General features: G+C 64.3%; 56 protein-coding genes and 1 tRNA gene (1 of these 57 running past the window's edge). 35 read left to right on the top strand and 22 right to left on the bottom strand.

The features are described 5' to 3' along the window. Together AC0L2U_RS15335 and AC0L2U_RS15330 are read left to right on the top strand one after the other, a co-directional pair. A protein-coding gene (locus AC0L2U_RS15335; RefSeq protein ID WP_127267556.1) for a YciI family protein crosses the window boundary here: on the top strand, positions 1–18 show its final stretch. It extends 351 nt beyond the left edge of the window; the window shows 18 of its 369 coding nt (coding positions 352–369); the start codon falls outside the window, past its left edge; its stop codon occupies positions 16–18. 7 nt (positions 19–25) lie between these two features. Then, on the top strand, positions 26–1,270 hold the full coding sequence (locus AC0L2U_RS15330) for an RNA polymerase sigma factor (RefSeq protein WP_127382779.1): 1,245 nt from the start codon (positions 26–28) through the stop codon (positions 1,268–1,270). 3 nt (positions 1,271–1,273) lie between these two features. Here the strand turns inward: AC0L2U_RS15330 and AC0L2U_RS15325 are convergent, their stop codons facing one another. The 6 genes from AC0L2U_RS15325 to hrcA all read right to left on the bottom strand — a co-directional run bounded on the left by AC0L2U_RS15325 (position 1,274) and on the right by hrcA (position 6,854). Beyond that, a complete protein-coding gene (locus AC0L2U_RS15325) occupies positions 1,274–1,900 on the bottom strand; it encodes a glutathione S-transferase family protein (RefSeq protein ID WP_292703716.1) in 627 nt (208 codons plus the stop codon). 130 nt (positions 1,901–2,030) lie between these two features. Next, positions 2,031–3,011: a cysteine synthase A gene (gene cysK / locus AC0L2U_RS15320; RefSeq protein WP_127267553.1), complete on the bottom strand. Its 981-nt coding sequence runs from the start codon at positions 3,009–3,011 to the stop codon at positions 2,031–2,033. Positions 3,012–3,205: 194 nt separating this feature from the next. After that, positions 3,206–3,823, bottom strand: coding sequence for a LysE family translocator (locus AC0L2U_RS15315; protein ID WP_128362858.1), 618 nt, complete (start codon positions 3,821–3,823; stop codon positions 3,206–3,208). Between the two features lie 278 nt (positions 3,824–4,101). After that, positions 4,102–5,451, bottom strand: a complete 1,350-nt coding sequence (locus AC0L2U_RS15310; RefSeq protein WP_473602137.1) for a PQQ-dependent sugar dehydrogenase — start codon at positions 5,449–5,451, stop codon at positions 4,102–4,104. 98 nt (positions 5,452–5,549) lie between these two features. Beyond that, entirely contained in the window at positions 5,550–5,747 is a 198-nt protein-coding gene (locus AC0L2U_RS15305; RefSeq protein ID WP_023814156.1) for a hypothetical protein, read from the bottom strand. 24 nt (positions 5,748–5,771) lie between these two features. After that, the gene (gene hrcA, locus AC0L2U_RS15300) at positions 5,772–6,854 is read right to left on the bottom strand and encodes a heat-inducible transcriptional repressor HrcA (protein WP_023814157.1); all 1,083 of its coding nucleotides are present in this window, start codon (positions 6,852–6,854) and stop codon (positions 5,772–5,774) included. Between the two features lie 198 nt (positions 6,855–7,052). Here hrcA and rph point away from each other — a divergent pair, with 198 nt between their 5' ends. The 5 genes from rph (at position 7,053) to AC0L2U_RS15275 (ending at position 11,086) form a co-directional block, all read left to right on the top strand. Continuing rightward, positions 7,053–7,769: a ribonuclease PH gene (gene rph, locus AC0L2U_RS15295; protein WP_127396273.1), complete on the top strand. Its 717-nt coding sequence runs from the start codon at positions 7,053–7,055 to the stop codon at positions 7,767–7,769. Between the two features lie 264 nt (positions 7,770–8,033). After that, positions 8,034–8,444, top strand: coding sequence for a VOC family protein (locus tag AC0L2U_RS15290; protein ID WP_128288965.1), 411 nt, complete (start codon positions 8,034–8,036; stop codon positions 8,442–8,444). Further along, positions 8,444–9,091, top strand: coding sequence for an RdgB/HAM1 family non-canonical purine NTP pyrophosphatase (gene rdgB / locus AC0L2U_RS15285; RefSeq protein WP_473602136.1), 648 nt, complete (start codon positions 8,444–8,446; stop codon positions 9,089–9,091). The genes AC0L2U_RS15290 and rdgB overlap by 1 nt, the downstream gene beginning before the upstream one ends. Further along, positions 9,088–10,251: a radical SAM family heme chaperone HemW gene (gene hemW, locus AC0L2U_RS15280; protein WP_473602135.1), complete on the top strand. Its 1,164-nt coding sequence runs from the start codon at positions 9,088–9,090 to the stop codon at positions 10,249–10,251. Before rdgB ends, hemW begins: the two co-directional genes overlap by 4 nt. A gap of 397 nt (positions 10,252–10,648) precedes the next feature. Further along, the gene (locus tag AC0L2U_RS15275; RefSeq protein WP_127269533.1) at positions 10,649–11,086 is read left to right on the top strand and encodes an EamA family transporter; all 438 of its coding nucleotides are present in this window, start codon (positions 10,649–10,651) and stop codon (positions 11,084–11,086) included. A 73-nt stretch (positions 11,087–11,159) separates the two neighbouring features. Here the strand turns inward: AC0L2U_RS15275 and AC0L2U_RS15270 are convergent, their stop codons facing one another. After that, complete coding sequence (locus tag AC0L2U_RS15270) at positions 11,160–11,348, bottom strand: hypothetical protein (protein ID WP_127269534.1); 189 nt, start codon at positions 11,346–11,348, stop codon at positions 11,160–11,162. Between the two features lie 134 nt (positions 11,349–11,482). Between AC0L2U_RS15270 and rsmI the strand changes: the two genes are divergently transcribed. Beyond that, a complete protein-coding gene (gene rsmI, locus AC0L2U_RS15265; RefSeq protein ID WP_292680627.1) occupies positions 11,483–12,412 on the top strand; it encodes a 16S rRNA (cytidine(1402)-2'-O)-methyltransferase in 930 nt (309 codons plus the stop codon). After that, a complete protein-coding gene (locus AC0L2U_RS15260) occupies positions 12,405–12,782 on the top strand; it encodes a YraN family protein (protein ID WP_127269758.1) in 378 nt (125 codons plus the stop codon). The genes rsmI and AC0L2U_RS15260 overlap by 8 nt, the downstream gene beginning before the upstream one ends. A gap of 195 nt (positions 12,783–12,977) precedes the next feature. Here AC0L2U_RS15260 and AC0L2U_RS15255 read toward each other — a convergent pair whose 3' ends face one another. Beyond that, positions 12,978–13,784: an undecaprenyl-diphosphate phosphatase gene (locus tag AC0L2U_RS15255; RefSeq protein ID WP_127808451.1), complete on the bottom strand. Its 807-nt coding sequence runs from the start codon at positions 13,782–13,784 to the stop codon at positions 12,978–12,980. A 160-nt stretch (positions 13,785–13,944) separates the two neighbouring features. Between AC0L2U_RS15255 and AC0L2U_RS15250 the strand changes: the two genes are divergently transcribed. The 13 genes from AC0L2U_RS15250 (at position 13,945) to AC0L2U_RS15190 (ending at position 28,589) form a co-directional block, all read left to right on the top strand. After that, positions 13,945–14,637 (top strand): glutathione S-transferase family protein, encoded by a 693-nt coding sequence (locus AC0L2U_RS15250; RefSeq protein ID WP_027040261.1) that lies wholly within the window; start codon positions 13,945–13,947, stop codon positions 14,635–14,637. After that, the gene (gene queG / locus AC0L2U_RS15245; RefSeq protein ID WP_473602134.1) at positions 14,618–15,772 is read left to right on the top strand and encodes a tRNA epoxyqueuosine(34) reductase QueG; all 1,155 of its coding nucleotides are present in this window, start codon (positions 14,618–14,620) and stop codon (positions 15,770–15,772) included. The genes AC0L2U_RS15250 and queG overlap by 20 nt, the downstream gene beginning before the upstream one ends. Then, on the top strand, positions 15,769–16,671 hold the full coding sequence (locus AC0L2U_RS15240) for an SDR family oxidoreductase (protein WP_473602133.1): 903 nt from the start codon (positions 15,769–15,771) through the stop codon (positions 16,669–16,671). The genes queG and AC0L2U_RS15240 overlap by 4 nt, the downstream gene beginning before the upstream one ends. 65 nt (positions 16,672–16,736) lie before the next feature. Beyond that, the gene (mepA, locus tag AC0L2U_RS15235) at positions 16,737–17,831 is read left to right on the top strand and encodes a penicillin-insensitive murein endopeptidase (protein WP_473602132.1); all 1,095 of its coding nucleotides are present in this window, start codon (positions 16,737–16,739) and stop codon (positions 17,829–17,831) included. Positions 17,832–18,031: 200 nt separating this feature from the next. After that, complete coding sequence (locus AC0L2U_RS15230; RefSeq protein WP_127321173.1) at positions 18,032–19,057, top strand: glucokinase; 1,026 nt, start codon at positions 18,032–18,034, stop codon at positions 19,055–19,057. Between the two features lie 137 nt (positions 19,058–19,194). Beyond that, positions 19,195–21,054 carry an ABC transporter ATP-binding protein gene (locus AC0L2U_RS15225; protein WP_292656613.1) on the top strand — a complete coding sequence of 620 codons (1,860 nt, stop codon included), beginning with the start codon at positions 19,195–19,197 and terminating at the stop codon, positions 21,052–21,054. Next, positions 21,051–21,872 (top strand): 4-hydroxy-tetrahydrodipicolinate reductase, encoded by an 822-nt coding sequence (dapB, locus tag AC0L2U_RS15220; RefSeq protein WP_127382153.1) that lies wholly within the window; start codon positions 21,051–21,053, stop codon positions 21,870–21,872. Before AC0L2U_RS15225 ends, dapB begins: the two co-directional genes overlap by 4 nt. Positions 21,873–21,963: 91 nt before the next feature. Continuing rightward, positions 21,964–22,584, top strand: coding sequence for a 2,3-bisphosphoglycerate-dependent phosphoglycerate mutase (locus AC0L2U_RS15215; protein WP_128308460.1), 621 nt, complete (start codon positions 21,964–21,966; stop codon positions 22,582–22,584). Between the two features lie 73 nt (positions 22,585–22,657). Further along, a tRNA-Leu gene (locus AC0L2U_RS15210) sits at positions 22,658–22,742 on the top strand. 252 nt (positions 22,743–22,994) lie between these two features. Then, positions 22,995–24,707: an ATP-dependent nuclease gene (locus AC0L2U_RS15205; RefSeq protein ID WP_473602131.1), complete on the top strand. Its 1,713-nt coding sequence runs from the start codon at positions 22,995–22,997 to the stop codon at positions 24,705–24,707. Continuing rightward, on the top strand, positions 24,707–26,419 hold the full coding sequence (locus tag AC0L2U_RS15200) for a UvrD-helicase domain-containing protein (RefSeq protein WP_473602130.1): 1,713 nt from the start codon (positions 24,707–24,709) through the stop codon (positions 26,417–26,419). The genes AC0L2U_RS15205 and AC0L2U_RS15200 overlap by 1 nt, the downstream gene beginning before the upstream one ends. Positions 26,420–26,604: 185 nt before the next feature. After that, positions 26,605–28,284: an FAD-dependent oxidoreductase gene (locus tag AC0L2U_RS15195; RefSeq protein WP_292457168.1), complete on the top strand. Its 1,680-nt coding sequence runs from the start codon at positions 26,605–26,607 to the stop codon at positions 28,282–28,284. After that, the gene (locus tag AC0L2U_RS15190) at positions 28,281–28,589 is read left to right on the top strand and encodes a UBP-type zinc finger domain-containing protein (RefSeq protein WP_027040253.1); all 309 of its coding nucleotides are present in this window, start codon (positions 28,281–28,283) and stop codon (positions 28,587–28,589) included. The genes AC0L2U_RS15195 and AC0L2U_RS15190 overlap by 4 nt, the downstream gene beginning before the upstream one ends. 88 nt (positions 28,590–28,677) lie before the next feature. On the opposite strand, the gene AC0L2U_RS15185 is transcribed toward AC0L2U_RS15190, so the two are convergent. From AC0L2U_RS15185 to AC0L2U_RS15175, 3 genes are all read right to left on the bottom strand, one after another. After that, a complete protein-coding gene (locus AC0L2U_RS15185) occupies positions 28,678–29,052 on the bottom strand; it encodes a YkvA family protein (RefSeq protein ID WP_128288958.1) in 375 nt (124 codons plus the stop codon). 90 nt (positions 29,053–29,142) lie between these two features. Beyond that, positions 29,143–29,325: a hypothetical protein gene (locus tag AC0L2U_RS15180; protein WP_013528612.1), complete on the bottom strand. Its 183-nt coding sequence runs from the start codon at positions 29,323–29,325 to the stop codon at positions 29,143–29,145. 127 nt (positions 29,326–29,452) lie between these two features. Further along, positions 29,453–31,447, bottom strand: coding sequence for a BTAD domain-containing putative transcriptional regulator (locus AC0L2U_RS15175; RefSeq protein ID WP_473602129.1), 1,995 nt, complete (start codon positions 31,445–31,447; stop codon positions 29,453–29,455). 254 nt (positions 31,448–31,701) lie between these two features. Here AC0L2U_RS15175 and cysK (AC0L2U_RS15170) point away from each other — a divergent pair, with 254 nt between their 5' ends. The 6 genes from cysK (AC0L2U_RS15170) to AC0L2U_RS15145 all read left to right on the top strand — a co-directional run bounded on the left by cysK (AC0L2U_RS15170) (position 31,702) and on the right by AC0L2U_RS15145 (position 38,226). Next, positions 31,702–32,790, top strand: a complete 1,089-nt coding sequence (gene cysK / locus AC0L2U_RS15170; protein ID WP_473602128.1) for a cysteine synthase A — start codon at positions 31,702–31,704, stop codon at positions 32,788–32,790. A 12-nt stretch (positions 32,791–32,802) separates the two neighbouring features. Then, a complete protein-coding gene (locus tag AC0L2U_RS15165; protein WP_473602127.1) occupies positions 32,803–34,290 on the top strand; it encodes a pyridoxal phosphate-dependent decarboxylase family protein in 1,488 nt (495 codons plus the stop codon). A 49-nt stretch (positions 34,291–34,339) separates the two neighbouring features. Then, a complete protein-coding gene (locus AC0L2U_RS15160; protein ID WP_127396247.1) occupies positions 34,340–34,696 on the top strand; it encodes a hypothetical protein in 357 nt (118 codons plus the stop codon). Between the two features lie 125 nt (positions 34,697–34,821). Further along, entirely contained in the window at positions 34,822–35,193 is a 372-nt protein-coding gene (locus AC0L2U_RS15155; protein ID WP_027040247.1) for a hypothetical protein, read from the top strand. A gap of 114 nt (positions 35,194–35,307) precedes the next feature. Further along, positions 35,308–35,934: a CDGSH iron-sulfur domain-containing protein gene (locus AC0L2U_RS15150; protein WP_473602126.1), complete on the top strand. Its 627-nt coding sequence runs from the start codon at positions 35,308–35,310 to the stop codon at positions 35,932–35,934. A 249-nt stretch (positions 35,935–36,183) separates the two neighbouring features. Continuing rightward, positions 36,184–38,226, top strand: a complete 2,043-nt coding sequence (locus tag AC0L2U_RS15145; protein WP_473602125.1) for a hydantoinase/oxoprolinase N-terminal domain-containing protein — start codon at positions 36,184–36,186, stop codon at positions 38,224–38,226. Between the two features lie 54 nt (positions 38,227–38,280). Here AC0L2U_RS15145 and AC0L2U_RS15140 read toward each other — a convergent pair whose 3' ends face one another. Continuing rightward, complete coding sequence (locus AC0L2U_RS15140; protein ID WP_128288954.1) at positions 38,281–38,700, bottom strand: hypothetical protein; 420 nt, start codon at positions 38,698–38,700, stop codon at positions 38,281–38,283. Positions 38,701–38,932: 232 nt separating this feature from the next. Here AC0L2U_RS15140 and AC0L2U_RS15135 point away from each other — a divergent pair, with 232 nt between their 5' ends. Further along, positions 38,933–41,101 carry a malate synthase G gene (locus tag AC0L2U_RS15135; RefSeq protein WP_473602124.1) on the top strand — a complete coding sequence of 723 codons (2,169 nt, stop codon included), beginning with the start codon at positions 38,933–38,935 and terminating at the stop codon, positions 41,099–41,101. 59 nt (positions 41,102–41,160) lie between these two features. Here AC0L2U_RS15135 and AC0L2U_RS15130 read toward each other — a convergent pair whose 3' ends face one another. From AC0L2U_RS15130 to gshB, 3 genes are all read right to left on the bottom strand, one after another. Further along, complete coding sequence (locus AC0L2U_RS15130; RefSeq protein WP_127318999.1) at positions 41,161–41,700, bottom strand: J domain-containing protein; 540 nt, start codon at positions 41,698–41,700, stop codon at positions 41,161–41,163. Positions 41,701–41,970: 270 nt separating this feature from the next. Next, positions 41,971–43,503 carry a YifB family Mg chelatase-like AAA ATPase gene (locus AC0L2U_RS15125; protein ID WP_127811287.1) on the bottom strand — a complete coding sequence of 511 codons (1,533 nt, stop codon included), beginning with the start codon at positions 43,501–43,503 and terminating at the stop codon, positions 41,971–41,973. 183 nt (positions 43,504–43,686) lie between these two features. Then, on the bottom strand, positions 43,687–44,628 hold the full coding sequence (gshB, locus tag AC0L2U_RS15120; RefSeq protein ID WP_127808436.1) for a glutathione synthase: 942 nt from the start codon (positions 44,626–44,628) through the stop codon (positions 43,687–43,689). Positions 44,629–44,858: 230 nt separating this feature from the next. Between gshB and AC0L2U_RS15115 the strand changes: the two genes are divergently transcribed. The 6 genes from AC0L2U_RS15115 to AC0L2U_RS15090 all read left to right on the top strand — a co-directional run bounded on the left by AC0L2U_RS15115 (position 44,859) and on the right by AC0L2U_RS15090 (position 50,906). Then, the gene (locus tag AC0L2U_RS15115; protein ID WP_292658899.1) at positions 44,859–46,208 is read left to right on the top strand and encodes a putative bifunctional diguanylate cyclase/phosphodiesterase; all 1,350 of its coding nucleotides are present in this window, start codon (positions 44,859–44,861) and stop codon (positions 46,206–46,208) included. Between the two features lie 264 nt (positions 46,209–46,472). Continuing rightward, positions 46,473–47,240 carry an SDR family NAD(P)-dependent oxidoreductase gene (locus AC0L2U_RS15110; protein WP_473602123.1) on the top strand — a complete coding sequence of 256 codons (768 nt, stop codon included), beginning with the start codon at positions 46,473–46,475 and terminating at the stop codon, positions 47,238–47,240. Then, positions 47,237–48,190: a 2-dehydro-3-deoxygalactonokinase gene (locus AC0L2U_RS15105; RefSeq protein WP_127808435.1), complete on the top strand. Its 954-nt coding sequence runs from the start codon at positions 47,237–47,239 to the stop codon at positions 48,188–48,190. The genes AC0L2U_RS15110 and AC0L2U_RS15105 overlap by 4 nt, the downstream gene beginning before the upstream one ends. Continuing rightward, complete coding sequence (locus tag AC0L2U_RS15100; RefSeq protein ID WP_127808434.1) at positions 48,187–48,828, top strand: 2-dehydro-3-deoxy-6-phosphogalactonate aldolase; 642 nt, start codon at positions 48,187–48,189, stop codon at positions 48,826–48,828. The genes AC0L2U_RS15105 and AC0L2U_RS15100 overlap by 4 nt, the downstream gene beginning before the upstream one ends. Continuing rightward, a complete protein-coding gene (locus AC0L2U_RS15095; RefSeq protein ID WP_128288894.1) occupies positions 48,825–49,706 on the top strand; it encodes an SMP-30/gluconolactonase/LRE family protein in 882 nt (293 codons plus the stop codon). The genes AC0L2U_RS15100 and AC0L2U_RS15095 overlap by 4 nt, the downstream gene beginning before the upstream one ends. A gap of 126 nt (positions 49,707–49,832) precedes the next feature. Further along, the gene (locus AC0L2U_RS15090; RefSeq protein WP_128288893.1) at positions 49,833–50,906 is read left to right on the top strand and encodes a D-alanine--D-alanine ligase family protein; all 1,074 of its coding nucleotides are present in this window, start codon (positions 49,833–49,835) and stop codon (positions 50,904–50,906) included. Positions 50,907–51,285: 379 nt separating this feature from the next. Here the strand turns inward: AC0L2U_RS15090 and AC0L2U_RS15085 are convergent, their stop codons facing one another. The 7 genes from AC0L2U_RS15085 to pmtA form a co-directional block, all read right to left on the bottom strand. Continuing rightward, positions 51,286–51,702 carry a GFA family protein gene (locus AC0L2U_RS15085; protein ID WP_127808431.1) on the bottom strand — a complete coding sequence of 139 codons (417 nt, stop codon included), beginning with the start codon at positions 51,700–51,702 and terminating at the stop codon, positions 51,286–51,288. 41 nt (positions 51,703–51,743) lie between these two features. Beyond that, complete coding sequence (locus AC0L2U_RS15080; protein WP_127808430.1) at positions 51,744–52,208, bottom strand: SRPBCC family protein; 465 nt, start codon at positions 52,206–52,208, stop codon at positions 51,744–51,746. Further along, a complete protein-coding gene (locus AC0L2U_RS15075; protein ID WP_128288891.1) occupies positions 52,205–52,525 on the bottom strand; it encodes an ArsR/SmtB family transcription factor in 321 nt (106 codons plus the stop codon). Before AC0L2U_RS15075 ends, AC0L2U_RS15080 begins: the two co-directional genes overlap by 4 nt. A 259-nt stretch (positions 52,526–52,784) precedes the next feature. After that, positions 52,785–53,072: a DUF1330 domain-containing protein gene (locus AC0L2U_RS15070; protein WP_023762651.1), complete on the bottom strand. Its 288-nt coding sequence runs from the start codon at positions 53,070–53,072 to the stop codon at positions 52,785–52,787. A gap of 32 nt (positions 53,073–53,104) precedes the next feature. Then, positions 53,105–53,818: an orotidine-5'-phosphate decarboxylase gene (gene pyrF / locus AC0L2U_RS15065; protein ID WP_164895678.1), complete on the bottom strand. Its 714-nt coding sequence runs from the start codon at positions 53,816–53,818 to the stop codon at positions 53,105–53,107. Beyond that, complete coding sequence (locus AC0L2U_RS15060; RefSeq protein WP_127397001.1) at positions 53,815–54,411, bottom strand: NADPH-dependent FMN reductase; 597 nt, start codon at positions 54,409–54,411, stop codon at positions 53,815–53,817. Before AC0L2U_RS15060 ends, pyrF begins: the two co-directional genes overlap by 4 nt. Positions 54,412–54,727: 316 nt before the next feature. Continuing rightward, positions 54,728–55,333, bottom strand: a complete 606-nt coding sequence (gene pmtA, locus AC0L2U_RS15055) for a phospholipid N-methyltransferase PmtA (protein ID WP_023810874.1) — start codon at positions 55,331–55,333, stop codon at positions 54,728–54,730. Between the last annotated feature and the right edge of the window lie 35 nt (positions 55,334–55,368).

Below are 55,368 nucleotides of genomic sequence, written 5' to 3'. Positions count from 1 at the left end.
TACCTGTCTGAGAAATGACGATGTGATGGACAGTCGCTCCGAGACCGCCCGGGCGGCCGCCGAGGCTGCCGCCCGGCAGAGCTACGGCAAGCTGGTCGCCTGGCTCGCTGCGCGCACGCGCGACGTGGCCGCCGCCGAGGACGCGCTGGCCGATGCCTTTGCCGCCGCCCTCGAGCGCTGGCCGCGAACCGGCGTGCCGGAAAAGCCGGAAGCCTGGCTGCTGGCGGTGGCGCGGCGGCGCCGTGTCGATGCGGTGCGGCGGCGGCTCACCAGCGAGGCCGGTCGCGAGCATCTCAAGCTGATTGCGCAGGAGGCGGAGGCACGCATGACCGAGGAAGACCTGCCCGACGATCGGCTGCGGCTGATGTTCGCTTGCGCCCATCCGGCGATCGAATCGAGCGTACGTTCGCCGCTCATTCTGCAGACGGTGCTGGGGTTCGACGCCGCGACGATCGCCTCCGCCTTCCTGGTCTCCCCCGCAACCATGGGCCAGCGCCTGGTGCGGGCCAAGAGCCGCATCCGTGAAACCGGCATTCCGTTCCGCGTGCCGGAGCGGGCCGAACTCGGCGAAAGGCTGGACGCGGTGCTGGAGGCGATCTATGCCGCCTTCGCCGAAGGCTGGTCCGATCCGGCCGGCACCGAAACGCGGCGCCGCAACCTGGCGACCGAAGGCATCTGGCTCGGCCGGTTGGTGGCCTCGCTGATGCCGGAGGAACCGGAGGCACTGGGCCTGTTGTCGCTGATGCTGTTTGCCGAGTCCCGCCGCGCCGCACGGCGCAGCGCCGAAGGCGACTTCGTGCCGTTGGCGGAGCAGGATTGCCTTCTATGGGACCGTGCCCTCATCGACGAGGCGGAAGCGCTGCTTTCCCACGCAGCGGCCAAGGGCGTCATCGGCCGCTACCAGCTTGAGGCGGCCGTGCAGTCCGCGCATGCGGCACGAAGGCTCACCGGCCGCACCGACTGGGTGGCGATCCAGGAACTCTACGACGCGCTGCTTTCGATCGCAGGATCGCCGGTGGTGGCGATAAACCGCGCGGTGGCGATCGCCGAGGCCGAGGGCGCAGTGGCCGGATTGGCGGCTCTTTACGTGCTGGGCGACGACAAGCGGCTTGACGAGTACCAGCCCTATTGGGCCGCACGCGCCGGTCTCCTGGCCAGGCTTGGTCAGGTACCGCAAGCCTGCGAAGCCTATGACCGGGCGATCGGCCTCGAGCGCGACCCGGCGGTGCGCCGGTTCCTGCAAGGAAAAAGAGCGGTGCTCAGAAATTGAGCTTCAGCCCGGCCACATCTCGTGCGAGGTGTTGAGCGTCTTCATCAGCGGATGGTCGCGCAGCCGCGCCCACAGGCGTTCGATGTTCGGCCATGCCGTCCGCGCGCTGTCGATGTCGGGATACCAGGCCACCAGCATGACCAGATAGATGTCGGCCAGCGACATCCGGTCACCGACCAGCCAGTCACGGCCTTCGAGCGCGGCATCGAGAACGGCAAAGCCGCGGTCCATCTCGGCCACGGCCGCCTGCTTGACCGCCTTGGTGCCTTCGGGATCGGCAGTGTAGCGGTATGCGTAGTAGAAACGCAGCACCGCCGAATAGAGCACAGACGACATAAAGGCCATCCAGCGCAGGAAATCCGCGCGGGCAGGCGCTTCTGCTCCCGGCGCCAAATTGGCGTTGGGGTGGCGCTCGGCAAGCACGATGCAGATCGCTGCGGATTCGGTCATCGAGCTTCCGTCGGGCAAGGTCAGCACCGGCACCTGGTTCAACGGACTGATGTCGAGGAAGGCGGGATCGGGCCGGTCGGTCTTCGGCACGTCGATCTGCTCAAATGGTACATTGGCCAGCGTCAGCGCTGCCTCGACCACGAAGCCGCCGCTGCCGGGACGGGTATAAAGCTTGTACATAAATTCTCCCCCGACCTGCGCAAAGCAGGCCGGGGGAGATATGAACCGGAAGCGGTGTCGCCCTCAAGCCGCCGATGGCGGCCACGGGCGTTTTTTCAGCGGGCCAGCTTGGTCACGAAGAAGCGTCGGATTACGATCCCAGCCCCTCGAACAGGATGGTCGACAGATAACGCTCGGCGAAGGACGGGATGACCACCACAAGGTTCTTGCCCTTGTTCTCCGGCCGCGAGCCGACGACGATGGCCGCCTGCAGGGCGGCGCCCGAAGAGATGCCGACCGGCACGCCTTCGAGGCGGGCGACGAGGCGGGCATTGGCCACGGAATCCTCGTTCGACACTTTGACGATCTCGTCATAGATCGTCGTGTCGAGGATTTTGGGCGCAAAGCCGGCGCCGATGCCCTGGATCTTGTGCGGGCCGGGCTGGCCGCCCGACAGAACAGGCGAGGAGTCCGGCTCGACGGCGACGACATGCACGGAGGGCTTGCGCTTCTTCAGCACCTGGCCGACGCCGGTGATGGTGCCTCCGGTGCCGATACCGGCGACGAAGATATCGACCTCGCCATGCGTATCGTTCCAGATTTCCTCGGCCGTCGTCGTGCGGTGGATTTCTGGATTGGCCGGGTTCTCGAACTGCTGCGGGATGATCGCGTTGGGGATCGTCGCTGCCAGTTCGTCGGCCTTGGCGATGGCGCCCTTCATACCTTTCGGGCCTTCTGTCAGCACCAGTTCGGCGCCCAGCAGCGCCAGCATTTTCCGGCGCTCGATCGACATCGTTTCGGGCATCGTCAGGATCAGCTTATAGCCCTTGGCGGCAGCGGCGAAGGCAAGCGCGATGCCGGTGTTGCCCGACGTCGGTTCGATCAGCGTGGTCTTGCCGGGAGAGATCTTGCCCGACGCCTCCAGCGCCTCGATCATCGCCACGCCGATGCGGTCCTTGACCGAGGCGATCGGATTGAAGAATTCGAGCTTGGCGATGAGATTGGCGACGATGCCCTTTTCCCGGGCGAACTTGTCGAGCCGCACCAGGGGCGTATCGCCGATCGTGTCGGTGATGGAATCGTAGACGCGGCCGCGGCCGGGCACACGGGCTGATGTGGCGGGCTTCTTCATTTGTTTCGCTCCCAGAACTTCAGGCGAGTAAGGATTTCAGGCAAGTGGAATTGCAGGCAAGATAGGACCTTCGACCGTGCAAGATAGACTGTCGATTGGAAATATCCGAGTGGGACCTGTGTCTAAAACAGTGCCGTCTCGGAAAAGCATTTCCCGCAAAGGCCTGTTTGCGAAATGCTTTGGCCGAAAGCTCGCTATTGGCGGGCGGCAATCGCTGCAGCGGCACCGACCATGAAGCCGGCAGCCGTGCGGTTCAGCGCCTTGAGCGCGCGCGGAGATTTCAGGAACCAGCGCGCCTTGGCAGCCAGCGCAAGATACGGCACCAGCACCACCAACAGCACGACAACGGTCAGCGCGACGAGGATACCATAGTCTGCCAGCGTGATGGTTTTCAGGTCGACGATGGTCGGCGTGATGGCGAGATAGAAGATCATCGTCTTCGGATTGCCGAGCGTGACAGTCAGGCCGGCGGCAAAGCTCGACAGCAATCCCGCCCTGCCCGTTCGGGCTTCGACGGTCTCGGACGTGATGCCGCTGTTCCAGAAGCGCCAGCCGAGGAAGGCGAGATAGGCGACGCCGAGCCATTTGATGGCCAGGAAAACCATGCCGAAACTCTGTGCGACGAAGGCGAGGCCGAGCACCACGGCGGTCAGATAGGTGATGTCGCCAACCATCAGGCCAAACGACATCGCCAGCGACGAGCGGAAGCCGGAGCCGAGCGCACGCGCGACCAGCGCGGTGATGCCGGGACCAGGGATCGCGGCTGCGATGCCGAGGGCGGCGCTGTAGGCGAGGAATCCGGTAAGGGTCATGGCATTCGTCTCAGATCAGAATGCCTTGTCGCATGGGACCGGCTAAGATTGAATTCCCTGGGGTCGGATTCTATTGCACCAGATATCGGGGGCCTCGCCTCACGAAGCCCCCTCATCCGGCCGCTTCGCGGCCACCTTCTCCCCGAGGGGAGAAGAGACGGGCGCCAGCGCCTGCTGACTCCTCTCCCCTCGGGGAGAGGTCGGATTGCCCCGAATTGCTGTTGCAATTCGGTTTTGGCAATCCGGGTGAGGGGGCTGTGCGGTCCAGGTAAAATTGCTCAGGAGCGACCGTCGCCATGGGTGACACGCCAGATGGTACCGTTGCCGTCCTCGGTGACGATCAGCGCGCCATCCATGGTCACCGCCACACCGACCGGCCGGCCCCAGACCTCGCCGTTGGAGACGAAGCCGGTGATGAAATCCTCATATTCGCCGGTCGGCTTGCCGTCCTTGAACAGCAATCGCACCACCTTGTAGCCGGTCCGGTTGCCGCGGTTCCATGAACCGTGCAGAGCGACGAAAGCATCGCCCTTGTATTTGGCCGGAAAGCTCTTCCCTTCGTAGAAGGCGATGTTGAGCGGAGCCGAATGCGCCTGCATCAGCACATCGGGAACGGTCGTTTTGCCGGCAAGATCGGGGCGCTCACCCTTGTGGCGCGGATCCTCATTGTCGCCAATATAGTACCAGGGCCAGCCATAGAAGGCGCCCTCCTTGACCACGGTCGCGTATTCGGGCGGCACATTGTCGCCAAGCGCATCGCGTTCGTTGACGACGCACCACAGCGCGCCGGTCGCCGGCTGCACGGTCATGCCCGAGCAGTTGCGCAGGCCGGTGGCAAGGATGCGGCCATTCTTGCCATCGGGATCGAAGGCCAGCACGCCGGCGCGGCCGTCCTCGGATCCCCATGTGGCGCCGAGCGGCTGCGATTTCGCCCAGGCGTCGAGGCCGCCCTTCGGTTCCTTGCCCATGCGCTCGGCCACATTCGATCCCGAGCCGACCGACAGATAAAGCGTCTTGCCATCCGGCGAGAAGGCGATGTCGCGGGTCCAGTGATGACTGGCAGGGATGTTGCCGACGATGGTTTCCGGATCGCCGGAGGCCTTCAGGTCGCCATTGCGGTAGGCAAAGCGCACGATGCTGTCGCTATTGGCGACATAGACCCATTGCGGGTCAGCGCCCGGCGGATAGAAGGCAATGCCATAGGGCCGTTTGAGATTGCCTGCAAAGATGCCGTCCTGTGTCGGCTTCGCCCTGCCTTCGGCGAGGCGATAGATGCGGACCTGATTGGCTTTGCTGTCGGCGACGAACAGGTCGCCATTCGGCGCGACGCGCACGACGCGTGGATTGTCGATGCCCGATACAACCAGCTCGGCCGAGAATCCCGGCGGCAGTTGCAGCTTCGCGTCTGCCGGCATGTCCGCGATGCCAGCGCTGTTAGAGGTCGATCTGTTGGCATAGGGCTTAGGCAGATCATCCGGTCTGATCAGGCGGCGTGTGCCCGGCTTGTCCGCTCGCCAGTCGCCGAAAGCGTCCGCGCCTTTCAGCGCCGGCTCGTCCGCCTGCTGGGCGAATGAAGCGGTCGAGAGAAACAGTGCGGCGGAAAGTGCGGGGCCGGCAAAACGCATCATTCGGTCCTCCAATGTTTGGGCGTGAAAACAGGAACGACCGGTTTCGTCGATCGTTCCACGGCACATGATGAGGTGGAGGAAGCTTCCGGTTTCCCGGTTCAGGTCCCGGCGGCGTAAAAATCGTCGTCGAGGCGTTTTTCCAACTCGACGAGATCGGCCGGCAGCGGCAGGCCCATGGCGCGCATTTCCTGCAGTTTTTCGCGCAACTGCTCCTGGATCTCGTGCTGGTCTTCCGGCTGGTTGACCATCTCCTCCAGCAGGAGGCTGATCCGGGCCTTGAATTCTTCGAGCGCCATCATCGTCTCCTCGGTTGGATCAGCTCAGCGCAGCATGCGTGAAATCAGCTGCGCCGTATAGTCGACCATTGGGACGATGCGCGCGTAGTTCAGCCGGGTCGGGCCGATGACGCCGAGCGCGCCGACGACGCGGGCATCCTTGTCGCGATATGGGGCGACGACCAGCGACGAGCCCGACAGCGAAAACAGCTTGTTTTCCGAGCCGATGAATATGCGCACGCCCGAGCCCTGCTCGGCGAGGTCAAGCAGCTGGATAAGCCCGTCCTGCGTCTCCATGTCCTCGAACAGATGCCGCAGCAGTTCGATGTCGGCCTGGGCGGTGACGTTTTCGAGCAGATTGGCGCGCCCGCGCACGATGAGCCGTGCCGGCAGGCCGCTATCGGCGCCAGCCCACACCGCCAGCCCCTTCTCGACCAGGTCCTGCGACAGCGTGTCGAGCGCGGCCCTGGTTTCTTCCTTGATGCGGGCGATCTCGATCCGCGCCTCGGCCAGCGTGCGGCCGCGTATATGGGCGTTGAGGAAATTCGAGGCCTCGTGCAGTTGCGAGACGGTGATGCCGGCGGGCAGCTCGACGACGCGGTTTTCGACGTCGCCATTCTGCGACACCAGCACCGCCAGCGCCTTGGTCGGTTCGAGCTGGATGAATTCGATGTGTTTCAGCGCCACCTCGTTCTTGGCGGCCAGCACCAGGCCGGCGCCGCGCGACATGCCCGACAGCATCTGGCTGGCCTCGGTCAGCATGTGTTCCAGCGTCGCGCCCGAGCCGGACGCCCGCACCTGTGCCTCGATCGCGCGGCGCTCCTCGTCGGAAAGGTCGCCAAGCTCCATGAAGGCGTCGACGAAGAAACGCAGGCCGGCCTGCGTCGGCAGCCGGCCGGCCGAAATGTGCGGCGCGTAGATCAGGCCGAGATGCTCGAGGTCGCTCATCACGTTGCGGATGGTCGCCGGCGACAGCGAGGACGGCAGGATGCGCGACAGGCTGCGCGAGCCCACGGGTTCGCCGTCCCTTAGATAGGAGTCGACGATACGCCGGAAGATGTCGCGCGAACGCATGTCGAGCGACTGGAGCGCGGGCGACTGCGAAGCGGGATCGACTGCCTTGGTCATACGGCCAAAAACCTCCGGCCCAAGGATACAGACTTACACTGCACCCGCGCAACCCGGTGTCTGTGTGAGATCACCGGGTGTCTTTGTGGGACCACCCGGTGTCTGTGTCAGATCGTCAGGCCATTTTCCTTTGCGCCACGCGTCCCATGCGGTTACAAGCCGGCCAAGATTCCGAAAAATGACAAGAAAGCAGCCTGAATGCGCCCTTCCAAACGCCAATTCGACGAAATGCGTGCCATCTCCTTCGAGCGCGGCGTCTCCAAGCATGCCGAAGGCTCATGCCTGGTGAAGTTCGGCGACACGCATGTCCTGTGCACGGCCAGCCTCGAGGAAAAAGTGCCGGGCTGGATGCGCAATTCCGGCAAGGGCTGGGTGACGGCCGAATACGGCATGCTGCCGCGCTCGACCGGCGAGCGCATGCGCCGCGAGGCTTCGGCCGGCAAGCAGGGCGGCCGCACGCTGGAAATCCAGCGGCTGATCGGCCGCTCCCTGCGCGCCGTGGTCGACCTGCAGGCGCTGGGCGAGCAGCAGATCACCGTCGACTGCGACGTCATCCAGGCCGATGGCGGCACCCGCACCGCATCGATCACCGGCGGCTGGGTGGCGCTGTATGACTGCCTGCGCTGGATGGAAGCGCGCCAGATGGCCAGCGTCGCCAAGGTGCTGAAAGACCACGTCGCGGCGATCTCCTGCGGCATCCATGACGGCCAGCCGGTCATCGACCTCGACTATGTCGAGGATTCCGCGGCCGGCACCGACGCCAATTTCGTCATGACCGGCAAGGGCGGCATCGTCGAGATCCAGGGCACCGCCGAGGGCGAGCCCTTTTCGGAAGAGCAGTTCGCGGATTTGATGGGTCTGGCCAAGAAGGGCATCCAGCGCTTGGTTAGTCTGCAGCAGATGGCGGTGGCTTAGGACTTAAATGCCGAGCTTGAACACCCCCCTCTGGCCTGCCGGCCATCTCCCCCTCAAGGGGGGAGATCGGATGCCATTTCGGTCTTCGCCAATCTCCGGCGTTGCAGGGTGCGCGACAATGCAGAAGCTGCTAATCTCCCCACCTGAGGGGGGTGAGGCGTGGTCCGCGAAGCGGACGGAAAGCCAATTGCTTGGCTTTCCGAACAACGAACGCCCAGAGCGGCAGCGAAGGGCCGGGGCCGGCAGGCCAGAGGGGGGCGCCTCGTGACACCCTCCGCGATCCTGGAATCGGCCCTCTACGTCACAGACCTGACCGCCGCGGAAACGTTCTTCACCGACATCCTCGGCCTCAATCTCCTAGGCAAGGTCGACGGCCGCCACCTCTTCTTCCGCTGCGGGCCGGGCGTGCTGCTCGTCTTCAATGCCGAGGCGACGAAAGTGCCGCCGGCGCCTGACGCCAGGCTGCCGGTGCCGCCGCATGGCGCGGTCGGCGAGGGCCATCTGTGCTTTGCTGCGACCGCCGATGAAATCGCCGGCTGGAAAGCCCATCTGGAGGCAAAGAAGATCGCCATCGAGAGCGAATTCGAGTGGCCGCAGGGCGGCCGTTCGATCTATATACGCGACCCCTCGGGCAATTCGATCGAATTTGCCGAGCCACGAATCTGGGGCCTTTGATGCATTCTCTCGATGGAAAGAAGATCGTCGTCGCCAGCCATAATGACGGCAAGCTGCGCGAATTCGCCGACCTGATGGGGCCGTTCGGCTTCGAAGCCAAGTCGGCCAAGGAGTATAGCCTGCCGGAGCCTGACGAGACCGGCACCACCTTCGAGGAGAACGCCTACATCAAGGCGCTCGCCGCCGCCAAGGCGACCGGCCTGCCGGCGCTGTCGGACGATTCCGGCCTATGCGTCGACGCGCTTGATGGCGCGCCCGGCGTCTACACCGCCAACTGGGCCGAAACCCCGGATGGCAGCAGAGATTTCGGCATGGCCATGCAACGCACCGAAGTGGCGTTGCAGGAAGTCGGCGCGGCCTTGCCGCAACAGCGCAAGGGACGCTTCGTCGCCGTCATCTGCCTGGCATTTCCCGACGGCGAGGCGGAATATTATCGCGGCGAGGCCGAAGGCACGCTGGTCTGGCCACCGCGTGGCGAGCTCGGCTTCGGCTACGATCCTGTGTTCCTGCCCGATGGCTTCGAAAAGACCTTCGGCGAGATGAGCGCTGAGGAAAAGCATGGCTGGAAGCCCGGCCAGCCGACGGCGCTGTCGCACCGCGCCCGTGCCTTCCAGAAATTCGCCAAGGCGAGATTGGGCTCGGCATGAGCATGGTGCTCGACCGGGCGCCCGGTTTCGGCGTCTATGTCCACTGGCCGTTCTGCGCGGCCAAATGCCCCTATTGCGACTTCAACAGCCATGTCCGCCACCACCCGGTCGACCAGGAGCGCTTTGCCGCCGCCTTCGAGGCCGAACTGGCGACGATGCGCGAGCGCACCGGGCCGCGCGAGGTGACCAGCGTTTTTCTCGGCGGCGGCACGCCGTCGCTGATGAAGCCGGAAACCGTGGCCAGGGTTCTGGACGCCGTGGCGAAGAACTGGACTGTGCCTGACGGCATCGAGGTGACGCTGGAGGCCAATCCGTCCTCGGTCGAGGCCGAACGCTTTCGCGGCTACCGGACGGCCGGCGTCAATCGCGTGTCGCTCGGCGTTCAGGCGCTGAATGACAAGGATTTGCGCTTCCTCGGCCGGCTGCACAATGTCGATGAGGCCCTGCACGCCATCGGCCTCGCGCGGGAAATATTCCCAAGGCTGTCCTTCGACCTCATCTACGCCCGCCCCGGTCAGACGCCGGAGGCCTGGGCATCGGAGCTGGAACAGGCGATCGGCCATGCCGCCGACCATCTGTCGCTCTACCAGCTGACCATTGAGGAAGGCACGCCCTTCCACGCCCTGCATGCGGCGAAGAAATTCATCATTCCCGACAATGACCACGCCGCCGACCTCTATGCGCTGACGCAGGAGATCACCACGGCGCACGGCTTGCCGGCTTACGAGATTTCCAACCACGCAAGGCCGGGCGCCGAGAGCCGGCACAACCTCACCTATTGGCGCTATGGCGAATATGTCGGCGTCGGGCCGGGCGCGCATGGCCGCTTCGTCGAGCATGGCCGCCGCACGGTGACGATCGCCGAGCGGATGCCGGAAACCTGGGCCAATCTGGTCGAGGCCAAAGGCCATGGCGTCACCGGCGGCGAAATCCTGACGCGTTCGGAAGAGGCCGACGAATTCCTGCTGATGGGCCTGCGGCTCGCCGAAGGCATCGACCTCTCCCGCTACGAGGCGTTCTCCGGACGCGGCCTGTCGAGCGCGCGGCTGTCGATGCTGCAGGGAGAGGGGCTGGTGGCGCCGATCGGCAATGCGCGCCTGCGCGCCACGGCCGCCGGCATGATCGTGCTTGACGCCGTGGTCGCCGATCTGGCGCGGTAGGCAGGTAGCTTTGCCTGCGCCAAGCTCCTCCCGCCTCGTCATCCACGGCCGGAGCGACGCGAAGCGGCGCGCAGACCCGAGGATCCATGCCGCGACGGCTGCTGCGGGGCGTCACGGTCCAGAATGGGCATGCCTGCTCTGCCACTTGTCCCGTTCAAACAATAGATTTCGTTGCCGGCGCATCTTCTCCACGCCAGCTTTCCAAATTCTGCACCGTAGCGAAATTCAGAAGTCACGGAATGGATCCTCGGGTCTTCGCGACGTCGCTTCGCTCCTGCTCCGCCCGTGGATGACGAAGGTGGGGAAGCCTCGTCCAATCTCCGAAGCTTAGGATTACACTTCTGAAGGCACGCGTTTCACGGTATCTCGGTTAAGAACATCCGCAAAGGCCACCGGCATGAACCTGACCGTATCCTCCTGGCAATTCTGGGCATTGCTCTCAGCTGCGTTCGCTGCCCTGACGGCGATCTTCGCCAAGGTTGGCATCGAGAACATCAATTCCGATTTCGCCACCTTCATCCGCACGGTCATCATCCTGATCGTGCTCGGTGCCATCCTGCTTGCCAGCGGCCAGTTCCAGTCGCCGGCCACGATCTCGGCAAAGACTTGGGCTTTCCTAGGCCTGTCCGGTCTGGCGACCGGCGCGTCATGGCTCTGCTACTTTCGGGCGCTCAAGATTGGCAATGCGGCGCAGGTGGCGCCGATCGACAAGCTAAGCGTCGTGCTTGTGGCGGTGTTTGGCGCGGCCTTTCTCGGCGAGCGGTTGTCCGGAGCGAATTGGCTTGGCGTCGCCCTTATCGCGGCGGGCGCGGTGCTGGTCGCCTATCGAGGCTAGTTGCGCGCCGTTACGGGCATTCTTTGTTTCAAGACGGGTGATGAAGATATCGAAGCGATTGGGCATCGTCCGGTCAGTGCTCCGTCGTGCTATCGGGTTTGTTGTCGGAAAGCCTGACGTTGGTCGGCAAAGCGCTCACGGCTCGCTCTTTGGCCAGGCTGTGCTCGGTCTTGGCAGATAGGCGCTTGTCCCTGGGCGCGGCACCGCGCTTGCGGCCGGCATAGTAGGGCTCGAAAGCGTCCTGTATCTTCAGGCTGTCCATCCTGTCCTCCTCCGGAATCAGGGGGCTAATCTGCCAACGCCGGTTTGGTTCCCCACTGTGGCAAAGGAAAGGCGAATTCCTTACATCGGCGTCAGCTTTTGCAAGCCCGCGTCAGCCGTGCCAAACAGGGCTGAATGGAGAAGTCATCGGTGACCGCAGAGACGAGCAAGCGCAGCTATGTGGTCGGGCAGACCGAGATCGTGGCACGGCCATTGGAGCCGGCGCTCTATCTGGTGGCGACGCCGATCGGCAATCTCGCCGACATCACGCTGCGCGCGTTGGAGACGCTGGCCGCCGCCGACATCGTTGCTTGCGAAGACACGCGGGTGTCGCGCGTGCTGCTCGACCGCTACGGCATTCGCCGCCGCACCACGGCCTATCATGAACACAATGCCGGCGAGGCCGGGCCGAAGCTGATATCGGCACTTCAGGCCGGGCAGAGCGTGGCGCTGATCTCCGATGCCGGCACGCCGCTGGTATCCGATCCCGGCTACCGGCTGGTCGGCGAGGCGCTCGACCACGGCATTCGCGTCGTGCCTATCCCCGGCCCGTCAGCGCCGCTGGCGGCCCTGACGGCATCCGGCCTGCCCTCCGATGCCTTCCTGTTCGCCGGCTTCCTGCCGGTCAAATCAGGGCAGCGGCTGACACGGCTGGAAGCACTGAAGGCCGTGCCGGCGACATTGATTTTCTTTGAATCGCCGCGCCGGCTGGCTGACTCCCTGGCTGGCATGGTCGAAGCGCTCGGCGGCGAGCGCAAGGCCGCTATCGGCAGGGAATTGACCAAGACTTTCGAGGAGATGCGAACCGGCACGCTGCAGGCACTGGCCGACCACTATGCCGCGGCCGATACGCCGAGAGGCGAAATCGTCGTCTGCGTCGGTCCGGCCGAGGCCAGGGTCGACGAGCCCGCCGACATCGACCGTCTGCTTCTGTCGCTTGCGGCCGAGATGCCGGCCTCAAAGGCGGCCGCGGAAGCCGCGAAGATGACCGGCGGCCAGAAACAGGCGCTCTATCGGCGATTGCTGGAGCTCAAGGATGCTTCTGGAGAAAGCGACAGTGGCTGAACGCCCGAGCGTCAGCCGCCAAAAGGCCTATCGGCGCGGCCATCGCGGTGAATGGCTGGCGGCGGCAGCCCTGATGATGAAGGGCTACCGGATCCTTGCGCGCCGTCACCGCACACGCTTCGGCGAGATCGACCTGATCGCGCGGCGCGGCGATCTGGTGCTGTTCGTCGAGGTCAAGGCGCGCCGCACGCTGATGGAAGCCATGGAGGCGATCGGTCACGAATCGGAGCGTCGCATAGAAGGCGCGGCCGACATCTGGCTGTCGCGCCAAGCGGACTACGGCAGATTGTCGATGCGCTTCGACATGGTCGCGGTGCTGCCCTGGCGCTGGCCGGTGCATGTCGAGAACGCGTTTTACGGGAGGAGTTAGTCCGTACAGACCCTTGTGCGAGGCGGCCCCCTCATCCGGCCGCTTCGCGGCCACCTTCTCCCCGTTGGGGAGAAGAGACTAGTGCCGGCGCCGACAGGCTCCTCTCCCCTCGGGGAGAGGTCGGATTGCCCCGAATTGCACTTGCAATTCGGCTGGCAATCCGGGTGAGGGGGAGCTCGCAACGATGCGCGTTCGCTAACCCCAGATCATCAACGCCAGCAGTCCGACACCGCCGACCACCAGCCGCCACCAGCCGAACAGCGCGTAGCCTTTGCGCGAGACGTAGTCGAGCAGGAAACGCACGACGATGAGCGCCGTGACAAAGGCGGCGACGAAGCCGACGGCGATGATCGGCAGGTCGGCACTGCTCAGCACGTTGCGGTTCTTGAACAGGTCGAAGGCGAAGGCGCCGACCATGGTCGGGATCGCAAGGAAGAAGGAAAATTCAGCGGCAGCGCGCTTATCGACGCCCAAAAGCAGGGCGCCGACGATGGTCGAGCCCGAACGCGATGTACCGGGAATGAGCGACAGGCACTGGAAAAGCCCGATCTGCAGGTAAAGCCGGGTCGGGAAGCGCTCGACATCGCGGTAGACCGGCTTGAGGTTCATGCGGTCCACCGCCAGCAGCACGACGCCGCCGATGATCAGCATGATGCAGATCAGCCTCGGCGATTCGAACAGCACCGTCTTGATGAAATCATGCGCCAGCGCGCCGATGATCGCCGCCGGCAGGAAGGCGATCAGGATGCCGATGGCGAAATGCCGCGTCAGCCGGTCATGCGGCAGTTCGAGCAGCATCTTCCACAGGCGGCGGAAATAGACGCTGAGGATCGCCAGGATGGCGCCGAGCTGGATTAGGATCTCGAAGGCCTTGCCGGTCGAATGGAAGCCGAGGAAATGACCGGCAAGCAGAATATGGCCGGTCGACGACACCGGGATGAACTCGGTCAACCCCTCCAGCAGGCCGAGCAGCAGGGCTTCGACGATGGTCTGGCTTTCCATGGCTACCTCGGCATTGGCGTGACGGCTGACAGAAGGGCTTGCTTGTCATGGCGTTGAAGTCCCCCTATAGGTCGCAACACCCTGACGGCCCGCTAACCGGGCGGCCAAGACTTACCGGTGCGCCCTGCGATTCGCCAGTGCGCTTTATCATCGCGGAACCATGCTGACGCTTTTCCACCATCCCATGTTCGCCACCTGTCGCTTCGTCCGCCTCGCATTCGGCGAGTATGGCGAGGAGCTGGCTTTGATCGAGGAAAAGCCGTGGACCCGGCGCAAGGAGTTCCTGGCGCTGAACCCGGCCGGAACGCTGCCGATCCTGCTGGCCGAAGGCGACGTGCCGATCGTCGGGGCGACGGTCATCGCCGAGTATCTCGATGAAACGCGCGGCGTGCTGAAGCGCGACAAGAGGCTGTTCGCCGAGGACCCGATGCAGCGCGCCGAAATCCGCCGGCTCATCGACTGGTATCTCAACAAGGCTGAAAGCGAAGTCACTCGCCATCTGGTGCGCGAGCGCGTGCTCAAGCCGGTCATGCCGGAAACGGCTGGCGGCGGCTCGCCCGATTCGGGCGCGATCCGTGCCGCGCGCGCCAACATCCGCCAGCACATGAAATACACCAACTGGCTGGCCGGCACCCGCCATTGGCTGGCCGGTTCGAGGGTCACCTATGCCGATCTCGCGGCCGCGGCGACGCTGTCGGTGCTCGACTATCTCGGCGAGATCGACTGGCGCGAGCACAGCGCTGCACGCGAATGGTACACGCGGGTCAAGTCGCGGCCCTCCTTCCGGCCGCTTTTGACCGACCGGGTGCGCGGCCTGTCACCGGTGTCGCATTATGCGGACCTCGACTTCTGACGCCGCAAAACTGCGCGCGATGATCGACGCGGAGGCGCAGCGCGCCGGCTTCGATGCCGTTGCCGTCACCTCCCCCGATGCGATCCCGCTGGCGCCGGCGCGCCTGGCCGAATTCGTCGCCGATGGCTTTCATGGGTCGATGGACTGGATCGCCGAGACGCTGCAACGCCGCAGTGAACCAATGGCCCTCTGGCCGCAGGTGCGCTCGATCATCGTGCTGGCGATGAACTATGGCCCCGACCATGATCCGCGCGGGGTGCTGGCCAAGCGCGACTCCGGCGCGATCTCGGTCTATGCGCAAAACCGCGACTATCACGATGTGATGAAGGGGCGGCTGAAGGAGATCGCCGGCAAGATCGTGGCGCGCGCCGGGGGTGATGTGAAGGTGTTCGTCGACACCGCGCCGGTGATGGAAAAGCCGCTGGCCGAGGCCGCCGGGCTCGGCTGGCAAGGCAAGCACACCAATCTGGTCAGCCGTGAACACGGCTCCTGGCTGTTCCTCGGCACCATTTTCACCACCGCCGAACTCGTGCCCGACCGCGCCGAGATCGACCATTGCGGCTCCTGCCGTGCCTGCCTCGACGCGTGCCCGACCGATGCCTTTCCGGCGCCCTACCGGCTCGATGCGCGGCGCTGCATCTCCTATCTCACCATCGAGAACAAAGGGCCGATTCCGCACGAGTTCCGCGAAAAGATCGGCAACCGCATCTATGGCTGCGACGATTGTCTTGCCGCCTGCCCGTGGAACAAATTCGCCCGGGCAGCTTCCGAAGCAAAACTCGTCGCGCGCGATGATTTGCGCGAGCCGCCGCTCGCCGATCTTTTGGGTCTCGATGACGCGGCCTTCCGCGCTTTCTTCTCCGGTTCGCCGATAAAACGCATCGGCCGCGACCGGTTCATCCGCAACGTGCTGATCGCCGCCGGCAATTCCGGCGATGCCTCTCTTGCCGACACCGTGCGCGCCTTGCTGGACGATGCCTCGCCGCTGGTGCGGGGCGCGGCAATATGGGCGCTGGCGCGGCTGGTGCCCGATGCCGAATATTCAGAACGGACAGCCATCGGCCTGAAAACCGAAAGCGACGAAGCCGTGCGCGACGAATGGCGTCTGGCGCGGCCAACCAGGGCGAATGCATGAGCGAAAAGCAGATATTCATCTTCGGCGCCGGCTATTCCGGCAGGGCTTTTGCTCGGGCTAACAAAGGCGCCGCGACGATCTTCGGCACGACACGCTCGCCGAAAAAATTCGAGACGCTACGGCAGGCCGGTATCGCGCCGCTTCTGTTCGACGGCGCGATGACCGGCGAAATCGGCGATGCATTGGGAAAAACAACGCATCTGCTGATTTCGATTGCCCCGGAAGAGGCCGGCGATCCTGTGCTGAATGCCGCCCGCGCGGGAATCCTCACTCAAATGCCGGTGCTTGAATGGATCGGCTATCTCTCCACCGTCGGCGTCTACGGCAATTATGACGGCGCATGGGTCGATGAAACGGCGGAATGCCGGCCGGTGTCGAAGCGCTCGGTGATGCGGGTGGCCGCCGAACGAGACTGGCTGGAGCTGGGCCGCGAGATCGGTCGACCGGGGGCGATCCTGCGCCTGTCCGGCATTTACGGCCCCGGCCGCAACGCGCTGGTCAATCTGGAAAACGGCACTGCAAGGCGGCTGGTCAAGCCGGACCAGGTGTTCAACCGCATCCATTGCGACGACATTGCCGGCGCCCTGTGGCAGCTCATCGAAGGCAATACAGGCGGCATCTTCAACGTCACCGACGACCTGCCGGCGCCGCCGCAGGATGTCGTCGCCTATGCCGCTTCGCTAATGGGTATCGAACCGCCGCCCGAAATTCCCTTCGACGCCGCCCAACTTTCGCCCATGGCGCGGTCCTTCTATGGCGAGAACAAGCGTGTCGCCAACGCGGCGATCAAGGCGGCGGGTTATTCCCTGCGGTTTCCAGACTACCGCGCCGCCTTCGATCATATGTGGGCAAGCGGCGATTGGCGTGACGGCGAAGCGCGCAGCCCGATGAAGCGCTGACGATCGAAGCCGCGGGTGCGGCGTGCTATGATTCGGCCTTGGGATTGCGGTGGAGAACCGGGTTCATGAAGACAGCGATGAGGCTATCTCTAGGCAAAACGCCCCTGTTGGCCGCTGCGCTCGGCCTGCTTGCCGTGCTTGGGTTAGCCGTTCAGCCGGCGAGCGCCGAGGAGCGGGCAAAAGACCTGTTCGGCGCCAAGAAACTGCCGGCCGCGACCGCGGCGCAGTCGATCGGATTCTATTCCAAGGGCTGTTTTGCCGGCGGCGTCGCCATTCCCTTGGACGGTCCGACCTGGCAGGTGATGCGGCCGTCGCGCAACCGCCGCTGGGGCCATCCGGCGATGATCGCAGTAGTCGAGAAATTGTCGCGCGACGCAGCGGCCGATGGTTGGCCAGGCCTGCTGATCGGCGACATTTCGCAGCCGCGCGGCGGCCCGATGCTGACAGGACATGCCTCGCACCAGATCGGGCTCGACGCCGACATCTGGCTGACGCCGATGCCCCGCCGCCCGCTGTCGATGGCGCAGCGCGAATCGATGAGCGCCACCTTGATGGTCGATGAGAAGACCCATCTGGTGAAGGACGCGCTGTGGACGCCGGCGCACACAAGGCTTCTGAAGCGGGCGGCGAGCTACGGCCAGGTCGAGCGCATCCTGGTCAATCCGGGCATCAAGAAAAAGCTCTGCGACACCGTCAAGGGCGACCGCTTCTGGTTGCGCAAGGTCAGGCCGTTCTGGGGCCACGACTATCATTTTCACATGCGCATCGGCTGCCAGCCCGGATCGCCCGGCTGCAAGGCGCAGGAAGCGACGCCGGACGATGACGGTTGCGGCAAGCCGCTGGCCTGGTGGTTCACGCAGGAGCCGTGGCGGCCCAACAAGAACCCCGATGCGCCCAAGGCGCGCGACCTGATGACGATGGCGAACCTGCCGAGCGAGTGCCGCGCGGTGCTCGACGCGCCGGGGCCGTCGTCGGCCGATGCGGCGACCTACCATGGCGGCGGCGTGCCGGTCGCGGCTGCCGCGCCCGAACCCGAAGCGCCGTCATTGCCCGCCACTCCGGCCGCCGCCGGCTTGCCAAGCACGATGAACGCTTTCACGGCGACGCCCGAGATCGGCGTGCCGCTGCCGAGACCGCGACCGCGACCGCCTGGAAACTGACGATCACGGCTTATAGCTTACAGCTTATAGGCAGGCTCAATCGGTTCAGCGCCTCATTTTTGCGAAACCGTGGCGGTTTGGCCGCAGAGCCGGCCTCAGCGCGCCGCCGGGGTCGAAAACCGTTTCCCTTTTCAAACCCATGCGCTAGTCAACGGAAGAACGGCCAGATGCCGTCGGGGGCGCCGGAGACGGACGAGAGCATGCCACGCACAGGCGACGACGATACTTTGTTGCGGTTTCCGATCCTGATCGGCGACATCGGCGGCACCAATGCGCGCTTTTCGATCGTGCTCGACGCCAATTCCGAGGCAGGCGAGCCGACCATCGTCCAGACGGCGAACTACAACACCATCGACGAGGCGATCCAGGCGGCCGTGCTCGACCGCTCGTCGGTGCGCCCCAATTCGGCGGTGCTGGCGGTGGCTGGCCCGGTCGACGGCGACGAGATCGAACTCACCAACTGCCCCTGGATCGTCAAGCCGAGGAAAATGTTCGCCAGCCTCGGCCTGAGCGACATCGTCGTGCTCAACGATTTCGAGGCGCAGGCGCTGGCCGTCGTCGCGCTCGGCGAGGAGCACATGGAAAAGATCGGCGGCGGCACGCCGGAGCCCAATGCCGGGCGCGTCGTGCTCGGTCCAGGAACCGGGCTCGGCGTCGCCGGGCTGGTCCACGCGCTGCACCACTGGATACCGGTCCCCGGCGAGGGCGGCCATATGGACATCGGCCCGCGCACACCGCGCGATTTCGAGGTTTTTCCGCATATCGAGAAGCTCGAAGGCCGCGTTTCGGGCGAGCAGATCCTGTGCGGACGCGGTCTGGTCAATGTCTACAGGGCGGTAGCCAAGGCGGACGGCAAGCCGTCGCCCTTCACCACGCCGGCCGAGATCACTGCCGCGGCACTTGCGAAAACCGATCCGGTTGCAGAGGAAGCGCTGGAGATCTTCGTCACCTGCCTTGGGCGCACCGCAGGCGACCTTGCTCTGGTATTCATGAGCCGCGGCGGCGTGTTCCTCACCGGTGGCATCGCGCAGAAGATCGTGCCGGCGCTGAAAGCCGGCAATTTCCGGGCCGCTTTCGAGGACAAGGCGCCGCACAGCGCGATGATGCGCACCATGCCGGTCTACGTCATCACCCACCCGCTGGCCGCACTTCTGGGCCTTGCCGCCTATGCCAGGAACCCCTTGCTGTTCGGTGTCCAGACGGAGGGCCGGCGCTGGCAGGCCTGAAAGCCAGCGAAGCGCTCGCGCCCCGCGACGAAGTTAATCAGGTGCGGGCATAGGCAATCAGGCCGCAGGGCGTTAAGAGGGGTGCCGAATTTGCAGCCCCGGTCCCACGAGGCGGAAAACCACAAAGCGCTCCCGATTTGACACTTCAAGCTCCAAACAAACAAAAAGCCCGGCCCGGCGAGGTCACAGCGGTGCTCCGCCGCATCCTCGCTGAAAACGGCAAAGAGTATCGCTGGACCTATGTCGTCGCCGTCTCTTGCCTGCTGATCGTTTCCGGCACCACTGCCTTCACGGCGTGGATCATGGCCCCGATGATCAACCAGATCTTCTACGAACGACGCGGCGATATGCTCTGGTTGATCTGCGCCGGTTTCATGGGGGCCTCCCTGCTGCGCGGCTTCGCCGGTTACGGCCAAGCAGTCGCGTTGGCCAGTATCGGCAACAATCTGGTCGCGCGCTACCAGAAGCGCAGCTTCGACCATCTAATGAAGCTCGGCGTCAACTTCTTCAACGATACGCGTTCCGGTCGGCTGGCGGCACAGGTCAGCGAGAATGTCGGCGGCGTTCGCGATCTGCTGTCGCTGACACTGACCTCGATCAGCCGCGACGCTGTCACGCTGGTCGCTCTCGTTGGCGTGATGATCTATCAGGATCCGGTGTTGTCGCTCAGCTCGCTGCTGATCGGCCCTCCACTGATCTGGGCCGTCGTCTATATCACCCGCCGACTGCGGCGTATCAACCGGGAATCCGTCCTGATCAATTCGCGGCTGAACGGGTCCGTGCAGGAGGCCACGCAAGGCATCGCCATCGTCAAGGCCTTCACCTTGGAGGCCGAGCTGGCGCGCCGCATCGGCATCATGGCGGACACGGCCGAGCAGCGTAACAACAAGATCGCCCGCGTCTCGGAGCGGCTGTCGCCGATTTCCGAGATTCTGGGCGGTCTCGCCATCACCTCCGTACTTGCCTATTCCGGCTACCGGGCGCTGTATCTTGGGCAGCCGCCGGGCGCGGTTTTCTCCTTCATCACCGCACTGATCATGGCTTACGATCCGGCAAGACGCCTGGCGCGCACACAGGTGGGCATGGAACGTGCCCTGGTCAACGCGCGCATGATCTACGAGTTGCTCGACCTGGAGCCGAAACAGGGCGACGCAGCCGATGCCGTCGAGGCGAGGATCACCACCGGCGAGGTGCGTTTCGACAATGTGACGTTCGGCTACAGCGCCGACATGCCGGTGCTGAGGGACCTGAGCTTTACCGCTGCCGCCGGCAAGGTGACGGCGATCGTCGGTGCGTCGGGCGCCGGCAAATCGACGCTGGTGGCGCTCTTGCAGCGCTTCTACGACGTCGACCGGGGCAGCATCGAGGTCGATGGCCAGGACATCTCGAAGGTAACCAAGCATTCGCTGCGGCAGTCGATCGCCTATGTGGCGCAGGCGCCCTATCTGTTCGAGGGCACGATCCGCGACAACATCCGCTACGGCCGTCTGTCGGCCACGGACGCAGAGATCGAGCAGGCGGCGAAACAGGCGGCAGCCGACGAGTTCATCCGCCAGCAGCCGCAAGGTTACGACACGCCGGTCGGCGAAGGCGGCTCGACCCTTTCCGGCGGCCAGCGCCAGCGCGTCTCGATCGCCCGCGCCATCGTGCGCCAGGCACCGATCCTGCTGCTCGACGAGGCGACATCGGCGCTCGACAACGAGGCGGAGGCGCGCGTCCAGGAAGCGCTCACCCAAGTCATGCAAGGCCGCACCACCATCGTCATAGCGCATCGGCTGTCGACGGTGGTCAATGCCGACCACATCATCGTGCTGGAAGAGGGACGGTTGGTCGAGGAAGGCACCCATGCGACGCTGATGGCCGACCCGGACAGCATCTATTCCCGCTTCCACCGCATACAGGGCAAGAAGGGACTGGGGCTTGTCGAGGACCGCGAGCCGATCCAAACTCCGGTCCGGGCCACGCGTGCGAAGAAGACTGCTGTGAGGAGCACATGAGCGAAGCAGGCGATATGGGCCTGGTGGTGGTGGGCGCTGCCGGCCGCATGGGCCAGACGCTGATCCGTGCCATCCACACCATCCCCGGCGCGCGGGTCATCGGCGCGGTCGAGCGGGCGGGTTCGCCCTATCTGGGCAAGGACGCAGGCGAACTGGCGGGCATCGGCATCATCAATGTGCCGATCGGCGACGACCCGTTGCCGGTCTTCGCCAAGGCAGACGGCGTGCTCGATTTCACCACCCCGGCCTCATCAGTCGAATTCGCTGGCTACGCCGCGCAAGCGCGCATCGTTCACGTCATCGGCACGACCGGGTGCACGGCCGACGACAATGCGAAAATCGCGGCGGCGGCGCGCCATGCGACGATCGTCAAGTCGGGCAATATGAGCCTCGGCGTCAATCTGCTGGCGGTGCTGGTCGAGCAGGCGGCACGCGCGCTCGATGCCGACGATTTCGACATCGAGATCCTCGAAATGCACCATAAGCACAAGGTCGACGCGCCGTCGGGCACAGCACTTCTGCTCGGCGAAGCTGCCGCCGCCGGGCGCGGTATCCCCCTTTCCGGCAACGACGTGCGGGTCCGCGACGGCCACACCGGCGTGCGCAAGACCGGCTCGATCGGCTTTGCCACGCTGCGCGGCGGCTCGGTGGTCGGTGACCACAGCGTGCTGCTGGCTGGCACCGGCGAGCGCATCACGCTTGCCCACCATGCAGAGGACCGCGCCATCTTCGCCCGCGGCGCCGTCAAGGCCGCCTTGTGGGCGCGCGGCAAGAAGCCAGGATTGTATTCGATGCGGGACGTGCTCGGCTTGAGCTGAGGCGGACCATCCACACCTCTTTGTTTTAACGCAATTCCGGACGGAAAACCGCTTCACACTTTTCCTGGAATTGCTCTTGAAGGGAGCAAACATGTCGAGAACCCTCGTGCTCGTGCGCCACGGCCAGAGCGAATGGAATTTGAAGAACCTGTTCACCGGCTGGCGCGACGTCGACCTGACCGAGCAGGGCCACGCCGAGGCCAAGTCCGCGGGGCAAAAACTCAAGGCGCGCGGCCTGAAATTCGACATCGCCTTCACCTCGGCGCTGATCCGGGCGCAAAAGACCTGCCAGCACATCCTCGACGCGGTCGGCCAGAGCGATCTGAAGACCACCCGCGACCAGGCACTCAACGAGCGCGACTATGGCGACCTCTCCGGCCTCAACAAGGACGACGCCCGCAAGAAATGGGGTGAGGAGCAGGTGCATGTCTGGCGCCGCTCCTACGACGTGCCGCCGCCCGCCGGCGAAAGCCTGAAGGACACCGGCGCCCGCGTCTGGCCCTATTACCTGCACGACCTGCAGCCGCATGTGCTGCGCGGCGGCACCGTGCTGGTCGCCGCGCACGGCAACTCGCTGCGCGCGCTAATCATGGCGCTCGACGGCAAGTCGGGCGAGGAGATCGTCAAGCTGGAACTCGGCACCGGCGTGCCGGTCATCTACCAGCTCAACGCCGATTCCACCGTCGCTTCGAAGGAAGTGCTGGACGACTGAGCCGGCGAACGGAGCACCTGCGAAAAAAGCGCGTTGACAGCAATCGCTTGCCCGCTTACATGAGCCCGCACCAGCCCAGATGGCGGAATTGGTAGACGCGCACGGTTCAGGTCCGTGTTCCGCAAGGAGTGGAGGTTCGAGTCCTCTTCTGGGCACCAAATTCCCGTTTCGAACCGCTCGATGGTTCAGAGACGCAGACAAAGAAAGCCCGGTTCGTCCGGGCTTTTTTGTTGTTCTCAGCCGCAGCGCTGCATGAACCAAGCTCGCTGAGCGAAACCAAATCATATACGAAACGAGCGGATACTTGCGAACCGCGGCACGGAGCCACGGCCCTTAGTGCTGCAATGCCTACGTTGCGGTATGGTTCAAATTCAAGGCGGCTTCTGCTACAGTTCGCTCGGGGAATCATCATGTATTTGGCAAGATTAAAGATCAAAAATTTCCGAAAACTGGAAAATTCCATTCTAATGTTTCAGCCTGGTCTCAACGTGCTCGTGGGGCCGAATAATGTCGGTAAGACAGCAGTCGTGGACGCGCTTCGTGGTATCCTCGCAGGGGCGGATGATCCATATCCCCGATTCTCGTCCGACGACATTCACTGTCCGAAAGGCGGAAAGCCCGCAGGCGCGATTTCGTTCGAATATGAGTTTCATGGGCTGACTCACGACGACGAGGCGGATTTCGTCACGGCCCTGAAGCCGATCGGTGGCGGAAAGTTCGCAGCGATCATTGGGGCGAGCTACGCGGATCCGGACAAGGGGGGGCGCCTTCGCGCCAAGCGCTGGTGCGGGGAGCATGATGATGTTCCGCTCACTTCCGATATCATGGAGAATCTGCGCAGCGTATATCTGCCGCCACTACGGGATGCGGCGCAGGGCCTTAAACCAAGCCGTACCAGCCAGCTGTCGCGCCTTCTCAATCTTCTTTCGGATGACGCTGGCCGCGAAGGAATCATGGCCCTCCTCAAGGTTCTGGACGAAGACCTTAAGAAGCTCGCGCCCATAACCAATACTCAGACCGCTATTCTGGGACGCCATCAGGAAATGCTCGGCTTCCAATTAGCCCAGGCGCTTCAGGTCGGCCTAAGTCCAACGGATTTCCAGCGCTTTGCGGCGCGGCTCTCGATGCAGGTCGATCTCTATGAGATCGAGCAGAATGGCCTTGGCTTCAACAATCTGATTTTCATGGCGGTGGTGCTCAGCGAACTGGCGAAGAATCCTGATGCTGCATATCGCAGTCTGATCGTTGAAGAGCCCGAGGCGCATCTTCACCCCCAGTTGCAGGCTGTGCTGCTCCGTTACCTCGCCAGCTTTCATGCCAAGGAAGGTGAGAAGCCCGTTCAGGTGTTTGTCACCAGCCACTCACCGAACTTCGCGAGCATCGCCAGACTGGATAGCGTGGGCTGCCTTGTGGATTCAGGCGGCAAGATTGAATCCTTCTTCCCCCGCACGATTAAATTCGAAAAAGGGAAAAAAGAGAAACTTGAACGCTATCTCGATGTGACCCGGGCCGAGCTGTTTTTCGCGCGGCGGGTGATCTTCGTGGAAGGGGCCGCCGAACTTCTGCTGGTCAGCGCGCTTGCTGAAAAGACAGGCCACAATCTGCGCCAGCATGGGGTAAGCGTCATCAGCGTCGAAGGCCTGAATTTCGATTCCTTCCTGCCGCTCTTTGGTAAGGACGCGATCAAGATCCCGGTGGCCGTAATTACCGATGCTGATCCGCCAGCCGACCAGTATCCCGGCGCGCAAGATGCAATGGTTGTTTCAGCTAACACCAAACTGATGAAAGCTAAGGAAGATGCGTGGATCAAGGTGTTTCACGGTCAGAAGACCTTTGAATACGATCTCGCGTTGATTGAAATAAATCTGCCGACGATGATCGGCGCGCTGAAGGAGATCCACCCGGTAATTGGCGCCGAGGTCGAAGGGACAGTTAACGCTGCGGTAGGCGGCAGCGCCAAAGCGCGTGCTCTGTTCAGCGGCATGTTCGAGCGCAAGCATGGTAATGTTCAAAAGGGACGCTTCGCACAGGCCCTTGCCGCGCAAATCCTCGACGAGGCCAAGCCATTTCAGGTACCACAATACGTGATCGATGCGATCAAGCATGTGTGCGCGGAGCATTGATGGTCGAACTCTCGCCTGAGCAAATCGCCATATGTGATGATCACGGCCCGCTCAGCGTGATGGCGTGCGCCGGCAGCGGCAAGACCCGCACCGCCGTTCGCCGCCTGGCGGAAATGCGTATCAATCATGCGGGGAGCCGCGCCCGACTCGCCCTGTTGTCTTTTTCCAACGCTGCGGTCGACACCTTTCGCGCGGATTACCGTCGGCTACTGGAAGGGCAGCCCGCAGCAGCGGCTATGCCCCTCGTGGAGATAGATACAGTCGACGCGTTCATCACGGGTCTTGTTCTCCGGCCGCATGCCCATCGCACCATGCAGTCGCCGCGCTGCGCCTTTCTTGTCACCGGGACCGAACCATTTCTGGGCGGTTTCAACTTCTACGACGGTGTCCGGAATCAGCCGGTTAAATTGCTGACCCATGCCCGCGAGGGCGGCCTTGACCGGTTTAGGTTCCGTAACGGCTATGCTATGACCGATGTTGCTACCGCCGAGGCGATCAAGGCCGTCAACCGGCTGGGCAAAACGGGAGCTTATACCCATGATCTAGGGCGTTGCTGGGCCTACCGGACGCTCGTGGAAAATCCGGAGCTAACGCAGGCATTGTCGCGACGTTATCCGTTCATCCTGATCGACGAGGCCCAGGATGTTGGCTCGACTCAGGAAGCCATTTTTGACCTATTGATTCAGGCGGGCTCGCAACTGTCTATGATAGGTGACGCGAACCAGGCCATCTTCGAGTTCGCCGGCGCGACGGGCGAGTTCCTCGCACGGTATGGAAAACGCGCGGGGGTGACTTCCCGCGGCCTGACAGTTAACTTTCGATCGGTGCAGCGCATTGTGGTAGTTGCCAACGCACTGACGGCAAGGAACGACACGTGGGCACGCACCGCCCCGGCGGAATTGAACGGTGCTTTCTTTGTAGGGTACGCGCAGAACGAGCCCGCAAAGCTGATAGAGACATTTCGCAACATGATCGCCACTGCCGGGCTGAAGGATAGCAATGCGGCGGTCGTTTGCAGGTCGGCAAGCCTGGTAAAGCGGTTCGGCGGCGCGGATGAAGCTGTCGGCCAGGGGACCGTGCGCGGCCTGGTCGAGGCTACCATCGCTCGAGACCAGATGGGAAACTATCCAGAGGCATTCAAGATCGCGCTTCGCTGCATCGTCGCGCTGCTGGCTGACGCGCATGGGGATGTTACTTCCAAGATAACACGGGGCGGCACGGAAGTGGCCGGATTGCGGCGAACAATCTGGTCATTCGTTCGGGATGCCGAAAACGGCTTACCACATGGGGCGCTTCTAGCCGATACGGAGTGGCATCCCAAGCTGGTCAAGAACGTGAAGGCGCTGCTTGCGAATTTGAAGAGCCGGTTTGGTCTCGAACCTTGCGACACCATCGGCCAGCGTCTCAAGAAAGCCGCTCTTCCTCATGCAGGTCTATTTCAAACCCCCGATCTAGCGGCGCCGGACGTCGTCACCCTACGAACGGAAACCGTTCATCAGGTCAAAGGCGAGAGTATTGACGCGGTTCTGTATGTGGCGAGCAAGCCTCATGCGGCGGAAATGCTGGCCGGCGTTGCGACGGAAGACGGTCGAATTGGCTACGTCGCGCTGACCCGGGCGCGGAACCTCTTTCTGCTCGGCGTACCAATTAACAGCCTTGCCGAGTTGCGGCCCGCCCTACTCGCGCGAGGTTTTCTGGAAGCCGGCGCCTAAGCGGGCCTGGCTGCCAGAAGCAAGTTCGCACCTCACTGGCTTTCGACGCGGTATCGAGCGGCGCGTGCGCCGAACGAGAGGGCAACCCGATCGTCTTCTCTTGAGGTGATGGTGACCCTGCCCTCGCGGCTAGCTTTTCAACAAACCGCTTCAAACTCCGCGCCCGCTTCGCTACGCTCAAAGCCATGGCTCAATCCACCACCCAGATCTTCGGTGCCCGCCGCGACCAGGCGTTCCCTACGCTGGCCGAGGTGGACATCGACCGCATGCGCCGGTTCGGCGAGGCCAGCGCCTATGCAGCCGGCGAGCACATCATCGAAGCCGGCGATGTGGCGCCCGGTCTGATCGTCGTGCTGTCGGGCAGCGTGGACATCACCCAGGACGGCGGGCTCGGCCGGCGCGAGACGATCGTCACGCATGGCCCAGGCAGCTTTGTCGGCGAGCTGGCGCAGCTTTCGGCCCGGCCCTCGCTGGTCAATGCGCAGGCCGCCGAACCGGTGGAGGCGTTCGTCATCGCCTCGCAGCGGCTGCGCGACCTGATGGTGCAGGAGGCCAATCTCGGCGAGCGCATCATGCGGGCGCTGATCCTGCGCCGCGTCGGGCTTTTGGAGAGCGCCACCAGCGGGCCGATCATCATCGGACCCCAGGACAATGCCGACGTGTTGCGGCTGCAGGGTTTCCTCGCCCGCAGCGGCCAACCGCACCGCGTGCTCGATTCCGGCAGCGACCCCTGCGCCAAAACCCTGGTAGAACGCTTCGAGGTCGATCCGCACCACCTGCCGATCGTGCTCTGTCCAAACGGCAGGCTGCTGATGAATCCCGGCGAAAAGGACCTCGCCCGCTGCATCGGCCTGCTGCGGCCGATCGATGCCGATACGGTGTATGACGTGGCCATCGTCGGCGCCGGCCCGGCAGGGCTGGCGGCGGCGGTCTATGCGGCCTCCGAGGGGCTATCGACGATCGTGCTCGATTGCCGCGCCTTCGGCGGACAGGCCGGTGCCTCCTCGCGCATCGAGAACTATCTTGGTTTCCCCACAGGCATTACCGGCATGGCGCTGATGGCGCGCGCCTACAACCAGGCGCAGAAATTCGGCGTCGAAATGGTCATCCCGGACGAGGCGAAGCTTTTGAGCGCCGCCTCCGACGCGTCAGGCGCCCGCTATCTGCTCGATGTCGGCGATGGCGAGACCGTGCGCACGCGCAGCGTGGTGATCGCCAGCGGCGCGCGCTATCGCCGCCTCGACATCGCCAATCTGGCGCGGTTCGAGGGAACGTGCGTGCACTATTGGGCGTCGCCCATCGAAGGGCGGCTTTGCGCGGACCAGGAAGTGGCGCTGGTCGGCGCCGGCAATTCGGCCGGGCAGGCGGCTGTCTACTTGGCCAGTCATGCGCGCAAAGTGGCGCTGCTGGCGCGCGGCGGCAGCCTCGATGCCAGCATGTCGCGCTACCTGGTCGAACGCATCAAGGCGCAGCCCAACATCGAGGTGTTGACCGGGACCGAAATCGAGGCGCTGGACGGCGAAGAGGGCAATCTTGGCACGGTGCGATGGCGCAACCGCGCCAGCGGCGCGGAAACGACGCGCCCGATCCGCCATCTCTTTCTCTTCATCGGCGCCGACCCGAACACCGATTGGCTGGCGAATTGCGGTGTGGCGCTGGACGCCAGGGGGTTCGTGCGCACCGGATCGGAGCTGGGATCGGCGCAGATGGAGACCAGCCGCAGCGGCGTGTTCGCCATCGGCGACGTCCGCGCCGGTTCGGTCAAACGCGTCGCGGCGGCTGTCGGCGAAGGCGCCCAGGTGGTCGCGGCATTGCATGCATATCTCGCGCGCGCGGACGCACCTCAAACAGCAGGGAGACCATGATGGATGAATGCAGGCATACGCGCGACATCAGGAAGGTGACGCCGAGCGCGCTCGGCTGCGAGGAGTGCCTGAAGAGCGGGTCGCAATGGGTGCATTTGCGGCTCTGCCGCACCTGCGGCCATGTCGGCTGCTGCGACGACTCGCCCAACCGCCACGCCACCAGGCATTTTCACGCCACCAAGCATCCGATCATCGAGGGCTACGATCCGCCGGAAGGCTGGGCATGGTGCTATGTCGACGAGGTGTTTGTCGACCTCGGCGACGACGTGACCCCGCAGAACGGCCCGATCCCGCGCTTTGTTTGAGCGGCGCCGCATGGCGACGGAATCCCGGGAAAAGCGCGGTCCCTCCGGGCTTTCTTGGCGGCGGCCTCCCTGCTGAACGGCTTGGCAGTCAGTCGGCGAAATACAGATATCCCAGCCATCCGGCCAGCACGACCGAGGCAGTCCAGATACAAACAATGATCACCGCCGCGTAGCGGCTCACCGGCCTGTCGGCGGCCAGCGCGGCGGTCTTTCTGTGTTCCGCCATCACCTCGGGCGGTATCATCCTGACCACGGCAAGGACGCCCAAAGGGACAAGGATGACGTCGTCGAGATAGCCGATCACCGGAATGAAATCGGGGATCAGGTCGATTGGCGACAAGGCATAGCTTGCAACACACACGGCAAGCGCCTTGGCGTACCAGGGCGTTCGGGGATCGCGAGCGGCGAGGTAGAGCGCATGCACATCGCGCTTGATCGTTCGGGCCCACTCATTCAGTGCCATCGGATGATTTTAGCGCCAAATGAAAACCGCCGATAGCGCACGCCAGGCGCCCGCCTCCGACAGCATCTCGAAGAGCCGATGACCGCCGGTCTACCGCACGGAGCCGGTGACGGTCGGGTCGATCATGCTGGGAACGGATTTGCGTTCGTTGCCGGCAAGCGCCGCTATGATCAGCAGGCTGGCAACCACCGGGACAAACAGGATGGCAACGCGAGCTTGCACGTAAAAGATGGCGCGCCATTCATTGCGCTTGTCGGGGCTGTTGCTCATCATACTCACTTTGTCGGTCCCCCACGCGGTGACATAGCTGCAAACGGTTAAACAACTCCTTCCGACTTCGTTAACCCAGCGGAATTGAGGCGAAATTCCCAGGCGATCCCAGAGATGGCGATGCCAGGCTTCAGTTCAGCCCGATAAGCCCGGCGCCCTGCCGGAACAGCGCCACGGCGTCCGGCTCGAAGCGGAAGGTGCCGATGAAATCGTCGGCGCAATAGTCCGGCCTTGTCTTGCGGATGGCGGCGGCGAAGCCGCGCGCCTCGTCGAGCCGTCCGGCCAGCGCCAGGCAGTGCGCGGCGATCGCCAGTATGATGGCGTGGGCGTTGGGCCGCGCCGCCGCCTTCAGCGCCCATTCGGCCGCTTCCGCGAACTGGCCGAGCCGGACATGCGCCATGGCGCGTGCGCCCAGCATGCCGAACAGCAGCGGGTCGAACGGGCTGAGATGACGCGAATGATCCGAAGAGCCTATCGCCGCTCGCGGGTCGCCCGACTGCGAATGCACGAAGGACAGCGCGTAGTGGCCGAGCGCGAAGTTGGGGCTGAGATCGACCGCCCGCTCGAGTTCGAGCAGCGAGCCGTCCTGCTCGCCGCGCAGCCACAGCGCCCGGCCCATCGCCCAATGCGCGGCCGGATTGTGGTCGTCGACCAGCAGGCTGTGTCCGGCGCTCTCGAAGGCCAGCGCGCTTTCGCGGTCGCGGTCGCCCCAGCGCTGGAAAGCGTTCTGCCAGTGGGTGAAGGACAGGCCGGCATAGGCGCGGGCAAAGGTCGGGTCGAGCTGCAAGGCCTGGGCAAAGAAATGCCGCGCCTGTTCGTTTTCCGCCTGGGTGAAGCGGTACATGTGCCAGAGGCCGCGATGGTAGGCTTCCCAGGCGTTGAGCGAGTTGGGCGCCTTCAGCATGGCGCGGTTGCGCTCGACGGTTTCGATCTCGGCCGAGATCGAGGAGACGATACTGTTGCCGATGTCGTCGAGCACGGAAAAGATGTCATCGGGCCTGCGCTCGAAGGTCTCGGCCCAGACGATCCTGGCGCTGCGCACCTCGATTAGTTCGACGCCGACGATGAGGCGGCCGGACGGGCTGCGCACCGTGCCGGTGGCGACATAGTCGACATTCAGCCGGCGGCCGGCATCCTCGGGCGCGATGTTCTGCTCTGCCAGCGCAAACACCGATCCGCGCGCGATGACGAAGAAATCCCTGAGCTTGGCCAGGCGGGTGATGATGTCGTGGGTGAAACCGTCGGCCAATCCGCCGCGCGTGCCGCCGCTCTCCTCGACAAACGGCATCACCGCCAGCGAAGCGTGGCTGGGCTCGACCGGGCCGGGTGCGGCGGGCATGGTGGCCACCAGTGGCGATAGCGTGGACAGGCAGGCCGCCTGTGTCCGTGACGAGGACCCGGGCCGTTGTTCACGGATCGCCCGCCAAGCCGCGCGAAGCGGTGCGAAATCAAGCTCCTCCGACCGAAACAATCGCTCCGCCGAAGCCAGATGCTGCTCTGCCGCGCCGGCCTCGCCGCGCCCTGCCAGACCCGTCAGCAGCGCGGCATGCGCACGCGTATCGAACGGCGCCAGTTCCACCCATGTGTCGAGATGGGCGATCGCGTCGTCACTACGCGCCGGCAGGCTCGCGACAAGCCGTTCCAGCACGGCGACGTGGCATGAGTGGAAACGGCGCCGCTGTGCGATCAGCCAGCTGTTGAAATGCGGGCTGCGCTCGAGCTCCAGCCCGTCGAGGAAATCGCCGGCAAACAGTTTGGCCAGCGCCCGCAAGCGCCCGATGTCAAGCGTGCCGATCCCTTGCGTGGCGGCCTGGCTCACCTCCAGCGCATCGACCAGGCAATCGCTGAGATCGAGCGCGATCGTGTCGCCCTGTGTCACGACCCGGTGTCGGCCCGGCGCGTCGAGTGCGCCGCGCAGCTTGCTCAGGCACCAGCGCAGCTCGCCCCTTGGATCGTTCGGCACATCCCACAACAGCTCGCACAAGCGAATGCGGCCGACCGGATGCGGCGCCAGCACCAGATAGGCCAACAGAGCGCGCAGCTTGCGTGACGACGGCAACGTAACCGGCACGTCATTGCGGGAGATCGCCAGCGGTCCGAGCAGGCGCACGGAAAGGACCGGCATGTCGCCGTCCGGCCTCGATCGGCTGGATTCCACGTGCGTTTCCACGCCTGCTCCCACGCTGGCCTGTCGGCCTCTCCTGTATCACCAAACACGACACGGCGCATCCGGCAGCGGATTTCAGCGCCGGATGCAGCCATTGCCGCTGTGCGGCATGTCAGTCCTAGCGCGGCAAGGTCACCAAACCTCGCCGCCCAACCCGCCGGTTTGTAACCGGCCCGTGAAGACAAAACGCGATGACAATCAAGGAGACCAAGATGTTGCAGCAGCAGAAGATCAGAACCACGGCCGGGCGCGGCCGCCTGTTCGACAGCATTCTCGACACCGTCGGCGACACGCCGGTGGTGCGCATCAACAATCTCGGACCGGCCCACGCGACGATCTACGTCAAGGCCGAGTACTTCAATCCCGGCGCTTCGGTGAAGGACCGGCTGGCGCTCAACATCATCGAGGAGGGCGAGCGCAGCGGTGCGCTGAAGCCGGGCCAGACGGTGGTCGAGGCGACCAGCGGCAACACCGGTATCGGCCTCGCCATGGTCTGCGCGCAAAAGGGCTACCCGCTGGTCGTCACCATGGCCGACAGTTTTTCGGTCGAGCGCCGCAAGCTGATGCGCATGCTGGGCGCCAAGGTGGTGCTGACGCCGCGCGCCGAAAAAGGTTTCGGCATGTACAAGAAGGCGGTGGAACTGGCCGAGGCCAATGGCTGGTTCCTCGCCCGCCAGTTCGAGACGGCCGCCAATGCCGCCATCCACGAGGCGACGACGGCGCGCGAGATCGTCAATGATTTCGCCGGCTCGCGGCTCGATTGCTTCGTCACCGGCTATGGCACCGGCGGCACGGTGGTAGGCGTGGCGCGCGTGCTGCGCCGCGAGCGTCCGGAAACCCGCATCGTGCTCTCCGAGCCGGCCAACGCGCGGCTCATCGGCAGCGGCAAGGTGCAGCAGCGCGGCGCCGATGGTGCCCCGGCCGCCAGCCATCCAGCCTTCGAGCCGCACCCGATCCAGGGCTGGACGCCGGATTTCATCCCCAACGTGCTGCAGGAAGCGATCGACACCAGCCTCTATGATGAGGTGATGCCGATCGCCGGGCCCGAGGGCATCAAATGGGCCAGGGAACTGGCGCGGAAAGAGGGCATCTTCACCGGCATTTCCGGCGGCGCGACCTTCGCCGTGGCACGGCAGGTCGCGGAGAAGGCGCCGGCCGGCGCGGTGATTCTGTGCATGCTGCCCGACACCGGCGAGCGCTACATGTCGACGCCGCTGTTCGACGGCATCGAGGCCGAGATGGACGCCGGCGAGATCGCCCTGTCGCGCTCGACGCCCGGCTGCCAGTTCCCGGCGGCTTGAGGGGAGGCTGCCGTGGATGCCGTGCAAGAAAACCTCGGCCTGGTGGCCGAGGAAACGCTCGATCCCCTGGACTGGGCCGATGTGCAGGCCCTGTCGCACCGGGTAATCGACGATGCGGTCGATTATCTCCGCGATGTGCGCGACCGCCCGGTCTGGCGGGAGATGCCGGCCGATGTGAGAGAGGCCTTCGCCGCACCGCTGCCGCGCTCGCCGGCGCCGCTGGATGCTGTCTATTCCGAGGTGTCCCGCACGGTGATGTCCTATCCGATGGGCAACATCCATCCGCGCTTCTGGTCCTGGTATATGGGGTCGAGCAACTTCACCGGCGCGCTCGGCGATTTCCTGGCGGCTATCCAGGGCTCGAACCTCGGCGGCGGCAACCACGCCGCCGGGCTGATGGACAGCCAGGTGGTGAACTGGTGCAAGGAGATGCTGGGCTTTCCAGCTTCTGCCGGCGGCACGCTGGTCAGCGGCGGCTCGATGGCCAACATCATCGGGCTGACCGTGGCGCGCAACGTCAAGGCCGGCATCGACGTGCGCGAGCATGGCGTTGCTGCCATCGAGAAGCCGCTGCGCTTCTACGGCTCGGAGCAGATACACTCGTGCCACCGCAAGGCGATGGAGGCACTCGGCCTCGGCAACCGGGCACTGCGCCGCATCCCGACCGATAGCGGGCTGCGCATCGATATCGCTGCCTTGCGTGCGGCGATCACTGAGGACCGCGCAGCAGGGTTCAAGCCGGCCTGCGTCATCGGTACGGCCGGCACCGTCAACACCGGGGCGATCGACGATTTGCAGGCGCTTGCGAAGCTGGCACATGAGGAAGGCCTCTGGTTCCATGTCGACGGCTGCATCGGCGCGCTGATCGCCATTGCGCCTGAAAACGCGCATCGCGTCGCCGGCATCGAACGGGCGGATTCGGTCGCGCTCGATCCGCACAAATGGCTGCACGCCCCATTTGAGGTCGGCTGCGCCCTGGTCAGGGATGCCGCCGCGCATCGCGGGACCTTCGCTGTGACGCCGGAATATCTGGAATCGACGCCGCGCGGCCTCGCTTCCGGCGAATGGCTGCACGACTACGGCCTGCAGACGTCGCGCGGTTTCCGCGCGCTGAAGGTGTGGATGGCGCTGAAGGAGCACGGCGTCGAGAAATTCGGCCGCCTGATCGACCAGAACATTGCCCAGGCTGTCTATCTTGCCGGCTTGATCGAGGCCGCGCCACAATTGCAGCTGGCGGCATCGCCGACCGTCAACATCGTCTGCTTCCGCTATCAGCCCGGTCTGACAGGCGAGGCTCTGAAGACGCTCAACACGGAGGTCATGCTGCGGCTGCAGGAACAGGGCATTGCGGCCCTTTCGGACACCACGGTGCATGGCGAGCACTGGTTGCGCGTGGCGATCACCAATCATCGCACACGGCGCGAAGATCTCGACCTTCTGGTGCATGAAACGGTGCGGCTGGGGCATGACATCGCAACGCAGGGTTCCGCGCCTTCCTAGTTACGGGCAGGCATGCGATTCTGCCGCGATGATTCGGGAGATCCAGGCCGTGACGCTGTTTCGTATGGTTGCACTTACGGCGCTGGTCTTCACCGCCTCGGCGCAGGCCGCCGACATGGCTTTCTTCGTGAAGAACCTGCGCAAGGAATCTGTCGCGGTCGAGCTGTTCAGCCGCGACCGTGAGACGGTCTGGCCGGGCAATGACAAGGTGTTCCTGATCGAACCCGAGTCGCAGAAATCCGTGCCGCTGTCCTGCAATCAGGGCGAACAAATCTGCTATGGCGCCTGGGCCGACGGCAACGACAGCCTCTCGGCCGGCGTCGGGCCGGACAATGACCAGCCCTGCGACACCTGCTGCTTCATCTGCGTGGAACACTCGACCGAGACGATCGATCTGGTGCCGTAGAGCGCGGAAGTGTCGTTGGACCCAAATTAAGTCAGGGATCGCTTCGTCCGGTCCACTTCCGCGATTCAGCGCTGCATGCAATGGTTGCCCCGCGGCCGGGTGGGCCGCTTATTCGGGGGGTTATCATGTTTCATGCCTATGCGCGCCGCATGCTGGCCGCGCTGTCCTTCGTCATGCTGGTTGCGTCGGCGGCGCAAGCCGACGATGTCACCTTCGCCATCAAGAACAGCCACCCGAACGCCATGCGCGTCGAGCTCTACAGCCAGGATCGCGACTATGTCTGGCCCGGCGAGGACAAGGACTATTTCCTCGACGACGGCGAGACCAAGCAGCTGCCGATATCCTGCAACGCGGGCGAATCGATCTGCTACGGCGCCTGGGTCGATGGCGACGAGGGCACCTATTGGGGCGTCGGTCCCGGTAACACGGAAAAATGCGAGGATTGCTGCTACACCTGTAGCGGCGGCGAGACCGAGGAGATCGAACTGGTCCCCTGACCGGTTTGCCAGCTTGACGGTCTTCGGGCCGGAGCCATAGCCTGTGCAAATACCCAGCGCGCGCCGCCTCGAACTGTTCAGACGCGACGTGCTTCAGGCAAAAGGAGCCCAGCTATGGCCGGCATGGTCGAAAGCGACAAGATCGACGTCGGGTTTTCCGGCAGGCGCTGTATCCATTCGCGCAACTGCGTGCTCGGCGATCCGCATGTCTTCGTGCCCAACGCGCCGGGCCAATGGATCCATCCCGAGGCGGCCAGCGTTGAGAAGATCGTCGCCATCGCCGAAAGCTGCCCGTCGGGCGCCATCACCTATGTCAGGAAGGATGGCGGGCCGCAGGAGCAATCACCGGTGGTCAACACGGTGCGGCTGCGGGAAAACGGCCCGCTGGCGGTACACGCCGAGATCGTGCTCGACGGCGAGACTTCTTATCGTGCCACGCTCTGCCGCTGCGGCGCTTCGGAAAGCAAGCCGTTTTGCGACGGCAGCCACAACAAGTCCGGTTTTGCCGCCACCGGCGAGCCGCCGCTGAAGGACACGCCGGCGCTCGAAACGAGGAATGGTCCGCTGAAAGTGACGCCGACCACCAATGGCCCGCTCCAGCTTGAGGGCAATCTCGAGATCGTCACCGGAACCGGCCATACGGTCGACCGTACGCAACGCGCCTTCCTCTGCCGCTGCGGCCATTCCGCCAACAAACCGTTCTGCGATGGGACGCACAAGAAGGTGGGGTTTGTGGGGTAGCTGCGATCTCCCTCCTTGAGGGGGAGATGGCCGGCAGGCCAGAGGGGGTCGTCTCGCGTAGAGCGCTGGCTTCCTCTTTCGCCTCGTATGAAGTCGCATCCAGTCGTGCCGACCCCCTCTGTCGCCTTTGGCGACATCTCCCCCTCGAGGGGGGAGATTACCCGTGGCCCAGCGCTCGCGGCTTTATCGCCCGCTCCGTATCGGCTAAGGGCAGGGACAAATAAATTGCCACCCGGACCGCCGCCAAAAATGACCGCCAAGACCAAGCCAAAGCCGCTGTTCCTCGGGATCGACACCGGCGGCACCTATACCGATGCCGTGTTGTGGTCTGAAACGGAAGGCCCGCAAGAGGGGCCGAACAAGGGCAAGGTGCTGGCCAAGGCCAAGGCGCTGACCACAAGGCATGATCTTGCCGTCGGCATTTCCGGCGCCGTCGATGCGGTGCTGCAGAAAGCCGGAACCGATCCGGCTGATATCAAGCTGGTGTCGATGTCGACGACGCTTGCCACCAACGCGCTTGTCGAGGGCCAGGGCGGCCGCGTCGCGCTGGTGATGATCGGCTTTTCCGAGGGCGACCTCGCCCGCGACGGGCTGAAGGCCGCGCTCGGCACCGATCCGGTGGTTTTTTGTCCGGGCGGTCACGATGTGCACGGCAATGCCGCCAGGCTCGACCTGTCTGGGCTGGAAGCGATGCTGCCGGAACTCGGCGCCTCGGTGTCCGGCTTTGCCGTCTGCGCCTATTTTGCCACCCGCAACCCGGCGCATGAGATCGCCGCCCGCGAGTTGATCCGCGAAAAGACGGGCCTGCCGGTCACATCGAGCCACGAGCTGTCGGCCAAGCTCGGCGGCCCGCGCCGGGCGCTGACCACTTTGCTCAACGCCAGGCTGATCTCGATGATCGACCGGCTGGTGGCGGCAACCGAAGGTTTTCTTGGAGAACGCAACATCGCGGCACCGCTGATGGTGGTGCGCGGCGATGGCGCGCTGGTTTCGGCGGCGTTCGCCCGCCAGCGGCCGATCGAGACCATCCTGTCCGGCCCGGCCGCCAGCCTGGTCGGCGCCCGCCACATGACCGGGCTCGACAATGCTGTGGTGTCCGACATCGGCGGCACCACCACCGACGTCGCCGTGCTCGATGGCGGCCGTCCCAGGCTCGATCCGGAAGGCGCCACCGTCGGCGGCTTCCGCACCATGGTCGAGGCCGTCGCCATGCGCACCTTCGGCCTCGGCGGCGATTCCGAAGTGGCGCTGGAAGATGGCGCGCTCAACCCGAAGATCCTGCTCGGGCCGCGCCGCCTGGTGCCGCTGGCGCTGGCCGGCATGGCGCATGGCAGCGCCGTCACATCGGAACTCGAGCGCCAGTTGCGGGCGCCCAATCCCGGCCGCATGGACGGCCGCTTCGCGGTGCGCACCGGCGTGCCGGATCGGCTCGCCGCCGGCCTGACCGGCGCCGAAGCCAAGCTCTACGAGCTGATTGGTGCCGTGCCGCTCGCCGTCGACAGGCTTTTGACCTCGAACGCGCAGAACGCGACGCTGAACCGGCTGGTGTCGCGCGGGCTGGTGCATGTCGCCGGCTTCACCCCGTCGGACGCTGCCCACGTGCTGGGCAAGCAGGCGAACTGGGATCCCATCGCCGCGCGCCTCGGCGCCGTACTGTTCGCCCGCAAGCGTGACGGCCGTGGCCAGAACATCGCCGCTTCGCCGGATGCGATTTCGGAACGGGTGCTGGTGACGCTGACGCGCTGGTCGGCCGAATATATCCTCGAAACCGCCTTTGCCGAGGACGGGCTCGATGGCGCGTCGACGGTGGCGCACGCCCTGGTGCAGCGCGCGGTCGACGCGCATCCCGGCATTGCCCGCCTGAGCGTTGCGCTCGACCGCCCCGTCATCGGCCTCGGCGCCTCGGCGCCGCTGCACTATGCCGGGCTGCCGCCGCTGATCGGCAATGACTGCGTGGTGCCCAGGGATACCGATGTCGCCAATGCGCTCGGCGCCGTCGTTGGCCAGGTCAGGGTTTCGGCCGAGGCGCGGGTCAGCCAGCCCACAGAAGGGCTGTTTCGTCTCGCCTCGGGCGAGACCGTACGCGATTTCCTCGACGAGGCGGCAGCGATCGCGGCGGCCGAGGCCGATGTCCGCGCCATCGTCGCGGAGCGTGCCAGGGATGCCGGCACCGACAGCGCCGAGATCGACGTCGCCACCGAATTCCGGGTCTCGACCGTCGAAGCCCAGCGCATGTTCATCGAGGCGCATGTCGTGGCCGTGGCCTCGGGAAGGCCGCGCATTGCGGTGTGATGCAGCCTTTGTGAAAACCTGCCGGCGCATTTGAACACATGCGCATGGCAGCCGTCAGATGGAAGATTTGGGCACAGTAAGTCGCTCGAATACTGCGTGTACCCGTATTCGACTGCCGTTCGGGTCGATGATTTGCATGACCAAAAGCAGCCGATTTTGATGAATCTTGAACGCTGCCGACAAGGCTCTGGCCTTAGCCCCCGCTGATGCCGAACCCGGCCAATTGCCGTTTCCGATCAAGGCCTGTTCCCCATTGATCGTTTTCTCCTTTAGATCGGCGGTCCACCCATTGCTCGCATCGACCTGCAGGCCGGGATCGCTGCGGATAACGACTCTGCAATCGGCACATTGGCCGCCGGTTGAGTAAACCTGCTGCCATGTGCCAATGAACTCGATATCGGCAGCGGCGGCAGGAGCAACGCCAGCGAATGCAAGAGCGAGTGAAACAAAAGTAAGCCAGGCAAATCTCAACATCGGCATACTCCAAAGGTGCCTGCTTTATTTGACAGGCAATGTATAAAGCCGGGTTTACTGGAATGAGAAAATTGACGCGATATGCGATTGGACATGGCAAGTTGTGCCCTGCGATGGCGCTCCTCTCTGGAGGACGAAGCGATGCAAATACGCCACCTTCACCCTAAGCTGAATTGACCCGGCAAACCTGACATGCCAAAGGCCCGCAAAGCCTTTCATCTGGAGTAGCCTGATGACCGACCGCATCGAGATCGCCGGATTGCGGATTGCCCGCGAGCTGCATGAGTTCGTGGCCAGGGAAGCGCTGCCGGGCACGGGGATCGAAGCGGACGCCTTCTGGAACGGTTTTTCGGCCATCGTCCATGATTTGGCGCCGAAGAACCGGGCGCTGCTGGCAAAGCGTGACGCCATCCAGGAACAGATAGACGGCTGGTATCGCGAGCATGGCGCACCGGTCGACATGGAGGCCTACAAGGGCTTCCTGAAAGAGATTGGCTATCTCGTTTCGGAAGGCGCGGCCTTCAGTGTCTCGACCGACAATGTCGACCCGGAAATCGCTGATGTTGCCGGACCGCAGCTGGTCGTGCCGGTGATGAATGCGCGCTATGCGCTCAACGCCGCCAATGCGCGCTGGGGTTCGCTCTACGACGCGCTCTACGGCACCGATGCCATCCCCGAAACGGATGGCGCCGAAAAGGGCAAGGGCTTCAATCCGGCGCGTGGCGCCAAGGTCGTTGCCTGGACGAAGACCTTTCTCGACGAGGCTGCCCCGCTCACCCTAGGCAAATGGGCCGGCGTCAATGGTCTGTCGCTGGCGCAAGGTGCCTTGCGGCTGAGCGCCGGCGCCGGCTCGACGACGCTGGCCGACCCCAGGCAATTCGTCGGCTATCGCGGCGATGCCGCCAATCCCGATGCGGTGCTGCTGGTGCGCAACGGCCTGCACATCGAGATCGTCATCGACCGCAACAACCAGATCGGCCGCACCGATCCGGCGGGGATCGCCGATGTCATCCTGGAATCGGCGCTGACCACCATCCAGGACTGCGAGGATTCGGTCGCCGCGGTGGATGCGCCAGACAAGGTCGTCGTCTACCGCAACTGGCTCGGCCTGATGAAGGGCGATTTGGCGGAAGAGATCACCAAGGGCGGCAAGAGCTTTGTCCGCAAGCTCAATCCTGACCGCTCCTACACGACGCCCGCCGGCGGCACGCTGACCGTGCCCGGCCGCTCGCTGATGCTGGTCAGGAATGTCGGCCACCTGATGACCAACCCGGCGATCCTTGACCGCGACGGCAACAAGATTCCGGAAGGCATCTTGGATGCGGCGATGACGGCGCTGATCGCGCTGCACGATGTAGGGCCAAACGGCCGCCGCGCCAATTCCCGCGCGGGCTCGATGTATGTCGTGAAACCCAAGATGCATGGGCCCGACGAAGTCGCTTTCGCCGTCGAGATATTCGACCGCGTCGAAGCACTGCTCGGCATGGCCAGAAGTACCATCAAGATGGGCATCATGGACGAGGAGCGGCGCACCACCGTCAACCTCAAGGAGGCGATCCGCGCCGCAAAAGAGCGCGTCGTGTTCATCAACACCGGCTTCCTCGACCGCACCGGCGACGAGATCCACACCTCGATGGAAGCCGGCCCGATGATCCGCAAGGGCGACATGAAGCAGGCCGCCTGGATTTCCGCCTACGAGGCGTGGAATGTCGACATCGGGCTGGAATGCGGCTTGGCCGGCCACGCCCAGATCGGCAAGGGCATGTGGGCGATGCCCGATCTGATGGCGGCGATGCTGGAACAGAAGATCGCCCACCCCAGGGCCGGCGCCAACACCGCCTGGGTGCCGTCGCCGACGGCGGCGACGCTGCATGCCACGCACTATCACAAGGTCGATGTCCACGCCGTGCAGGCGGCGCTGAAGAACCGGCCCAAGGCGAATCTCGACGACATCCTGTCGGTGCCCGTCGCCGTGCGGCCGAACTGGTCGCCCGAAGACGTCCAGAAGGAACTCGACAACAACGCGCAGGGCATTCTTGGCTATGTCGTCCGCTGGATCGACCAGGGCGTCGGCTGCTCGAAAGTGCCTGACATCAACGATGTCGGCCTGATGGAAGACCGCGCCACGCTGCGTATTTCCTCACAGCACATCGCCAACTGGCTACACCACAGCGTGTGCAGCGAGGACCAGGTGATGGCGACGATGAAGCGCATGGCTGACATCGTGGACCGCCAGAACGCGGGCGACCCGCTTTACCAGCCGATGGCGGCTGACTTTGACAAGTCGATAGCCTTCCTCGCCGCCTGCGACCTGGTCTTCAAGGGCCGCGTCCAGCCCAACGGTTACACCGAGCCGGTGCTGCACGCGCGGCGGCTGGAACTGAAGGCGCAGCAGAGCTGAATAGGCCAGTGTCGTGTATGGGCGGCGGGTTTTCGGCCTGCTTTCTCCGGGGTGAGGCGTCAGGGAGCTGTATGGTCCAGGAGCCGGATGGTGGGATCGCGACGGTGTTCGGAGTTGACCCGATCGACGCCTTCCACCGTAATCGCAATCGTCCCGTTTTCCACTCTTGCTATCCAGCCCTTCGCTTTCAGATACCAGAGATGAAACTCGAGATGCTCTCGCGGACAGTCTGACAGACGTTCGAGCTCCACATCTCCGATCCCGGGATTGCCGACGTCGTGCCGGCGCTTCGCGTAAAGCAGCGACAGCAGCCTGGCCTGGATCACGACGTCACGCTCGATGCCTTTGGTGTTGCTAGCTTCCTCGGTCAATTCACGGCGAAGGCCGGCATGGTCCCTGTACGCGATGTCGTATTGTGCGCGTTTGACCGGATCCTTGAGCGTATTGTGGGCTTCCACGATTTCACTGAAACGGGCTTCATCGCCGGTTTCGCGATTGTCTGGATGATAGCGCATCGCAAAATAGCGAAATATGCGCTCCAGCGTTTCCGAATTGGCGTTCGGGCTGACTTCCAAAACTTCGTAATAATCAATGAACATAGCTCGCTCCCCGACCACACCATATTCGCATTGTCTAAATAAGGAATGTCAATGCGGGGGCCAGGACCTTGGTCCGACGCCGATGACATCCACGCTTTCTGGAAGAGGAAGAAAATGGCCGGCGTCCGGTCGGTGGGGGCCGTTGGGTGGTAAGGACGCCGGCCAAGCGGACAATCAGGTCCGCCGCATCGTGGAGATGATCGATTCGCGGAGGCCGGGTTATGGCGTGATCGCGGAATGCAATGTGGCGAGGCCGGCTTGTCGGCGGACCTACGCCGCCTGCGCCATCCGCTCCGAGCTCATGCGGTAGGAGATCGCTTCGGCCAGATGGATTCGGCCGACGGTTTCGCTTGCGTCGAGATCAGCGAGCGTTCGCGCCACCTTCAGCACGCGATGATAGGCCCGCGCCGAAAAGGCGAGCTTTTCGCTGGCGTCCTTGAGCAGCGACAGGCCGGCGGCGTCCGGCATGGCGATCTCTTCGATGACCGAGGGCGCGCAATGCGCGTTGGTGGTGGCGCGGGTGGCGCCGAGCCGCTCGAAGCGCTCGCGCTGGATGGTGCGTGCGCGTGCCACGCGCAGCGCCACATCGGCGCTTTTCTCCGCCCGGTCGGGCCGGATCAGGTCGCTGGCCGAGACCGCCGGCACTTCGATCCTGAGATCGATGCGGTCGAGCAGCGGACCCGAAATGCGCGCCTGATAGTCGGTACGGCAACGCTCGCCGCGCAGGCAGCGATAGCCCGGCTCGCCGGCCATGCCGCAGCGGCACGGGTTCATCGCCGCCACCAGCTGGATGCGCGCCGGATAGGTGACGCGATGGTTGGCCCGCGCGATCATGCAGTCGCCGGTCTCCAACGGCTGGCGCAACGCATCAAGCGTCTGCGGCGTGAACTCGGGAAACTCGTCGAGGAACAGCACGCCGTGATGGGCCAGCGACACCTCGCCCGGCCGCGCGCGGATACCGCCGCCGACCATCGCCGCCATCGAGGCCGAGTGGTGCGGCGCGCGGAACGGCCGCCGGTCGGTCAGCTTACCTTCGCCGAGCTCTCCCGCCACCGAGGCGATCATCGAGACTTCCAGAAGCTCCTTCGGCGCCAGCGGCGGCAGGATCGACGGCAGCCGCTGCGCCAGCATCGATTTGCCGGATCCCGGGGGTCCGATCATGAGCAGATTATGCCCACCGGCGGCGGCCACTTCCAGCGCCCGCTTGGCGGTCTCCTGGCCCTTGATGTCGGCGAGGTCAGGCAAATCCAGAGCGGCGGCATGGATGCCGGCTTCCGGCCGCGACAGCACCTGCGTGCCGCGGAAATGGTTGGCGATGGCGATCAGGCTGCGCGGCGCCAGAATGTCGAATTCCTTGCCCGCCCAGGCCGCTTCCGGCCCGCACGCGAACGGGCAGATCAGGCCCTTGCCCTCGGCATTGGCGGCGATCGCCGCCGGCAAGGCGCCGGCGACCGCGGCAATCGTGCCGTCGAGCGACAATTCTCCAAGCACGACATAGCCGGCCAGCATGTCGCCCGGAATGGCGCCAAGGGCAGCCATCAGGCCAAGCGCGATCGGCAGGTCGTAATGACTGCCTTCCTTCGGCAGGTCGGCCGGTGCCAGATTGACCGTGACTTTCTTCGACGGCATCGACAGGCCGGAAGCATGCAGCGCGGCCTGCACCCGCTCGCGACTTTCGGCCACCGCCTTGTCGCCCAGGCCGACGATGTGCATGTTGACCTTGCCGGGCGCGATCATCACCTGCACGTCGACCGGCACGGCCTCGATGCCCTGGAAAGCGACCGTGCGAACCCGCGCCACCATCGTGCAACCCCAATTCAGGCTGGCCCCAGCCCCTGCGATCAGGCCAGGAATGGCCCGCCGGGAAGACAATCACACTTCCCCGGTCAAATCAAGAACATTACGGGAACGCATGACCGCTCGGGTTGCAGCGGAATTGAGCGCGGTTGCAAAAACGGAACATGGTTAAGACAAAATGAAAACGGCTTACCCGCGCTTTCCCTCAACCGCGTCCCAGAACAGGCTGGCGATGTCGGCGCCGCCGAAGCGTTTGACCTCGCGCACGCCGGTCGGCGAGGTCACGTTGATCTCGGTCATGTAGTCGCCGATCACGTCGATGCCGACCAGGATGAAGCCGCGCTCCTTCAGCGATGGGCCGATGCGGGCGCAGATCTCGCGTTCGCGCTCCGTCAGTTCGGTCTTTTCGGCGCGGCCGCCGACATGCATGTTGGAGCGGGAATCATGCTCGGCCGGCACCCGGTTGATGGCGCCGACTGGCTCGCCGTCGATCAGGATGATGCGCTTGTCGCCCTTGCGCACGTCCTTGAGATAGCGCTGCACGATGTAGGGTTCGCGGAACATCTGGCCGAACATTTCCAGCAGCGAGGCAAGGTTGCGGTCGCCCTCGAGCAGATGGAAGATGCCGGCGCCGCCATTGCCGTAGAGCGGCTTGACGATGATGTCGCCGAACTCCTTGCGGAAGGCGGCGACCTCCAGCGGATCCTTGGTGATCAGCGTGTCCGGCATCAGGTCGGCAAATTCGGTGACGAAGATCTTTTCCGGGCTGTTGCGCACCCAGGCCGGGTCGTTGACCACGAGCGTTTTCGGATGGATGCGCTCCAGGATGTGCGTGGTGGTGATGTAGTTCATGTCGAAGGGCGGATCCTGGCGCAGCAGGACCACATCCATCTCCGACAGGTCGGTGCGCACCTTCTCGCCCAGCGAATAGTGGCTGCCCTTCTCGTCGCGCACCTGCATTTCCTCGATGCGGGCAAACACCTTGCCGTCGCGCAACGACAGCCGATCCGGCGTGTAGTGGAACAGCTCATGGCCGCGCCGCTGCGCTTCCAGCGACAGCGCGAACGAGGTGTCGCCGGCGATCGACACTGTGGAGATGTGGTCCATCTGGACGGCGATTTTCAGCTTCATGGCGGGTCTCCGGCGGCTCGGATGGACGACTGTCTTGCCTGTACAGGCTCACTGCCCGTCTGCCAATCGCGACATTCCTAGGATTGGCATCCGACACCCGAATGCGCTGCTTTCATCGATCCTTCGAAACAGTCGCGGTTGCCCGTGGAAAATCGATTTCGCGATACGTTTCCTAAAGGGTTTGCTGCCAGTCTGAAAATAAATTCCGACGTCACAAAACAGGGACACCGATGCAAACTTCGTTTGGCACCGGTCAGGCAAACAGGGAGAGCACGGATCTGGCATTCACCGATCCGTTGACCGGGCTTGGCAACCATCGCCGCTTCTTCGACAAGGTCGATCGCCTGATCGCCGACCGTGCCGACGATCCCGCGCCCTTTACCGTCGGCATTCTCGACCTCGACGGCTTCAAGCCGATCAACGATCTGTTCGGCCACAAGGCCGGCGACGATATCCTGATCCAGGTGGCGATGCGGCTGCGCGCCTCGATGGACGGCCATTCCACGGTCTGCCGCATCGGTGCCGACGAATTCGCCTTTCTCTATCCCCTGGTGTTCAGCGAGGAGGCGGCGGCCGAAAAGTCGCGCATGCTGATCGAGATCCTGTCGGCGCCCTATGATGTCGGCGAACGCACCGCCAGGCTTTCGGCCTCGGTCGGCTGCTCGCTGTTCTATTCGGGCGACGAGACCACGGAAATCCTCATCAACAAGGCCGAGACGGCGCTCTACCACGCCAAGCGTTCCGGCCGTGGCCGCGTCGTCGTCTACACCCGTGAGATGGAAGAGGCGGCCAAGCGCGTCACCCGCATCGAACAGGCGCTGCGCCGGGCTGTCTCGGCCGGCGAGGTGGAGCCGCATTTCCAGCCCATCGTCGACCTTAACACGCGCCGCACCATCGGCTTCGAGACGCTGGCGCGCTGGACCGATCGCGACCTCGGTTCGGTGCCGCCGACCGTCTTCATTCCCATCGCCGAGGAGCGCGGCATCATCGGCCCGTTGTCGCAGTTGGTGCTGCGCAAGGCGACCGAAGCGGCCAGAAGCTGGCCGAAGGACCTGTTCCTGTCGTTCAACCTGTCGCCATCGCAGCTCGTCGACCAGAACACCGGCCTGCACATACTGGCGATCCTCGATCGCACCGGCTTCGATCCGCGCCGGCTGGAGATCGAGATCACCGAGACCGGCCTGATGAACGACCCGGCCTCTGCCGCGCAGATCGTCGAGGATCTGCGCCGCGTCGGCATCCGCGTCTCGCTCGACGATTTCGGCACCGGCCAGTCCTCGCTCGGCCGTCTGCGCGAATTCCATTTCGACAAGCTCAAGATCGATCGCGCCTTCGTCTCCTCCATTCTCGACGACCGTCCCTCGGAGCACATCATCCGCGCCATTCTCGCAATGTGCGAGGGGCTTGGCATGGACGTCGTCGCCGAAGGCATCGAGCAGGAAGCGCAGGCCGACCGCCTCGTCCAGTTCGGCTGCGCCGGCGGGCAGGGCTATCTGTTCGGCAAGCCGGTCGATGCCGACGCCACGCTCGGCTATCTCCGTGATTCCTTCCGTGGCGCCCTGCGCGCCAAGGCGATCTGACCGGCGATTCCCCGTAGTCCGTAATCCCGACAGTGCCGCCATGCGCATCCGGTGCGGCGCATTGTCGTTTTGTCTGACATAAGCCCAGAAATCCGGCGGTTCGCCCTTGCCCGCGCGCCTTGCGTGGCTAGGATGCGCGCCGATCACGCTACAGCGCCGCGCGTCCTTTCGGACGCGCAAAGGACGCTGTAGCAATTTACATTTTGCGCATGATCCCTTTCCGAAAATCCGATTTTGGGGGTCATGCGCTGGGAGACAGGAACGATGATGCCATCGGCGCATTTTGCCGACCTCGAAGGAGCCTCGGTGCTGATCACCGGCGGCGGTTCCGGAATTGGTGCTGCCCTGACCGAGGGCTTTGTGCGCCAGGGCGCCAATGTCGCCTTCATCGACATCGCCGACGGCCCAAGCACGGCCCTCGCCGACCGCATCGAGAAGACGTTCGGCAAGCGGCCGCTCTATCTCAAGACCGATTTGCGCGACGTCGAGGCCCTGCGGGCGTCCGCCGCGAAGGCCGCCGAGGCGCATGGCGATGTCACCGTGCTGGTCAACAATGCGGCCTGGGATGAACGCCACGCCGTCGAGGACGTGACGGTCGGGTTCTGGGACAACAATCAGGCGATCAATTTGCGGCCGCATTTCTTCACCGCGCAAGCGGTGGCGCCGGGCATGAAGCGGGCGGGCGGCGGCTCGATCATCAACTTCACCTCGACATCCTATCTGATCAACCACCCTGACATGCCGTCCTACACGGCCGCCAAGGCCGGTATCCTCGGCCTGACCAAGGGGCTGGCCGGCAAGCTCGGTGTCGACGGCATCCGCGTCAACGCCATTGCGCCCGGCTGGGTGATCACCGAGAGGCAGAAGGAGCTCTGGGTGACCGAACAGGGGCTTGCCGCCCATGTCGCCAAGCAATGCATCAAGCAGGTGATGCAGCCCGACGACATCGTCGGCACCGTGCTGTTCCTGGCCTCGGACGCCTCGCGCATGCTGACAGCGCAGATGCTGGTCGTCGATGGAGGTTTCCTGTGAACCCAGCCGGCAACGCACCGGCGGTCGCCGCCGTCGACTGGGGCACGACCCGCATGCGGGTCTGGCTGATAGACGGGCAAGGCAAGGTGCTTGCCGAACGCCGTGGCGACGATGGCCTGATCACGGCGCAGCAGAAGGGCTTTTCGACCATCCTCGAAGGGCATCTGGCGGCGATGGGAGCACCAGCGGCGCTGCCCGTCATCATCTGCGGCATGGCCGGATCCCGCCAGGGCTGGCTGGAAGCACCCTATGTCACCGTGCCGGCGCCGCTTAGCGCCATCCTTGCGGGTGCCGCCAGCGTGCCCGGCCAGAGCCACGACATCCGCATCGTTCCGGGCCTTGCCCAGCGACTGACTGACGCGCCCGACGTCATGCGCGGCGAGGAAACCCAGCTTGCCGGCGCTGGCTTGCCGGCCAAGGGACGCCAGCTGGTCTGTATGCCCGGCACCCATTCGAAATGGGTGCTGGTCGAGGACGGTACTGTCACCGGCTTCGGCACCTGGCCGACCGGCGAGCTGTTTTCCGTGCTTGCCGCGCATTCGATCCTGCGCCATTCGCTCGGCGAGCAACCCAAGCCGGTCACATCGGACAATCCGTTCTTCCGTCGCTGGTGCGAAACCGCATTGGCTGATGGTGGCGATGTCACCTCGCGGCTGTTTTCCATCCGCGCCGCCGGCCTGCTGCAGGATTTGAAAGCCGACGATGCCGCAGCCTGCCTGTCCGGCCTTCTGATCGGCGGCGAGATCGCCTCCGCCAGCCGTCGGCACGGCGCCGGTGCGGAACCCGTGGTGCTGGTCGCCTCCGGTGCGCTGGGAACGCTGTACAGCGAGGCACTCGGCCTTGCCGGCCTCGAGGTTCGGGCCGTCGACGCTGACGAGGCGGTGCGTGCAGGTCTCGTCGAGGCGGCGCGTGAGAACGACATGATCGCCAGAATTGGAGCAGCTCGATGAGCCAGACCGCACCGTTTCCAAAACTCAAGCGCGGCCTGGTTGCCATCCTTCGCGGGCTCAAGCCCACCGAAGCGATGGCCATGGGCCAGGCACTGTTCGACACCGGCATCGAGGCGATCGAAGTGCCGCTGAACTCACCGCAACCGTTCTCGTCGATCGCCCGCATCGTCCAAGTGCTGCCGAAAACGGCGCTGGTCGGTGCCGGCACGGTGCTGACGCCGGCCGATGTCGATGGCTTGCACCAGGCCGGAGGGCGGCTGCTGGTCAGTCCCAACATCGATGCCGAGGTGATGGCGCGCGCCATGCACTACGGCATGGTGACGATGCCCGGCGTGTTCACGCCGACCGAAGCTTTCCTGGCGATCAAGCTCGGCGCCTCGGCGCTGAAATTCTTCCCGGCGAGCGTGCTGGGTGCCGGCGGCATTTCCGCGATGCGCGCCGTGTTGCCGGCGCAGACATTGGTCGGCGCCGTCGGCGGCGTCTCCGAAAAAGATTTTGCCGGCTACAAGGCTGCCGGCGTGACCGCCTTTGGTCTGGGCTCCAGCCTGTTCAAACCTGGCATGAGCGTCGACGAGGTGGCCGCGCGTGCGCAAGCTGCCGTCGCGGCCTGGGATGCGGTGTTCGGAGAAGCAGGATGAGCGAAGCCATTGTTTCGGTTTTTTCCGATCACGTCTGCCAGCTCGGCGAGGGGCCGAGCTACGATCCCGCCACCGATACGCTCTACTGGTTCGACATCGTCAACAGCCAGCTTCTGGAAAAGCGGCTGTCAGGCGGCGCGACTACCGTCCATGAGCTTGGTCAAATGGCGAGCGCCATCGCCGTCGTCGACGACAAGCGCCAGCTGGTCGCCGCCGAGACCGGCCTTTATGTCCGCGATGTCGCGACCGGCAAACTGACGCTGCACACGCCCGTCGAGGCCGACAATCCGGTCACGCGCTCCAACGATTCCCGGGTCCATCCCTGCGGCGCCTTGTGGATGGGCACCATGGGCAAGGGTGAGGAAAAAGGCGCGGGTTCTATCTACTGGTTTTTCAAGGGCGAACTGCGCCGCCTGTTTTCGGACATCACCGTCTCCAATTCGATCTGTTTTACCGAGGATGGCGCGATCGCCTACTACACCGACACCTCGACCGGGCTGCTGATGCGCGTCGCCTGCGACCCGGCGACCGGTCTGCCTGCAGGTGAGCCAAAGCTGTTCGTCGATCACCGCTCGGCCAAGGGCTATATCGACGGGTCCGTACTCGACCGCGACGGCATCCTGTGGAACGCCGTCTGGGGCGGCAGCGTCATCGAAGCCTATGGACCCGACGGCAAGCTCGTCCGCACGGTCGCCATGCCGGTGACGCAGCCATCCTGCCCGGCCTTTGCCGGCGCCAAGGCCGATCGGCTGGCGGTCACCTCCGCCTGGTCGGGCAAGGATGAGAAGCAGCGTCTGCTGGATCTGCAGGGCGGCATGACCTTTCTGCTCGATATTCCCGTCAACGGCCGCTTCGAGCCGCGCGTGCTGATCGCCTGAGCGAACTGGATTCTGCGGTCGGACGGTGCGTTGTTACGCAACCGCCCGCGCCGTGTCGGTTTCGCGAGAGCCTGACGCCTCGACCATGCGATGGTAGGCAATCCTACTGCCGGAATCGTTCATCTCATGTCGAGCCGCAAGCCAAGACTGATCCTCGTCCATGAGCCGGAGAAGGCTTGTTTCGACCGTCTGGTCGCCGACGGTCATGCACCGCAGCGTGCCGCCGAAATCGCGTCCTATCTGGCGCAGTCGACCGATCTCGCTCCTGAATTCGAGGCGCTTGGCCGCGCCTGCCAGGCACGCGGCCTGTCGTTCACGCCGGTGGCGCTGGACGATGCCGCAAGCGTCTTGGCCGGTGAGCATCCCAGCACAACGCTGGTCTGGACGCTGACCGACGGCATTGCCTATTTTCGCGGCGGCGCGGCGCCCGCTCTGGCGCGACTGGGCGGTTTCAAGACAATCGGCGCAGATGATGCGCTGTTCGCGCTCTGCCAGGACAAGTTCCGGTCCGGCGCCGTGCTCGGCGCACTCGGCCTGCCGGTGCCGCAGGCTGGGCTTGCGCGCGACGGCCAATGGCTGGTCGAGCCGCCGGCCTCGCCCGCCGGCTGGTTCGTCAAGCCCAACCGGCTCGGCGCCAAGATCGGTATCTGGCCGGACTCGCGTGTGGCCGACCTCGACCATGCGCTGGAGCTCAGCAGGCGCGTCTTTTCGGCCTATCGCGACGATGTCGTCGTCCAGCCCTATGTCGCCGGCCGCAACGTGCGCGCCAGTTTCCTCGGCCTTGTGTCAGGCGCCGGGGTCGAAGCGCTTGGCGTGGCCTTTGTCGATTCAGGCGCCGATTTCCAGACCATGGCCGACAGCCTGGCGCTCTACGGCGACACTGGCGAGGCAGCGAAAGCGGCGGGACACTACGCCGAACCGGAACTCGTCGCGGTTGCCGACAGCCAGCCGGCCGCCGACGCCACGATACGTGCGATCGCCGGGCGGCTGATGAGCGGGCTCGGCCTGCGCGACGTGTTTTCCGTCGATCTCAGGGTCGAGGCCGACGATACCGTTCACCTCATCGAGTTCGAGGTCTGCCCCGGCTTGCCCTGCTTCGATTTTCGCGCCTATTGCCGCCAGCAATGGGGCCTCGAGCTGGCCGACGCCATGGCCGAGACAGCGGCGAGCCGGCTGATCGGCCCGCGCCGCAGCAACTAGCGCTCGTCGTGCCTTTGCCTGGCAGCGTTGCAGGCGCAGGCGCGTGCCTTGACGCTTCTCCCGCAGCTTCTAGCGCTTTGGTGGGCCCCTACAGAGATACCATAGCGGCCACGCGACAAGGACGAGCAGGATTATGATCAGTGCAGACCAATAAAGGAACGGGTCTTGGGCCCGATCTACGAGAAAGATCCCCCGGCCATGCTGCAGTGAAATGGCTTTCCCCGTCCAAGGCCGGCTGCCACGCCGGTACCGCCAACAAGCATCTGTGCGATGAAAAGGCCCTTGCCGATCGGTGAATATCGATTACTTCCGGCCATGTAGGCGCCCCCTCTGTAAGCGCCTACAGCGTACCTCTGGAGGTCCAATACTTCCAGCGAGTTTAGCCCCAGGGCATTCGCTCGACCGCCTGCAAGGACGGATCCATCTTGTCCCAGGCATGGCCGTGGCTCGTGTAGGTCACCATCTGCGGGCTGAACTGTTCCGGATCGTCGAGGCTGGCCGCATGGACCACTATCAGCTCGGGCATGGCGACGGGTATCAGAAAGACCGGCGTTCCGCAGGTTGGACAGAAGGTGTGGATTTTTTCGTTGCCGCTGGCGCCCGCCACGCGCCAGGTGCTCACCTCCCCGGTGATGGCCATATCGGCACGTTGGCCGAAGGTCAGGTAGGATCCGTGGCCGGTGCCTGAGCGCTTCTGGCAATCGCTGCACTGGCAGTGGTTCTGGAAGATCGGCTCGTCATTGGTTTCGTAACGGATCGCGCCGCATGCGCAGCCGCCGGTATAGCGCTTGGTCATTGTCATTCTCCACGGGCCTGATTCTGCTTGAGGTCGCAACATCAAGCCAATTTCGGCTTGGCGAAAATGTCGATGCCGCTGCCGGTTTCGAGGAAGGATTTCAGGCTCGACAGCACCGCCGGCCAGCCCTGGCTGACGCCCTTCGCCATGCCGCTGCCGGCTTCGAGCTCGTCATGGCTGACGGTCAGCCGCACCATGGTGTCGTATTCCTCGATGGCGAACGTCACCCGGCTGGCTTTCGACGGATCGTCGGCCTGCGAAGCGTTCGCCCAGGTGATGACGAGGCGGGTCGGCGGCGAAATCTCGACGACATTGCCGACGAGTTCGACGGTCCGTTCGTCATTGGCGCGGATATGCTCCCATTTCGAGCCCGGCATCCATTCCGAGACGTTCTCGTGGCCCCAGTAGCGCTTTGCGACATCGGGCTTGATTATGGCCTCGAACACCTTCTGCGGCGTCGAGCGGATATAGGTCACGTAGACAAAGCTGGTCGTTTCCCTGGTCATTGGTCTTCTCCTTCGAGTTCTTGCTTCAGGTCGTGCAGCAGGCTGAGCCGCTGCCGTTCGAATTTCCGTACCCAGCGCTGGTAGACTTCGTGCAGCGGCACGGGATTGATGAAATGCAGCTTTTCGCGGCCGCGCTTGACCGTGCTCACCAGATTGGCCGCCTCCAGCAGGTCGAGGTGCTGGGTGGCGGATTGCCTGGCCATGTCCAGATGGTCGCAAAGCTGACCGAGCGTCTGCCCGTTCTGCTCGCACAGAAGGTCAAGCAGCCTTCTGCGTGTCGGGTCGCCCAGCGCTTTGAAAACCTTGTCGGCGTCCATCTGCCTCACTCTGTTGTAAGTCACAATATGCAGGTAAATACCTGCATGTCAACCGGCAATCCGACCCGCGTTGAATGACCGCTCGTCGGCACGGCTCCGCACCCGGCAACTGCGCCAGGCAGATCACCGTGAAATCGCGGAGCAAAGATATGTAAATGAGCCTGCGGGGCTTCAAACGCCGCCAGGCTTTATCCGATTTTGAGCAATGATCTCCGGCGAAAACCGGAATGACTTCTTCGGAACTATGCTTGCAAGGACCTCAGGCGCCCTCGACCAGGACGATCTCGCCGTCGGCGACCTTCTGGCGGATGGCGACGGCGCGCTGGTATTCCGGCGAGTGGTAGCAATCATGCGCCGCAGCGAGCGATTCGAACTCGATGATGACATTGCGTGCGCGGCCGGGTCCTTCGGCCTTTTCATGCTCACCGCCGCGCGCCAGGAATTTCGCACCGAAGCGCTCAAAGGCAGGCTTGGCGGCGGCGACATAGTCCTTGTAGCCTTCCGCGTCGCGCACATCGACACGGGCGATCCAGTATCCCTTGGGCATCTTCTTGGTCTCCGAACTTGTTCTTGGAAATCTCAGGCCGAGCGCATCTCGTCGAGGATGGCTTCGGCCGCTTCCCGTTTGTTGGCCGCCGCCACGATCGGACGGCCGACGACGAGGTGGCTGGCGCCGTTGCGGATCGCTTGGCCCGGCGTCACCACGCGCTTCTGGTCGCCATGATCGCTGCCCGCCGGCCGGATGCCGGGCGTCACCACCGCCATGTCGGGTCCGACGATGCGGCGCACCGCCTCGGCCTCCGCGGCCGAGCAGACGATGCCGCCCATGCCGGCATGCAGCGCCTGTTCCGAGCGCCTGAGCACCAGCGTATGCGGGTCGTACTCGTAACCGACATCGATCATGTCCTGCTCGTCCATCGAGGTCAGCACGCTGACGGCAAGCAGGCAAAGGTCGCTGCCTCTGGCCGCCTCTACGGCGGCCTGCATAGCCTTCGGGTAGGCGTGGATGGTCAGCATGGTCATACCCATCTTGACGATGTTCTCGACGCCCTTGGCCACCGTGTGGTCGATGTCGAGCAGCTTCATGTCGAGGAAGACCTTGGTGCCGCCGCTGGCCAGTTCCCTGGCGAAATCGAGCCCGCCGGCGAAGGCAAGCTGGTAGCCGATCTTGTAGAAGGAGACGACGCCGTCGAGTTCGCGCACCGCCTGCTCGGCTTCTCTCACTGTCGGCACGTCGAGGCCGACGATCAGCCTTTCCTGCATGGATTGGGCCCGCAAGGTGCTGGCAATCATGTCTCTATCCGGGTGGACAGCATGCGCGAGGTTTCGATCAGCGTGCGGCATAGATGCTCCATCGATGTGTACAGTCTTTCGTCACGGAAATTGCCGTCCTCGTCGAAGGCGCTGCCACCCTCGGGCACCGAGCATTCCGGCGTCACCACCTCCATCCGGCAACGTACCAACACGGCGCGCAGATGGTTGATGCAGCGGATGCCGGCAAAGTGCCCGCTGGAGGACGAACAGAGGCCAACGACCTTGCCGGCAAGTGGCCTCACCGGCCGCCCGCCATCCCTGCGCACCCGGCTCACCCAGTCGATCGTGTTCTTGAGCAGCGGCGGAATGGAGCCGTTATATTCGGGCGTGGCGATCAGCAGCCCGTCATGGGCGATCACCAGACGGCCGAGTTTCTGGGCGTTTTCGGGAACACCCTTTTCCTTTTCCAGATCCTCGTCCAGGATCGGCAAGGGATAGTCGGCGAGCGAGATGCGGGTCACCTCGGCGCCTTGCATGGCAAGTTCCTTCTGCGCCACGTCGGCCGTCCTGCCGCTATAGGCGCCGCTGCGCACCGAGCCGGCGAAGACGAGGATTTTCGGGATCACTGCCATTGGCCACCCTTGTTCCCGGACAGGTACAGCCAAGGACCGAGCAAATCAACGCCAACTTCGTCATCCCTGGGCGAAGCAGGAGCGAAGCTCCGTCGTGGAGACCCTGGAATCCATTCCGTGACAGCTATCCAGGAGTGCAGCGGAACAGAATTCTGCGCCGTAGCGGCGCTCGGAAGTCGCGGCATGGATCCTCGGGTCTGCGCTGCGTCGCTACGCTCCTTGCTCCGCCCGTGGATGACGAAGCGAGGGACGTTCCCGCCATTGCCAAGGTATGCGGTGAGCACTGGCGATCCGCGAACAACCCCGCGCCGACAAATTAATGCGCTTCGCGGCGGTAGATCCACAGCTGGGTCGGCGGGATGTTGCGAAGGATGAAATCGAAATGCTTGACCGTATAATTGCCACGGCCGGCCGGAATCGGCGACATCGGGCCGTAGGTCAGCTGCACGATCGGCCGTCCGGCCGGGATGCGGTCGAGCAGGCTCTCGATATAGGCAATGCGCTGGGCGACTGGGAAGTTGAGCAGCGGCACGCCGGAAACGACGGAATCGAAGATCATCCCGCTCTTGTCGCCAAGCGTGGCGTTGAGATTGAAGGCATCGCCCTCGATGACGTTGACGCCGGGATAGAGCCGCCGCAGATGACGGACGAAATCCGCGGAATACTCGACCGCGTAGAGGTTTTCGGGCCGCACGCCCTGAGCGAGGATGGCGCGGGTGATGACGCCGGTACCGGGGCCGACCTCAAGCACCGGCAGGCCGGATTTAGGATTGACGATCGAGGCCATTTTGCGCGCGGTGACCGAACTGGTGGGCACGATCGAACCAACCGCCTTCGGCTTGTCGATCCAGCCCTTGAAGAATTTGAGTTCGTCGTCGAACTTTTCGACAAGCGCCTTCCGCAGTCCAGGGCCACGTGTCATGCAAGCTCTCCTCAGCGCTCCCCGCAAAGTTACTT

This window comes from Mesorhizobium sp. WSM4808, assembly GCF_055811675.1.
Note: the sequence above shows the minus strand (reverse complement) of the source record. Positions and strands in the feature narration are given on the sequence as shown.

Coding starts and splice junctions, on each gene's coding strand:
- AC0L2U_RS15330 (WP_127382779.1), top strand. CDS start 26: ATGGACAGTCGCTCCGAGACCGCCCGGGCGGCCGCCGAGGCTGCCGCC.
- AC0L2U_RS15325 (WP_292703716.1), bottom strand. CDS start 1,900: ATGTACAAGCTTTATACCCGTCCCGGCAGCGGCGGCTTCGTGGTCGAG.
- cysK (WP_127267553.1), bottom strand. CDS start 3,011: ATGAAGAAGCCCGCCACATCAGCCCGTGTGCCCGGCCGCGGCCGCGTC.
- AC0L2U_RS15315 (WP_128362858.1), bottom strand. CDS start 3,823: ATGACCCTTACCGGATTCCTCGCCTACAGCGCCGCCCTCGGCATCGCA.
- AC0L2U_RS15310 (WP_473602137.1), bottom strand. CDS start 5,451: ATGATGCGTTTTGCCGGCCCCGCACTTTCCGCCGCACTGTTTCTCTCG.
- AC0L2U_RS15305 (WP_023814156.1), bottom strand. CDS start 5,747: ATGGCGCTCGAAGAATTCAAGGCCCGGATCAGCCTCCTGCTGGAGGAG.
- hrcA (WP_023814157.1), bottom strand. CDS start 6,854: ATGACCAAGGCAGTCGATCCCGCTTCGCAGTCGCCCGCGCTCCAGTCG.
- rph (WP_127396273.1), top strand. CDS start 7,053: ATGCGCCCTTCCAAACGCCAATTCGACGAAATGCGTGCCATCTCCTTC.
- rdgB (WP_473602136.1), top strand. CDS start 8,444: ATGCATTCTCTCGATGGAAAGAAGATCGTCGTCGCCAGCCATAATGAC.
- hemW (WP_473602135.1), top strand. CDS start 9,088: ATGAGCATGGTGCTCGACCGGGCGCCCGGTTTCGGCGTCTATGTCCAC.
- AC0L2U_RS15275 (WP_127269533.1), top strand. CDS start 10,649: ATGAACCTGACCGTATCCTCCTGGCAATTCTGGGCATTGCTCTCAGCT.
- AC0L2U_RS15270 (WP_127269534.1), bottom strand. CDS start 11,348: ATGGACAGCCTGAAGATACAGGACGCTTTCGAGCCCTACTATGCCGGC.
- rsmI (WP_292680627.1), top strand. CDS start 11,483: ATGGAGAAGTCATCGGTGACCGCAGAGACGAGCAAGCGCAGCTATGTG.
- AC0L2U_RS15255 (WP_127808451.1), bottom strand. CDS start 13,784: ATGGAAAGCCAGACCATCGTCGAAGCCCTGCTGCTCGGCCTGCTGGAG.
- AC0L2U_RS15250 (WP_027040261.1), top strand. CDS start 13,945: ATGCTGACGCTTTTCCACCATCCCATGTTCGCCACCTGTCGCTTCGTC.
- queG (WP_473602134.1), top strand. CDS start 14,618: ATGCGGACCTCGACTTCTGACGCCGCAAAACTGCGCGCGATGATCGAC.
- AC0L2U_RS15240 (WP_473602133.1), top strand. CDS start 15,769: ATGAGCGAAAAGCAGATATTCATCTTCGGCGCCGGCTATTCCGGCAGG.
- mepA (WP_473602132.1), top strand. CDS start 16,737: ATGAAGACAGCGATGAGGCTATCTCTAGGCAAAACGCCCCTGTTGGCC.
- AC0L2U_RS15230 (WP_127321173.1), top strand. CDS start 18,032: ATGCCACGCACAGGCGACGACGATACTTTGTTGCGGTTTCCGATCCTG.
- dapB (WP_127382153.1), top strand. CDS start 21,051: ATGAGCGAAGCAGGCGATATGGGCCTGGTGGTGGTGGGCGCTGCCGGC.
- AC0L2U_RS15215 (WP_128308460.1), top strand. CDS start 21,964: ATGTCGAGAACCCTCGTGCTCGTGCGCCACGGCCAGAGCGAATGGAAT.
- AC0L2U_RS15205 (WP_473602131.1), top strand. CDS start 22,995: ATGTATTTGGCAAGATTAAAGATCAAAAATTTCCGAAAACTGGAAAAT.
- AC0L2U_RS15200 (WP_473602130.1), top strand. CDS start 24,707: ATGGTCGAACTCTCGCCTGAGCAAATCGCCATATGTGATGATCACGGC.
- AC0L2U_RS15195 (WP_292457168.1), top strand. CDS start 26,605: ATGGCTCAATCCACCACCCAGATCTTCGGTGCCCGCCGCGACCAGGCG.
- AC0L2U_RS15190 (WP_027040253.1), top strand. CDS start 28,281: ATGATGGATGAATGCAGGCATACGCGCGACATCAGGAAGGTGACGCCG.
- AC0L2U_RS15185 (WP_128288958.1), bottom strand. CDS start 29,052: ATGGCACTGAATGAGTGGGCCCGAACGATCAAGCGCGATGTGCATGCG.
- AC0L2U_RS15180 (WP_013528612.1), bottom strand. CDS start 29,325: ATGATGAGCAACAGCCCCGACAAGCGCAATGAATGGCGCGCCATCTTT.
- AC0L2U_RS15175 (WP_473602129.1), bottom strand. CDS start 31,447: ATGCCGGTCCTTTCCGTGCGCCTGCTCGGACCGCTGGCGATCTCCCGC.
- cysK (WP_473602128.1), top strand. CDS start 31,702: ATGTTGCAGCAGCAGAAGATCAGAACCACGGCCGGGCGCGGCCGCCTG.
- AC0L2U_RS15155 (WP_027040247.1), top strand. CDS start 34,822: ATGTTTCATGCCTATGCGCGCCGCATGCTGGCCGCGCTGTCCTTCGTC.
- AC0L2U_RS15150 (WP_473602126.1), top strand. CDS start 35,308: ATGGCCGGCATGGTCGAAAGCGACAAGATCGACGTCGGGTTTTCCGGC.
- AC0L2U_RS15145 (WP_473602125.1), top strand. CDS start 36,184: ATGACCGCCAAGACCAAGCCAAAGCCGCTGTTCCTCGGGATCGACACC.
- AC0L2U_RS15140 (WP_128288954.1), bottom strand. CDS start 38,700: ATGTTGAGATTTGCCTGGCTTACTTTTGTTTCACTCGCTCTTGCATTC.
- AC0L2U_RS15135 (WP_473602124.1), top strand. CDS start 38,933: ATGACCGACCGCATCGAGATCGCCGGATTGCGGATTGCCCGCGAGCTG.
- AC0L2U_RS15130 (WP_127318999.1), bottom strand. CDS start 41,700: ATGTTCATTGATTATTACGAAGTTTTGGAAGTCAGCCCGAACGCCAAT.
- AC0L2U_RS15125 (WP_127811287.1), bottom strand. CDS start 43,503: ATGGTGGCGCGGGTTCGCACGGTCGCTTTCCAGGGCATCGAGGCCGTG.
- gshB (WP_127808436.1), bottom strand. CDS start 44,628: ATGAAGCTGAAAATCGCCGTCCAGATGGACCACATCTCCACAGTGTCG.
- AC0L2U_RS15115 (WP_292658899.1), top strand. CDS start 44,859: ATGCAAACTTCGTTTGGCACCGGTCAGGCAAACAGGGAGAGCACGGAT.
- AC0L2U_RS15110 (WP_473602123.1), top strand. CDS start 46,473: ATGATGCCATCGGCGCATTTTGCCGACCTCGAAGGAGCCTCGGTGCTG.
- AC0L2U_RS15100 (WP_127808434.1), top strand. CDS start 48,187: ATGAGCCAGACCGCACCGTTTCCAAAACTCAAGCGCGGCCTGGTTGCC.
- AC0L2U_RS15095 (WP_128288894.1), top strand. CDS start 48,825: ATGAGCGAAGCCATTGTTTCGGTTTTTTCCGATCACGTCTGCCAGCTC.
- AC0L2U_RS15090 (WP_128288893.1), top strand. CDS start 49,833: ATGTCGAGCCGCAAGCCAAGACTGATCCTCGTCCATGAGCCGGAGAAG.
- AC0L2U_RS15085 (WP_127808431.1), bottom strand. CDS start 51,702: ATGACCAAGCGCTATACCGGCGGCTGCGCATGCGGCGCGATCCGTTAC.
- AC0L2U_RS15080 (WP_127808430.1), bottom strand. CDS start 52,208: ATGACCAGGGAAACGACCAGCTTTGTCTACGTGACCTATATCCGCTCG.
- AC0L2U_RS15075 (WP_128288891.1), bottom strand. CDS start 52,525: ATGGACGCCGACAAGGTTTTCAAAGCGCTGGGCGACCCGACACGCAGA.
- AC0L2U_RS15070 (WP_023762651.1), bottom strand. CDS start 53,072: ATGCCCAAGGGATACTGGATCGCCCGTGTCGATGTGCGCGACGCGGAA.
- pyrF (WP_164895678.1), bottom strand. CDS start 53,818: ATGATTGCCAGCACCTTGCGGGCCCAATCCATGCAGGAAAGGCTGATC.
- AC0L2U_RS15060 (WP_127397001.1), bottom strand. CDS start 54,411: ATGGCAGTGATCCCGAAAATCCTCGTCTTCGCCGGCTCGGTGCGCAGC.
- pmtA (WP_023810874.1), bottom strand. CDS start 55,333: ATGACACGTGGCCCTGGACTGCGGAAGGCGCTTGTCGAAAAGTTCGAC.